Source organism: Mesorhizobium sp. M1399 (assembly GCF_040317735.1).
Classification (GTDB): Bacteria; Pseudomonadota; Alphaproteobacteria; order Rhizobiales; family Rhizobiaceae; genus Mesorhizobium.
Genome location: NZ_JAMYKZ010000024.1, coordinates 1 through 57,671 on the forward strand (window position 1 = coordinate 1; position 57,671 = coordinate 57,671).

General features: G+C 59.8%; 42 protein-coding genes and 12 pseudogenes (1 of these 54 running past the window's edge). 27 read left to right on the forward strand and 27 right to left on the reverse strand.

Annotated features, from left to right (window positions below):
* On the forward strand, positions 1-869 hold an 869-nt coding region (locus NKH05_RS28940), incomplete at its 5' end, for a transketolase family protein (protein WP_353026703.1).
* Between the two features lie 425 nt (positions 870-1,294).
* Positions 1,295-1,441, forward strand: a pseudogene (locus NKH05_RS28945) (IS5/IS1182 family transposase); the annotation flags it as partial.
* Between the two features lie 1,504 nt (positions 1,442-2,945).
* Here NKH05_RS28945 and NKH05_RS28950 read toward each other — a convergent pair.
* Positions 2,946-3,224: a hypothetical protein gene (locus NKH05_RS28950; protein WP_023722441.1), complete on the reverse strand. Its 279-nt coding sequence runs from the start codon at positions 3,222-3,224 to the stop codon at positions 2,946-2,948.
* A 313-nt stretch (positions 3,225-3,537) separates the two neighbouring features.
* Between NKH05_RS28950 and NKH05_RS28955 the strand changes: the two genes are divergently transcribed.
* On the forward strand, positions 3,538-3,819 hold the full coding sequence (locus NKH05_RS28955) for a hypothetical protein (RefSeq protein WP_023722439.1): 282 nt from the start codon (positions 3,538-3,540) through the stop codon (positions 3,817-3,819).
* A 180-nt stretch (positions 3,820-3,999) separates the two neighbouring features.
* Positions 4,000-4,188: a hypothetical protein gene (locus NKH05_RS28960; RefSeq protein ID WP_023722438.1), complete on the forward strand. Its 189-nt coding sequence runs from the start codon at positions 4,000-4,002 to the stop codon at positions 4,186-4,188.
* A gap of 7 nt (positions 4,189-4,195) precedes the next feature.
* On the opposite strand, the gene NKH05_RS28965 is transcribed toward NKH05_RS28960, so the two are convergent.
* Both NKH05_RS28965 and NKH05_RS28970 read right to left on the reverse strand, forming a co-directional pair.
* On the reverse strand, positions 4,196-5,155 hold the full coding sequence (locus NKH05_RS28965; protein ID WP_353016965.1) for an SGNH/GDSL hydrolase family protein: 960 nt from the start codon (positions 5,153-5,155) through the stop codon (positions 4,196-4,198).
* On the reverse strand, positions 5,058-5,867 hold the full coding sequence (locus NKH05_RS28970) for a hypothetical protein (protein ID WP_353016962.1): 810 nt from the start codon (positions 5,865-5,867) through the stop codon (positions 5,058-5,060). Before NKH05_RS28970 ends, NKH05_RS28965 begins: the two co-directional genes overlap by 98 nt.
* A gap of 243 nt (positions 5,868-6,110) precedes the next feature.
* Between NKH05_RS28970 and NKH05_RS28975 the strand changes: the two genes are divergently transcribed.
* The gene (locus NKH05_RS28975) at positions 6,111-6,401 is read left to right on the forward strand and encodes a hypothetical protein (RefSeq protein ID WP_353016959.1); all 291 of its coding nucleotides are present in this window, start codon (positions 6,111-6,113) and stop codon (positions 6,399-6,401) included.
* A gap of 843 nt (positions 6,402-7,244) precedes the next feature.
* On the opposite strand, the gene NKH05_RS28980 is transcribed toward NKH05_RS28975, so the two are convergent.
* From NKH05_RS28980 to NKH05_RS29000, 5 genes and pseudogenes are all read right to left on the reverse strand, one after another.
* Entirely contained in the window at positions 7,245-7,520 is a 276-nt protein-coding gene (locus tag NKH05_RS28980; protein WP_156948355.1) for a hypothetical protein, read from the reverse strand.
* Positions 7,521-8,159: 639 nt separating this feature from the next.
* A complete protein-coding gene (locus tag NKH05_RS28985; RefSeq protein ID WP_352509685.1) occupies positions 8,160-8,396 on the reverse strand; it encodes a DUF2442 domain-containing protein in 237 nt (78 codons plus the stop codon).
* Between the two features lie 401 nt (positions 8,397-8,797).
* The gene (locus NKH05_RS28990; protein ID WP_352509683.1) at positions 8,798-8,902 is read right to left on the reverse strand and encodes a DUF982 domain-containing protein; all 105 of its coding nucleotides are present in this window, start codon (positions 8,900-8,902) and stop codon (positions 8,798-8,800) included.
* Between the two features lie 399 nt (positions 8,903-9,301).
* Positions 9,302-9,604, reverse strand: coding sequence for a DUF982 domain-containing protein (locus NKH05_RS28995; protein WP_352509682.1), 303 nt, complete (start codon positions 9,602-9,604; stop codon positions 9,302-9,304).
* Positions 9,605-10,305: 701 nt separating this feature from the next.
* Positions 10,306-10,458: pseudogene (locus NKH05_RS29000) on the reverse strand (IS110 family transposase); the annotation flags it as partial.
* 914 nt (positions 10,459-11,372) lie between these two features.
* Between NKH05_RS29000 and NKH05_RS29010 the strand changes: the two are divergent.
* From NKH05_RS29010 to NKH05_RS29025, 4 genes are all read left to right on the forward strand, one after another.
* On the forward strand, positions 11,373-12,284 hold the full coding sequence (locus tag NKH05_RS29010; RefSeq protein ID WP_352780869.1) for a DMT family transporter: 912 nt from the start codon (positions 11,373-11,375) through the stop codon (positions 12,282-12,284).
* Positions 12,285-12,287: 3 nt separating this feature from the next.
* Positions 12,288-13,412: an argininosuccinate synthase-related protein gene (locus tag NKH05_RS29015; RefSeq protein ID WP_353016954.1), complete on the forward strand. Its 1,125-nt coding sequence runs from the start codon at positions 12,288-12,290 to the stop codon at positions 13,410-13,412.
* A gap of 112 nt (positions 13,413-13,524) precedes the next feature.
* Entirely contained in the window at positions 13,525-14,268 is a 744-nt protein-coding gene (locus NKH05_RS29020) for a 2OG-Fe dioxygenase family protein (RefSeq protein WP_352780866.1), read from the forward strand.
* Between the two features lie 556 nt (positions 14,269-14,824).
* Positions 14,825-15,112 (forward strand): hypothetical protein, encoded by a 288-nt coding sequence (locus NKH05_RS29025; protein ID WP_352779616.1) that lies wholly within the window; start codon positions 14,825-14,827, stop codon positions 15,110-15,112.
* Between the two features lie 389 nt (positions 15,113-15,501).
* Here the strand turns inward: NKH05_RS29025 and NKH05_RS29030 are convergent.
* The 3 genes and pseudogenes from NKH05_RS29030 to tyrS form a co-directional block, all read right to left on the reverse strand.
* A pseudogene (locus NKH05_RS29030) lies at positions 15,502-15,915 on the reverse strand (hypothetical protein); the annotation flags it as partial.
* Positions 15,916-17,098: 1,183 nt separating this feature from the next.
* Positions 17,099-17,377, reverse strand: coding sequence for a hypothetical protein (locus tag NKH05_RS29035; RefSeq protein WP_352517675.1), 279 nt, complete (start codon positions 17,375-17,377; stop codon positions 17,099-17,101).
* A 321-nt stretch (positions 17,378-17,698) separates the two neighbouring features.
* Positions 17,699-18,958 (reverse strand): tyrosine--tRNA ligase, encoded by a 1,260-nt coding sequence (tyrS, locus tag NKH05_RS29040; protein ID WP_353016952.1) that lies wholly within the window; start codon positions 18,956-18,958, stop codon positions 17,699-17,701.
* Between the two features lie 467 nt (positions 18,959-19,425).
* Here tyrS and NKH05_RS29045 point away from each other — a divergent pair.
* Both NKH05_RS29045 and NKH05_RS29050 read left to right on the forward strand, forming a co-directional pair.
* Positions 19,426-19,551: pseudogene (locus NKH05_RS29045) on the forward strand (IS6 family transposase); the annotation flags it as partial.
* A gap of 130 nt (positions 19,552-19,681) precedes the next feature.
* The gene (locus NKH05_RS29050) at positions 19,682-21,601 is read left to right on the forward strand and encodes a potassium transporter Kup (protein ID WP_353016950.1); all 1,920 of its coding nucleotides are present in this window, start codon (positions 19,682-19,684) and stop codon (positions 21,599-21,601) included.
* A 201-nt stretch (positions 21,602-21,802) separates the two neighbouring features.
* On the opposite strand, the gene NKH05_RS29055 is transcribed toward NKH05_RS29050, so the two are convergent.
* On the reverse strand, positions 21,803-22,180 hold the full coding sequence (locus NKH05_RS29055; protein ID WP_352451800.1) for a flagellar export protein FliJ: 378 nt from the start codon (positions 22,178-22,180) through the stop codon (positions 21,803-21,805).
* A 292-nt stretch (positions 22,181-22,472) separates the two neighbouring features.
* On the opposite strand from NKH05_RS29055, the pseudogene NKH05_RS29060 reads away from it, so the two are divergent.
* The 6 genes and pseudogenes from NKH05_RS29060 to NKH05_RS29090 all read left to right on the forward strand — a co-directional run.
* Positions 22,473-23,014 (forward strand): annotated as a pseudogene (locus tag NKH05_RS29060) (IS6 family transposase); the annotation flags it as partial.
* Between the two features lie 147 nt (positions 23,015-23,161).
* A complete protein-coding gene (locus NKH05_RS29070; RefSeq protein ID WP_353016947.1) occupies positions 23,162-23,599 on the forward strand; it encodes a 2OG-Fe dioxygenase family protein in 438 nt (145 codons plus the stop codon).
* Between the two features lie 79 nt (positions 23,600-23,678).
* Positions 23,679-25,032: pseudogene (locus NKH05_RS29075) on the forward strand (IS701 family transposase).
* 1,793 nt (positions 25,033-26,825) lie between these two features.
* Positions 26,826-29,672, forward strand: a complete 2,847-nt coding sequence (locus NKH05_RS29080) for a hypothetical protein (protein ID WP_353016942.1) — start codon at positions 26,826-26,828, stop codon at positions 29,670-29,672.
* Positions 29,673-29,843: 171 nt separating this feature from the next.
* Positions 29,844-30,458: a hypothetical protein gene (locus tag NKH05_RS29085; RefSeq protein ID WP_353016939.1), complete on the forward strand. Its 615-nt coding sequence runs from the start codon at positions 29,844-29,846 to the stop codon at positions 30,456-30,458.
* A gap of 375 nt (positions 30,459-30,833) precedes the next feature.
* Entirely contained in the window at positions 30,834-31,028 is a 195-nt protein-coding gene (locus NKH05_RS29090) for a hypothetical protein (protein ID WP_353016937.1), read from the forward strand.
* A 28-nt stretch (positions 31,029-31,056) separates the two neighbouring features.
* Here the strand turns inward: NKH05_RS29090 and NKH05_RS29095 are convergent, their stop codons facing one another.
* Complete coding sequence (locus tag NKH05_RS29095; protein WP_353016934.1) at positions 31,057-31,830, reverse strand: GIY-YIG nuclease family protein; 774 nt, start codon at positions 31,828-31,830, stop codon at positions 31,057-31,059.
* On the reverse strand, positions 31,760-32,962 hold the full coding sequence (locus NKH05_RS29100) for a DNA cytosine methyltransferase (protein WP_353016932.1): 1,203 nt from the start codon (positions 32,960-32,962) through the stop codon (positions 31,760-31,762). The genes NKH05_RS29095 and NKH05_RS29100 overlap by 71 nt, the downstream gene beginning before the upstream one ends.
* Positions 32,963-33,058: 96 nt before the next feature.
* On the opposite strand from NKH05_RS29100, the gene NKH05_RS29105 reads away from it, so the two are divergent.
* Positions 33,059-33,475, forward strand: coding sequence for a very short patch repair endonuclease (locus NKH05_RS29105; RefSeq protein ID WP_126038273.1), 417 nt, complete (start codon positions 33,059-33,061; stop codon positions 33,473-33,475).
* Positions 33,476-34,209: 734 nt separating this feature from the next.
* On the opposite strand, the gene NKH05_RS29110 is transcribed toward NKH05_RS29105, so the two are convergent.
* From NKH05_RS29110 to NKH05_RS29125, 4 genes are read right to left on the reverse strand one after another with little or no spacing between them, the layout of a single operon-like run.
* Positions 34,210-35,118, reverse strand: a complete 909-nt coding sequence (locus NKH05_RS29110) for a protein NO VEIN domain-containing protein (RefSeq protein ID WP_353016929.1) — start codon at positions 35,116-35,118, stop codon at positions 34,210-34,212.
* Complete coding sequence (locus tag NKH05_RS29115; protein ID WP_353016927.1) at positions 35,111-37,003, reverse strand: DEAD/DEAH box helicase; 1,893 nt, start codon at positions 37,001-37,003, stop codon at positions 35,111-35,113. The genes NKH05_RS29110 and NKH05_RS29115 overlap by 8 nt, the downstream gene beginning before the upstream one ends.
* On the reverse strand, positions 37,000-38,319 hold the full coding sequence (locus tag NKH05_RS29120; RefSeq protein WP_353016924.1) for a ParB N-terminal domain-containing protein: 1,320 nt from the start codon (positions 38,317-38,319) through the stop codon (positions 37,000-37,002). The genes NKH05_RS29115 and NKH05_RS29120 overlap by 4 nt, the downstream gene beginning before the upstream one ends.
* 2 nt (positions 38,320-38,321) lie before the next feature.
* Complete coding sequence (locus NKH05_RS29125; RefSeq protein ID WP_353016922.1) at positions 38,322-39,161, reverse strand: hypothetical protein; 840 nt, start codon at positions 39,159-39,161, stop codon at positions 38,322-38,324.
* A gap of 414 nt (positions 39,162-39,575) precedes the next feature.
* On the opposite strand from NKH05_RS29125, the pseudogene NKH05_RS29130 reads away from it, so the two are divergent.
* A pseudogene (locus NKH05_RS29130) lies at positions 39,576-39,836 on the forward strand (tyrosine-type recombinase/integrase); the annotation flags it as partial.
* Positions 39,837-40,312: 476 nt separating this feature from the next.
* Here NKH05_RS29130 and NKH05_RS29135 read toward each other — a convergent pair.
* Positions 40,313-40,704, reverse strand: a pseudogene (locus NKH05_RS29135) (transposase); the annotation flags it as partial.
* 3 nt (positions 40,705-40,707) lie between these two features.
* Positions 40,708-41,943 (reverse strand): annotated as a pseudogene (gene ltrA / locus NKH05_RS29140) (group II intron reverse transcriptase/maturase); the annotation flags it as partial.
* Between the two features lie 784 nt (positions 41,944-42,727).
* Here ltrA and NKH05_RS29145 point away from each other — a divergent pair.
* A complete protein-coding gene (locus NKH05_RS29145) occupies positions 42,728-45,427 on the forward strand; it encodes an ATP-binding domain-containing protein (protein ID WP_353016921.1) in 2,700 nt (899 codons plus the stop codon).
* Between the two features lie 266 nt (positions 45,428-45,693).
* Here NKH05_RS29145 and NKH05_RS29150 read toward each other — a convergent pair whose 3' ends face one another.
* From NKH05_RS29150 to NKH05_RS29160, 3 genes are all read right to left on the reverse strand, one after another.
* A complete protein-coding gene (locus tag NKH05_RS29150; RefSeq protein WP_353016919.1) occupies positions 45,694-46,890 on the reverse strand; it encodes a hypothetical protein in 1,197 nt (398 codons plus the stop codon).
* A complete protein-coding gene (locus tag NKH05_RS29155) occupies positions 46,887-48,200 on the reverse strand; it encodes a hypothetical protein (protein WP_353026705.1) in 1,314 nt (437 codons plus the stop codon). Before NKH05_RS29155 ends, NKH05_RS29150 begins: the two co-directional genes overlap by 4 nt.
* A 391-nt stretch (positions 48,201-48,591) precedes the next feature.
* On the reverse strand, positions 48,592-49,311 hold the full coding sequence (locus NKH05_RS29160) for an RHE_PE00001 family protein (protein ID WP_353016914.1): 720 nt from the start codon (positions 49,309-49,311) through the stop codon (positions 48,592-48,594).
* 93 nt (positions 49,312-49,404) lie between these two features.
* Here NKH05_RS29160 and NKH05_RS29165 point away from each other — a divergent pair, with 93 nt between their 5' ends.
* From NKH05_RS29165 to NKH05_RS29185, 5 genes and pseudogenes are all read left to right on the forward strand, one after another.
* Positions 49,405-51,045, forward strand: a complete 1,641-nt coding sequence (locus NKH05_RS29165) for a TnsB C-terminal domain-containing protein (RefSeq protein WP_353026707.1) — start codon at positions 49,405-49,407, stop codon at positions 51,043-51,045.
* A gap of 1 nt (position 51,046) precedes the next feature.
* On the forward strand, positions 51,047-51,925 hold the full coding sequence (locus NKH05_RS29170) for a TniB family NTP-binding protein (protein WP_353016910.1): 879 nt from the start codon (positions 51,047-51,049) through the stop codon (positions 51,923-51,925).
* Positions 51,922-52,152: pseudogene (locus tag NKH05_RS29175) on the forward strand (TniQ family protein); the annotation flags it as partial. The gene NKH05_RS29170 and the pseudogene NKH05_RS29175, both read left to right, overlap by 4 nt.
* 122 nt (positions 52,153-52,274) lie before the next feature.
* Positions 52,275-52,319, forward strand: a pseudogene (locus NKH05_RS29180) (hypothetical protein); the annotation flags it as partial.
* Between the two features lie 93 nt (positions 52,320-52,412).
* Positions 52,413-52,994: a hypothetical protein gene (locus tag NKH05_RS29185; protein ID WP_353016975.1), complete on the forward strand. Its 582-nt coding sequence runs from the start codon at positions 52,413-52,415 to the stop codon at positions 52,992-52,994.
* Here the strand turns inward: NKH05_RS29185 and scpB are convergent.
* Together scpB and NKH05_RS29195 are read right to left on the reverse strand one after the other, a co-directional pair.
* Positions 52,981-53,709 (reverse strand): SMC-Scp complex subunit ScpB, encoded by a 729-nt coding sequence (scpB, locus tag NKH05_RS29190; RefSeq protein ID WP_353016909.1) that lies wholly within the window; start codon positions 53,707-53,709, stop codon positions 52,981-52,983. The genes NKH05_RS29185 and scpB overlap by 14 nt on opposite strands.
* Positions 53,710-53,712: 3 nt before the next feature.
* Positions 53,713-54,702 carry a DUF1403 family protein gene (locus NKH05_RS29195; RefSeq protein WP_353016907.1) on the reverse strand — a complete coding sequence of 330 codons (990 nt, stop codon included), beginning with the start codon at positions 54,700-54,702 and terminating at the stop codon, positions 53,713-53,715.
* Between the two features lie 167 nt (positions 54,703-54,869).
* On the opposite strand from NKH05_RS29195, the gene NKH05_RS29200 reads away from it, so the two are divergent.
* Both NKH05_RS29200 and NKH05_RS29205 read left to right on the forward strand, forming a co-directional pair.
* Complete coding sequence (locus tag NKH05_RS29200) at positions 54,870-56,081, forward strand: site-specific integrase (RefSeq protein ID WP_353016904.1); 1,212 nt, start codon at positions 54,870-54,872, stop codon at positions 56,079-56,081.
* Between the two features lie 100 nt (positions 56,082-56,181).
* Positions 56,182-56,865, forward strand: a pseudogene (locus NKH05_RS29205) (recombinase family protein); the annotation flags it as partial.
* Positions 56,866-56,890: 25 nt separating this feature from the next.
* Here NKH05_RS29205 and NKH05_RS29210 read toward each other — a convergent pair.
* Together NKH05_RS29210 and repC are read right to left on the reverse strand one after the other, a co-directional pair.
* Positions 56,891-57,076, reverse strand: a complete 186-nt coding sequence (locus NKH05_RS29210; RefSeq protein ID WP_353016901.1) for a hypothetical protein — start codon at positions 57,074-57,076, stop codon at positions 56,891-56,893.
* Between the two features lie 87 nt (positions 57,077-57,163).
* Positions 57,164-57,671, reverse strand: the end of a protein-coding gene (gene repC, locus NKH05_RS29215) for a plasmid replication protein RepC (RefSeq protein ID WP_353016899.1). Its footprint extends 836 nt past the window's final position; the window shows 508 of its 1,344 coding nt (coding positions 837-1,344); its start codon lies beyond the right edge, outside the window; the stop codon is at positions 57,164-57,166.

Here is a 57,671-nt window from a genome sequence, read left to right on the forward strand (position 1 = left end):
TAGTTGGCCTGACGGCGGACCTCGCGAAATACACCGATCTCCATGTCTTCGCACAGGAGCATCCGGACCGCTTCTATCAGATGGGCATGGCGGAGCAGGTGCTAATGAGCGCCGCCGCCGGCTTGGCGCGGGAGGGCTTCACGCCTTTCGCCACCACCTACGCCGTCTTCGCATCGCGGCGGGCCTACGATTTCATCTGCATGGCGATCGCCGAGGAGAAACTCAATGTGAAGATCGTCTGCGCCTTACCGGGGCTGACGACCGGCTACGGCCCCAGCCACCAGGCGACGGAGGACATCGCGATCTTCCGCGGGATGCCGAACCTGACGATCATCGATCCTTGCGACGCGCTCGACATCGAACAGGCCACGGAGGCGATCGCGGACTACAACGGGCCGGTCTACATGCGGCTTTTGCGCGGCAAGGTCCCTGTCGTGCTCGACGAGTACGATTACACATTCCAAATCGGCAAGGCACGCCTGTTGCGCGAGGGTGAGGATGTGCTGTTCATTTCAAGCGGCCTGATGACCATGCGCGCGCTGGAGGCGGCGAAGGCGCTTGAAGCCGACAGGATCGGCTGCGCCGTTCTGCACGTTCCGACGATCAAGCCTCTGGACACGGAGACGATACTTGCCGCGGCGCGCCGTCCGGGACGGCTAATGATAGTGACCGAGAACCACACCATCATCGGTGGGCTGGGCGAAGGTGTCGCCGCGCTGCTGATGCGGGAGGGAGTGGCCCCAGTCTTTCGGCAGATCGCCCTGCCGGACGAGTTCCTCGACGCTGGCGCGCTGCCGACGCTTCACGATCGCTACGGGATCTCAACTTCCGAGCTCGTGCGCCGCGTCCGCACTTGGAGCGAGAAGTAAGAGCTCTCCCCATGCAACAGTTGAGCCATCGACTTGAACTGTGAGCTGGCTAACCCCGCCGCGGTTGTCGCGCTCGTCACAGCGTTGTGGACTAAGGACCTGGGCTTCCCTCATGCCTGTCAATCGGGCACATCCTGCGCGGCACTGATTGAGCACCGGCCTCTGTTCAGATGCGGCTGGACGAGCTGTCTTCCAGTGGTAAGGAGAGAACTTCCTAGGATCTTGAACACACATCGAGGGCATTCGAGGACTTGGTGTCAGGCCCCCTGGTGCCGGTCTCCCGCGAGTTCGACGTAAGCAAGTTTCGGGATGTTGGCTCGTCTGTCCTTCGCGGCATATGGACCGGCGCGCGGCTCGCCTGTTCTCGGAACGGGTGTCACGGCACCGGTTTGGTCGAAGGTTGGTGGCGCGAAGCGAAAGAAGCTGGCCGCAACTACCTCGCCCGCCAGCAGGGCGACGCCGTCCTGGCCGCCGCTGGCTACAACTTCTCGCTCCTGCTCCGGTGGCGGAAGGCTCTTTTGGGGCTACTCATCGCCGCCCTCAAAAGTCAGCCGAAGGAGCTCGAAGCCTGACGGCCGATTACGGACATCTGCTGTTCGAGCAGGCAATCCCGAGCGACAACGGTGTCGTTGACGAACTGCGGCCTCATTTCGAGTCCGCCCATCTCGACGCACGGGAAGTGTATCATCGTACATCAGGATCGACTTCCATCCTGCGCCAACGGGCCCAGACTCCGGTACCATGCAGGGGTGGAAAGCTCATCTTCGATCTGGCTCGCGATCCGGCTCGCGTTCGTGAGGTTTCTCTGCGCCACCGGTCGCCGGGCTGAAGCGTCAGGATATCGGCGAAGACGCGGCATCCTTGAGCGTCCAGCTTGGGCGCGAGCCAAAGAGTAAATTCGGATCGCATCAATGTTACGATCGCAAGCGGTGACACTCGGTCCGCAGGCCCAACTTTGATCAATCGCGGCCGGGCGCCAATTCTTTCACCACAGGGTCCGCGCGAGCGCGCGCATGCAGTGCCTCCCAGCATTTGTCGGCCGGCGAGCAACGAATTTGCCCTGCAGTGGATGACATTTAGCTGGCCAATCTGCTTGCGGTGATCGATGCGGGGGCAGCATTGTTGGGGTTTGCACGAAATCCGCGTCGCACTGAGCCGGCATCAGCCGCCCCGATCTCGCCAAGCAACAAGGACAGGCCGCACCTAACCCAAGGCCACCGAAGCGGCACGGACGTTCAGTCGATGTTTACCATTCGCTATTATCTTTCGCGAAGCGGCAAGGTTCTGAGTACCGCGCAAGTCAAAGGGCCTGCTCCAGACAATGGGGCGGGCCTTTTTGCGTCACTTAGGAGAACGGACTCCAACGAATTGCCGGTTACCTGAAAAATAGGCCCCAGGCTGTGAAACGTCGAACGTGGCCGGGTTGTTGGTGCATCCGCAATCGGTTGGAAGGCAGGCCCCATTCTCGCGATACTCTGCCAGCGTCAGGGCTGGGCCAGCGGTAGGTTAGGGCGTCACGACCCGCAACATGGCGGCGTCATAGACGAATGAAACACGATTTCGTCCATGTTGTTTCGCTTCAAAAAGGCACCGTCCGGCAGTGCGAAGGACGTCCTGAGCATCTGCATTGGGAGAAATTTCCGCGCCTCCAATGCTGACAGTCACTTTCACGCCATGAGAGCGCGTTTAATTAAGTTAGGGTCAATTCGTGGCAGCAGGGTTCGTGCTATGAAGAAGGGACCGGTTCCCAACCGCGGCGAGGCACTTGCCTTCATCAGTGCCAGTCTCAAAGAACTGGAGGCACTGCGCGGCGGGGTCTCGTGTATTGTCGCGTCGACTGACCAGTGCGCTTGATGCGCATGGTGGATGCGGTGGCTTCACCTGGGTGACCGCGAGCCCCATCGATGTTTCCTGGCCCAGGGAACCAAAACCTTTAACCGGTGCGAAGAAAAGGCATGACGTCGGCGCGAAAAAACAGCCGGACGGTTACTCCCTCCGCCAGATGCCGTTGATTTCATTAAACCTTTTGTCGGTATCTTCTTGCGGCCCCAATTTCGGCCCTAACGGACAGACTCGTCAGTGAGTCGTGGGGCTCGGGAACAGGAACTTGTACCCTTCCTTGAGAATCCACCGGGCGCGGGCGAGATGAGTTTCCCAGGCTCGGTGCGCCCGCTTCGGTTCCTTCTCGGGATCGATATGCAGCACAGTCCTGGCAACCACGCGCCAATCCTCGTCGTCATAGGCGGCGTCCAGCAGCCACATATACATGGCGACGCGTTTATTGTCGTATGGGGTGAGGTAGGGCTCGCTTGGCGCTTCGTCCGCGACCTCGGGATCCGGAAGCGGGCTGACCACTACGCCGCCTTCTTCGGGTCGCCGATGACGCGCGCCGGCAGATACGCTGGAGCCGGGGGCGGCAGCAAAAAATTGTTGTCAGCTGCAGTGCTCATGGGCGCAATATACATTGCGAATAGTGCCCATTCAACGCTGCGATCAAGATGGACGCGGCACGAGTCTTGCACGGCGCTCAACACGGCGAAGACCAAAGAAAACCGCGTGCGCTCCCTCGGCCATATCAATCGATTTTATCCGACGTGTCACATCCGCGTGATCTAGCGACACCTAATGAAAGCGGCTAAGGGGGACCGTGGTTTGGGGAAAAATTCTTATGAACAGCCAAAAAGACGCAGAGCGTATCCGTGCCGAAATGTCGATCGCACAGGCGATTTACGACGCCATTTGCGAGATGAACGGATCTTCGTACAGGCAAGACAAAGTACCTTTGCGGTGGGATACTTCGTCAGGCACACCGTTGAGCCTGATGAGTATTGACGGCTTTTTCGAATTGCGGGAACTGGCCCGGCGGATAGCGTCGAAGATCGACACGCCTGCGCTCATCAGTCTCAAAAGCCACACCGCGCAGCCGTCGAAAAAGATTGACTTCCACTAGGGTAGATTTGCCATCGCCGTGAAAAGGTTGCTCGAGATCACGTCGAGGATGGCATCCACCTGGCCCGTGGCGCGGTTGTCGCGCTGGTCGACGCCATCCGCGCCTGCGAGGTCGGTGACCCTTGCGCCGACCCAAGCACGCGCGCATTCTGCCCCGAACCAAAAAAGTGGGGAGGGCCGAATGTTCGAAATCGGAAGAGATTACCGCATCACCATGATTGTAGCGGTTCCGGGCGACTGGAGCGACGAAACTGGCGTCTGGACGGTCGCGGAAGTTGATGGGACGCTAGTGAAACTCACCAATCCCTACACCCCGGACACGATCATTAACACGGCGTCATGGCATTTCGTCCGCGCCGAGATTGTCTAGGCGCAACTTAGAAGTTGTCGAACAGCCCCGCCGCCATCATGCCGCCGATCAGGTCCTGTCCAAGATTGTTGGGGTGAGTTCCGTCTCCAGGACCCATCCAATGAACGTAGTTGAACTGGTTGATGATGAAGCGGCGGTACAGATCGACCACTGGCACCCTGTTTAGGGCGAAGACCTCAAGCATGGCGTTGGCGTAGTCGATCAGCTGGCTTCCGGCTCCTCCCGCAGTGCCGTCCAGCGTCCGCCATATCGGCGTCGTGAAGATGAGCTTCAGGTTCGGCCGGGCGGTCATGATCGTCTGGATGCCGTAGTTGATGGCTCCCTTGAAGGTCGCCCCGGTTATGTCCGCATTGGTGCCGATGGGGCACGTCGGGCCGGCGCCGGTGAAGTCGTTGGTGCCGAACGAGGGGATCAGGTAATCCAGCAGGCTGAAATCCACCGATGCCATGCGCGCTGCAATCGCTGGAAAGGTGCCTCCGATGACCGTTGCTGCGGCTATCTGTTGGGAAAAATCACCGGAGGCAATGGCATCGGCCAGCCGGTAAAACGAGAACTTGTCATAGTTCGCAGCATGGTTGGCCATGCGGGTACCGCCGCCGCCGCAGTTGGTGATCGTCATGCCGGTGCGCTGGGCAATCTTGGCGGTCGGCGTGATGCCCGGCCAGATGACACTTTCGATGATGCTATCGCCGAAGTGCGCACCGATCTTGCCGGCGAACTGCGAGGCCGGCACGGAGGCAACGTCCTTGGCCAGTTTGTCAAACCGGCCATGGTTATCGATCAGCCGGCCCGGTGCCTTCTGGATGGCCCAGCCGGGAAGGTAGGCATCCGCGGCCAAGGCCCCTGTCGGAAGGATGCGGAGCTGGTGATTAAGGCCGTAGGTAACGTCGTTCTGGGTGACCACGATGGGCAGCGAAATATACGTCAGGCCATTGACCGTTTTGGTTATCTGAGCGGTCTGGGTCACCCCGGACGACACCGGAATGTAGTGGATGAACTGGATGGACTGGGCACTCCCCGCCATGAAGGCGAAGATACACCAGACAGTTTCTCCCACCGTCAACCCTGCTTCGGCTACGGGCGTCTTGATGTCGTGCAGCGTGGCCGGCCGGCAGCTTGATGGCCTTGGTGCCGAAGGGCGAGCCTGCCGGCGCGTTGACCAGAACAGGAGGAAACCCGCCAGCCGATGCTCCGATCAGGGGGTTGCCAGCATAGTCGTTGGTGACGCCGCTGGCCGCAATGCGGAAGAACGGGTCGATGTTAAGCTTCGGGTGCGCATCCTCCGCCACCATGGCCGCAGATTGGAGAGCCCCGCCGATGTAGGTCAGGCGTGACTTGGCCTTCTGGACAGCCCAGCCGAGCACGAACAGGCCATTCGCACCGACGCCGGCAGCGATGTTGAGCCGAACCAGCAGGCTCGTGCCAAACGTGACATCGTTCTGGGTCGGCGTGACGGTCAGCCCAACGCTCATGTAGCCCAGCCCGCCCGCCACTGCCGGATTGACCGTGTTGCTCTCGTTGTGCGCCACCCCGGATGACACCGCGATGCTGCCGATGATCTGAAGGCTTTGTGCGGCGATCAGATCAACGATGATTTCAACGGGTTCACCAACCCGCGGGCCGAGGTCGGCAGCGGACACTTTGAGGTCCAAAAGCGTCGCCCCGACCGACAGAGACAAGGCGCCACGCCTGTCGTTCAATTTTGGCGAGGTGATATTCGGAAACGGCTTCGTGTCGGCGAGGGTGCGGCATCCCGCAGAATAGGAATATATTCCGCATGCCGTCAAGGCACTAGACTTCGTCCTGCCCTCAACGAATGCTCGCCGCGGGCATTTTGGGGGGAGGCATGAATCAAGTTATGTGCGTTTGTAGCCATCAGCGTTTTGCCGGGCTGCGCTACTCGCCCAGCCGACGTCAAGCCCATGCTGGTTTCGTCCAGCGTATACGCGGGCAAGTCCTGCAGCCAGTTGGAAGCCGAACTTTACCGAACGAATTCCGACCTGGCGCCGATAATGGCCGTACAAGACAGCACCGCCCGCCGTGACGTGGACGGCGTGTTTTGGCTTGGGTTGCCGGTTGGCAGCATGATGCGACAACGCGACATCAAGGCACGTGAAGCCAAGACCGGCGAGCTGAAGGGCAACATGAACGCGATCAACGCAGCCCGACGAAAGGGCGGCTGTGTTGCAGTCTGTAAGCCGTTCCAACGTTAAAAATTGTAGGGTTGCTCGCCGCCCTCGCGACTGCGGAGTGGTCGTTTCATCGATTGACTCGCGTAATGCACCGGCAGTTAATCTCCCCGCCAGGGCAAAAGAGGGGCTATGAAACTGGGAGCAAACGATGACTGTCCAAAGAGAAGACTATCGAACCAACAGAGCCGACTACGCCATAGCTGCCATGCATAGCCGAGCGACCGCTGAGGGCGATCGTGACGATTTGTTGACGAGGAAAAAGTCCCTGTGGGTAACAGATCGGCGATCTGCAAAATTGGCTTCAAACCCGTCCGAAAGCTCGCCAGAACCCAAGGCAAAAGCGCCGCTAAGTGAATCGGACGCCAGCCACTTTCTTACCGGCGCGTACTTCGTTCGCATGGTTCGATTATATTAGATTTATCTAAAATACCAACCAGCCAGTCGAGCATTCCCGAACGCTCGCTGGTCAGGCCCAGCGGCCGCCCCCTAACCCAAGCTGCTGGGCCGCCCGCTAAGGAAGTGCGTTGTATCACTGATACGGTCGTCGGTGACCCCCCTCCGTACCGCGGCCGTGATCGCAACCACGTCACCGATGCCAACGCCCCGCATCGTACCACTCAAACGAATGGCCTGGATGCGTTAGTATCCATTCTCGGGAGACCCACGCATGGGTGTCGCTTGGGAGACAAGTGACTCCCCTTTAAAGGCGTCGAGATGCTACGAGCGCCGAAAAGTCAGTTCCTTAGACCTAAAGATCGGGCGATTTGCCAGCGGGTTGTCGACCAGATAACCGCCGACGCTAAATGGTACAGCACTTCGATAGACGGTCAGATTCTGGCCTCGACCACGCTGAATCTCTTTCAATCAGGGGTCGTAAACGAAACGAATTTGCTGGCACATGTTCGCGCGCGGCGCCACGACTTCACTAAACTGACAGGCTAGCTCCACCCGGGCGGAAACAGCGCGTTTCAGCAAATCGTGAATTGACCTGCATCCATGGAAGCCGGTTGGCGGCACGGCAGTTGGCTGAAGATCAAGAGCTACATGGTGGAAGAATATGACTTGCTCGGCGGGTGGACCGGCCGCTGCGATATTTGCTGTCGCGGCGGCCAACACACCCAAGTGGCCGGCTGCTGTCATGCGACCACAGAGCCGCCACGTCAGCCAGCCCAAGATGGCCAATAGGACGAACGACCTTGTAATATCGCTTCATTCGTCCTCCCGAGCGCCGCGCTTCTTTTCCACAAGCGTTTCGGCTCGTGGAGCAATGACTTGTCGAAAGATCCGCGCGCAAACTGTTCATACCGGCTCTTGCCGGTGCTGCCGGAGGTACCGAGCAGCACCGCGAGATCGGGATGCAGGACTTCCCGGCTTCCGCGCGGCAGCGCCAGCGGGCGTCTACGCGTCTGCAGATGATTTCGGGCGAATAGTCGGCGACGAAGTCGTCCAGAGCCGATGCGTTGCAGGGCGGGATCAATGCGACGGCGTGCCTGCCGTGCATGGCTGCCAGATAGGAGATGACCGCGTGTTCCGTCGGCTCGGCTGCTACCGCGACCAACTTTTTCTCCGGTCCGAACTCGGCTGCCACCGCTGTGACACGTAGCGCAAGATCGCGGTAGGTGATCGGCGTGCGGCCGGGAAAGATCAGCGCCGGACGATCGCCGTGTTCGTCCAAGCGTCGGGTTAACCCCATTCCCCTGATCTCCGTCAATCTGAAAGGCTTATTGCACCCATCAGTGCAGGCGGGGACGCCGCTATCACGTTTGTTGACTGATTGCATCAACTTTCACGGATGTGTTCGCGCGCGAGCGGAGGCATTGGTTGCGACCATGCCCATGTCATCGAGCAACTTTGGCACGAGGCCGGCCAACAGCGGGAGCCCGCGATTCTCTTGGCACGTTGGCAACGCTTGGAGCCGAACACACCTTGCAGCAGCGCCGGCACATCCACATCGGCATCGAGCTGCGGCCAGTGCAGGCCAAGGCCGGTCGGGCTAATCCCGCTCTCGGTGGACAAGGCTCAGAAGAGCCGACATGGGATGAATCGGTTTGTCGAGGGCGAGGATCGCCGGCAAGCGACACTCTTTCCCGAGTGCCTAGACGTTTACGTGATGCAGGACAATCCGGTCCGACTCATCGAAGTCTTCATCGAGAACTCGACCTCGGCGCCGTCGGCTTTGCCGGGTCGTGCTGGAAGCGACCAGCGGCCTGCCTATCATCCGAGGCCGATCCTGCGAAGCCAGTTGCTGCGCCGTCTGTGTGGAGACCCGCTCCGGGGCACAAGCCGCGCGAACTCCCTTCTCCTTTCCGTCAATATATCGCAGTGCCCCTCTTCGCGGCGAACGGCTGCTCGACGCTGAAGCCGAACGGCGTGCTCGAACCTGGGCATAGCCAACCGATATCGCGCGGCTTCATTTTTTAGTCACTGCGCAGGATTTTTGCTTCGAGCGCGGCTGCGACGAAAGCTCTTCGTGCAGCTGGTGGATGAGCCTCGCCACGCAATACTTGCCGACAGGCGTCCATCGGTATCTTCCGTTTCTCGGTCGACGACTAAGATCACGGAGCAAGATAGCGGCCGCGTCATTGACGTCGAACACGATACGCTCCGATCTGTGACGGCTAACCTTAGCAACCATTGGCCGCTCAAATCTGCTCAAGCCGATCATCTCTCCGCCTCCTCTACGGCAACAGGCCTCGGTCGCACTTCTTTGCCAGCCGAATGGTTCCGCTGCATCTTCGTCGCTGGACTTGGCACTAGCCTAGCGACCGAGTGCAGTGGGTCTGGTTATGATGGGGGTTGCGCGAGATCTGCCGTTTTGCTGTTGATTTTGAGAAGCTTTTGCTTTCGGCGAACTGTGAAATCTCGACACAGTGCCCTCCTTGGCGTGCTACCCGCGCCAGCCTCGCACATTTCGCGTATGCCTACACTTTCACTTTTCCACTGCCCGACTTGCAGGCAGCGAGCCACTGCATCGCGGAGGTTGCATCTTCCAATATAGCGGCCCGTTTCGCAAAGCCGAAAAAGGCATTGCGCGCTGCGCTTACAGGTATTCGCTCGTCGTATGCATCATAGCACGCCTTGAGGGCGGCTTCGTGGATCAAGTCTCTGCGGTTTCCTGGCCACTCGTTGAGGAAATCGATGGCGTCGGCCAGGCTGGCAATCTCTTGCACGATGTACGTTGCACGCTTAACGAAAACTGGGCTGCGGAAAGCATCAGGGTTCATTCGTTCCTCCCGACCTGCTGAATACCTACTTTGCGTGATGAGCCGCCTCATCGACATCCGCCGAGCATTGCAGAATGTGTTGTCAGAGCGATGACGGTTTAAGAGGAAGGCAGCGGGTCGTAGTCCTCTGGTGCAGTCTTCGGAGGGGAGCTTGAGAGTCACGGTTTGGCAGCCCATCACCTCGGGCCATTGGGCAAAGATCTGCACGCTGACTCGAGCGTGGCTTGGCAGTCTATTTGGGCGCTCACATGCCAATGCGGCTTCGCACCCGCGATCGGTCAAAGTTCTCCTGTTGGTCGCTATTCGCTGAAGGAAGCCTCGACATTACCGACACGAGCGCGGGCGGTCGGCAGACCGCCGGTCGGTGGTACTCCGCATGCAGCGCCGTCGCCTTCTCCGAGAAACGTCCTCTGTGGATGGCTCCCGCGATGCAAGAGGTAATTGGACGTTACGGCGCGTTGGGCGGGTGCAGTCTTCTGTCCGGCCTGTTGATGCAGCCATCCGAGACTGCTGGCCCTGATGGGACCGGCGAACTGGATCTCAATCTGCCTATCAGGCTATGGTGCTCGGACATTCGACGGGTTGTCCCTGTTCCCGGCCTGACCAGTCTCGCCATCACATCGCGTCGCTCTCACAACCTACTGGTAGCCGATCGATCGGCCCGCCTGTTCTCTGTCCTAAAATTTATCTTCTTCGCAACCTTACACCGCAAGGTTCGCGGCATGACGAGCTTGAGGTCTCGCGCGTACCATGATCGCCCAGACCACACGGGCCATCTTGTTCGCCATGGCCACACTCGCCAAGCGCACGGGTTTCCTGGCGAGCAACGCGACAAGCCGAGGATCCGCTGCCGCCCCTCGAGTTTTGCGAAGGTGTCGGCCCGAGCCAGGCGGGGAACTCCCGACCCGTGCGGGTGCGACGGCAGTCGGCCACGAAGCGACGGGCAATATCCTCGTTCGACACTGCCAAGTCGGCTTCCCGAAACAGCCATTCCTTCAGTTCGCGCGCACCGCCCGGAGAAAGTACGAAGCTGTACAGCGTCCGCAACTACGGCAAGGTGCTCGTGCCGCGTTTCCTTGCGCGCGTAGTCAACGAGATCGTCGGTATGTAGGCCAAGCTGCATCGGGGCGAGGCTTAGAGACCGCGCCGAGGTCGTTCGGGCCGCTCTGCGAGCCGGAAGCCGCCTCGCCCTTCGACTTTTCATTTGCGACAGGCCCTGATGAATTGCCAAGCCGGGCTGCAGCGGGAAACCTGTCAGGATAACAGGATCACAGCGTTCGGTTGCATGCCCGGCAGTCGGACTCATTGTCGGCCTTCTGACAATGTTGGGTATGAAACACTGCACGATCAAAGCGATCGTGTTGTCTAAAAATGGTTTTCTGGATTGGCACGGCATTTGCTTTGCTGAATCACAAATACCTACGGCACGAACCTGCAGGAGTTCCTCCATGAACAGCCTCAGGCAGTCGCTACAGCAAGATCTGTGCATGCGAATCCGCCCTCCGGTTGCAATCGGAATGGGCCGAGCTTGTAACCAAACACTCCCCCTACTGCATGTGGGGACGCCAAAATCTCGCGACGCGGGCCACGACTGGACAAAAAGCCGCTCGATCGTCCCGCCGCTTAATGAAGTCCAGTGGTGGGACATCGATGAGCGCCTCGCGGAAGGCCGGACAGTTCCGCGATACCAACGTTATAGGGACGGCCTAATCTGTTTTGACTCGTTCTGCACAGTAGGATGGGTGGCTAGCACAAAGGATACTTGAACGTGGACGTTTTCGAACGTGCTTCAATACCTGCGAGGAGGTCACTGACCTCATCCTTCTCGGCCGACCTGGCCGTACTGGGTGCCGCATTCGTTTGGGGCGCGAGCTATCCGGTCGCGAAAAGCGCACTATTCTATGCGCCGGTTTTGATCCTCATTCTTTATCGTTTCCTGATTACCACGATCTTTATGGCAGTGGTGGCAAGACATGAGATCGCGTCGATCTCTTGGGGCGATTGCATCCGTGGCCTCGTATTGGGGACAATACTTTTTTCAATTTTTATTGCTGAAACTTACGGTGTTGCATCAACAAGCGCAATGAATACGGCCTTGATCATTTCGCTTTGTGTAATTTTCACGCCGATCATTGACTATGGGCTATCGGGGCGACTTCCACCTCCGGGCATATTGGCAAGTGCCGCCATATCCTGCATCGGTGTCGGCCTTCTCACTGGCGGGATCGGCAAGTTCAGTCCGGGTGACGCGCTTGTGCTGGGGGCTGCGATTCTGCGAGCAATTATGGTCGTTTCCACCAAACGCCTTCTGGCCGGCCGGCAGATTTCGTCTGCGGCACTGACGGCCATCCAGGGATCGGCGGTGGCAACACTCACTTTCGTTTTAGCCGTGGGTCAATTCGGAATCTACGGCCTTATTGTGAAGGCCCCCCTTCAGTTTTGGGGCGCCGTCGCGTTCCTTTCACTCTTCTGCACGATCGCTGCATTCTACATTCAAAACGCCGCGGTCAGAAAATCCACGCCGACACGGGTTGGCTTGCTGATGGGAACAGAACCCTTTTTTGGTTTCGTCCTCGCGCACCTTCTCCTGACAGAATCTTTGACCGCAACGGGCTTGATAGGTGCCGGCCTCATCCTCGCCGGAACCTTTTCCGGCATCCTTTTTGAGAGCAGGACCTGACAAATGAACCCCGTCTCAACTTCGATCAAACCATCTACCGGCGGCATCTTGAGTTTCGAAGATCTGGAGGCTTTTCCGGACCGAAACGCACCAGTTGCAACCATGTTCAGCGGCGGTCTCGACAGCACCTACCTTCTCTACAAGCTGCAAAGCCTTGGCTTTTCGAATATTGAAGCTGTCGCGGTGGATGTCGGAACTTCCGTCGATAAGCCTTTGCTGGAACAGACGGCAGCCAGGTTCGGCGCGCGCTTTGTCTGTCTCGAAGGGCGGGAAGCTTTTGTCGAACAAGGCGTGAAACCCGCCATTCGGGCCCACGCCAAGTACCTTGGTAACTATCCGTTAAGCAGTTCCTTGAGCCGTCCCGTAATCGCCTCGTTGATTGTTGATCATGCAACATCAATCGGCTCACGGCTGCTTCTTCATACAGCAAGTCTTTCGCAGAATAGTCTTCCGCGCCTTAACAATAGCATCAAGCGCTCGGGATTTTCCGGCAACTTCGGCAGTCCGTATGAATGCTCGGTGATTTCCCGGCAGCAGAAGGCCGCCGCCCTCTCTAAGTTCGGACTGACTTTTGTGACGGACCGCACCTGGAGCGGAGACGAAAACCTCTGGTGCCGGGAATTCGAGTCTGGACCTTTGGATGATCCCGAGAACTTTTCTATCCCGGAAGAGGCATTTGATTGGACGCGCAACACTGCCGCAGAGCAGCCGGTAGAGATCAAACTCGGGTTTATCGACGGAAATCTCGTGTCAATTGATGACCGTGATGTTGCACTGATCGACACAATCCCGCTCCTGAATAAAACAGTTGGCAAATTCGGACACGGCCGCTTTGTCGGGCTCGAACACATCTCAACCGGTGAAAAGGTTCTCGAAGTCCGCGAGGCCCCCGCAGCGGCCATCATCATGGACGCGCTGCGGCACCTCGAAACCGCTTCCCTTGGCGTCGGATCAATCGTGTTGAAGGAAGGGCTTGAGCAAGCCTGGTCCCAGGAGGCGGTTTCAGGTGAATGGGGCAGTACTATTCACAAGATGTGCGAACGGGCCATAGCGTCCGCGCTCGAGGGCGTCAGCGGGAGCGTCAGCTACATAGTCCTAATACGCGCTTTTTACCTCGGTCCATCATAGCCAGCACGCCGAAATACATTACGGACCGCCACCTTTGGGAACACCAAGCCGCGAGCCACCAAGCGTCCTTTAAAACTTCCCCCTCGCCAAATTACCAAGACGGGAGACACCCATGAAAAAGGTCGCACCCCAGGCGCTATGCAGCCTCAGTCAAGAATGCACTGATCATCTGGTCACGAATGGATGGTGGTTTTCCAGAGGTAAGCGCACCGAAGCCGGCTTCGGCATCGAAATTGATGCTGGCTGGAAGAACTTTGCTGACCACTGGAATCGATTGCTTCTCGATGAATACATGCGTGACGGCGGGACCTATCGCTACCGGCGCTATGGTGCGTTTGAATATGACGCAGTTGACGGAATTTTTCGGCTCCTGCCCCATGCCCCTTACGAGCAATCGAAAGCCATCAACCACTTGAATGGCGGCTTCAAGCGCTACTTCGAGCCCTTTGAACAATCGTTTATAGATCATCCTGTCTTAAACAAGATTCTGACAGGTTTCTGCAGAATTCTATGTCAAACCGCTGGACATGATCGTTGGAATATTAAGCTTCATCCCTACCGGATTGTTGCACGCGACGGTGTAAACGGCAAACCAGCACCCGAGGGACTCCATCAGGACGGGGTGGATTTCATCGTTTCTCACATGATCGGGCGGGTTAACGTCACCGGCGGTATGAGCACGATTACAGATGCCTCAAAGCGGTTCCTCGGCGATGTCGAAATGAACCTTCCAAATGATTTTGTGATCTGCAACGACCGCAAGACGTTTCATGATGTATCATCGATCGTGACCGAAAATCCGAAAATGCCGTTCGCATATCGTGACGTCCTTGTCATCGCCTTCGAGAAACTATGAATCGAGTCTTGAACCTAAGCACGTTGCGACAAATAGCGAGATCGCTGTCCATACCTGTGGGAATGCTTGAGGCAGAGTCGGACATATCGGACGCCGCCTGATCAGTCGGATAATCTGCAAATGGGTGGAAGATCGCTCTTGTGATGTGTAGTTTGGGACTGATAGTCGAGGCTTGATTCCGTTGGACGCGAATGCCTTCTGGCGCATCACCGCCATGAGAATTCTCGTCCACTGTCCGAGTCAGGAACTGGACACGGGCTCGCCGAACAGGAAGTTGGAACGCTTCGTCATGCTGTCTTAGGCGATATAGCCGCCCGGAGTGCTGCGACACGTGCACGATAGCATTGGCTCGCGAGGATGGATTGCTAACGGCGAACCCATGCTGGTCGGCAAGGCGATACTGGCTGGAGCATCAACTCGGCCGACGAGAGTGGCCCCCCATCCTAGGCAGGATCGGCCGACATGGCCGGCATCGCGAGCCGCTCTGAAAGAGCACAGCGGGCATCCAGACGCTGCCGGGTAAGTCGTTGCTGCCTTCTGGGAGTACGTTCTTTGGTTGGAAATTGCTTACAAGCTTCTGGAGAAAGACGAGACCCGCGTTTTGCGCGACACTCGTTTGCTAGAGAACTACAAGAAACTTAAGTTGCTGTTCGAAGCGAGGGTCGATGACGGGCTGGTCGCCTTCAACACCGCCCCTGGCCTGATGAGCCTCGATCTCCAGCACAGGCTCTTTCATCTCGCCCTTTCGGAGCTCGGTGGCGAGGAGGCATGGAACGAAGTGCTGGAGATTACGGTGGATGTCGCGCGTACCATCACCATCGAACGGTTCAACCGCGCCGATTGACGGACCCTCCGCGTTCGTTTCCTTCATCGGGCTGGAAGAAGCCGCCGCTCGCACAACGAAAAAGCCCGCCGCGGGAGGAGGTGCGGCGGGCTTGATTTGGACGACAGCATTCGGGAGGAATAAATGCCGTCCCTGATCGCCGAGGTCGGGAGGAGGTGACCCGGACGAAACTTGATACCGACAACCTACTCCCTTCCACGCTCCCGAGAAGCATTAATTGTGCATAGCAGCATTGCGATCTGTGCAGCGCACACCTAGACCTGAGAGGTGTGTTTGCCAGACCGGCAGCGCAGGCCGTGTGCTGCGCCGCAGCGATGCACATGTTCGAAACTGGCGGCATCAGCAGCCCGGTGACGTTACCTACTCCCGCCGCGCGCAGCATTGCAGCATCATGCTGCCAGATCGAGAAGCTTCTTGGCCTTGCCCTCCATCTCCAGGCGAACATCCTGATGCGGCTTGTTGCGCGCCACCCGTGTAATGCCCTGCACGAAGTCGAAAATCGAGGCGGGCGGGTGCCCTTCCTCCGAAAGCACGGCATCGATGATCTTCGTCGTCTCCGCCTTGGAGAAGCCGCGCTTGCGCAGGAAGCTTTGGCGATCTTCGTCGTCCCGAGCGACGACACGCTCCCGCGAAGCCTTGATGCCGTTGACGAACGGCATGGGCGAAGACTCCGCGAACTGGATCAGCGCTGGCTCGGCTTTCAGGGCAAAACGCGAGGCGGCATATTAGGAATGCCGGATAATGATTTCCTGGAAATCTTCGACGCCGTCGGCGATGCCGAGGGTGCGGGCTCCGACTTCGGAACTCAGCGGAGACGCATTCCACGCAGCCAATTCCGCCACCAAAAGGGCGGTGTCCCCGTTTACCGACGCGCATCTAAGTTCTCCGTTGTTCCCCAACACGATTATTGCTGTGCCTGTTACCTCAATCGACCGTTCTGCGATCGTGTGGCTGACGCTGCGGAAAAAACCGCAGGGTCGGTTCTGTTCGATGTTCGCGTCGACGGCGATAGCTGCGTTCAGCGGATGGCTGCGATTGGATATGGCGTTTAAATCCTAACGGGATTCAATAATCCCTGTGGGACGGCACGTCCTGTGTCCTGCAGCGCGTTGTTGAGCGCATGGCCCATATAGCGGATTGATGATGGTGAAGGCCTCGGGCTCTCCTCGGCTCCGGCACCGGCACGGAACGTGTCGGCCGGCACCGCAAAGGGCGTTCGGCCGGCCGGAGAGAGGTCGAGGCAGCAAGCATTCCCAGTGGGGAAGTCAGGCTGTTTGGCTGTCGCATCCACGAAAGGTCGCGCCACAGAAACTTGATTGCCAGTCAAATTTTGTTTTCTCGACGCTTCACGAATTAGCATTGGATGCTTCGCTGTTGGGCGTGAAGGAAGATAGGCTGGGGATGGCGCGGCCCGAGCGGACCCACAAAGCCTTCACACGATCCAGATAAGGCACGGGACCTCGTCGAAAGTGTCGACAGGCTGGCTGGCGTTGCTCATGACTGAGCGGAAATAGAGCACGGCAAGACGGTGGAGACCATCGCGCTCGACAACAAGAACAATTCTCCAGAGGCGATCAACATTGTCGATCCGGCGGTCGGGAGGCCTGGTCGGCTTAGCGGGGCTACGACGATGCGACATCCAACAGATATGCGGCATGACTCGGTCAAGGTCGGTGCTGGAATTGCCGCCCGAAAATGGAGTCTTGGCCCAGGAATCGAGCCGCCATCGCGGACGTTGCACCGAAGCAGAGCCGGCACTGTCTCAAGTCCGGATGGCGAAGTGCGCAGCCGATGAAAGCTGCGGCAGTTGGGGACGCGTACAAGCCGTATATGATGACGACATTCGGGGCGCCACGGAGGCGTTCCGCGTTCCTATCGCTCGAACCATGGCCATCGACGAATACGACAGGCCATCAGGTCCGCCGCGCCTTAGCGATAGATGAGTCGCAGCTTCGCCGTGCATAGCGTGATCGCGGAAGTTTGCATTTACGCGCTCCCGTCCGTTTCATTCTCCTCATCGATTTCGCGCACGGGCAGATAGGCGTTCGTTTCCAGCCATTCCCGCAGCACGATCTGAATGAGGTCCGCCCGGCCGATTTTCATTTCGGCAGCAATGGAGTTGAGAGCGTCCTCGGTGGCCGGTTCCAGCGGCACGCCGGCGACGTTTCTGAGCATCAATGCCGCGCGCCGCAAGATGATCTGCAGATCCGCGCGCGAAACGTGTGTCGCTTGGCAGTTAATTAGTAAGCGCGAATTTCCCCGCACCTTTTACTGTTGAGTGCTCTGATGCATGAGGCGTCACCAAAATAGGTGGACACCTTGTGTGCGGTCGCCGTCAATGCCGATCACATCAAAGGAAACGGCCCGCCCATTGCCGCATGGAAGCGTGACAATGCTGCTCGACCTCCTACATGTTAATGCATCACGCATATAGTAGCCAATCACCCACCCGGCCAGTTTGCTGCCTTTGCCCGGCCTTAACTACCCCCTGAGGAATGTCTCTCGACATTTCTCAGGGAACTCGACGCGAATGTCTGCAATATCCGCTAAGCGGGCAGAATTTCTGCGACAGAATGTGCTGAAACCCTACTTTACAACAGTGTGGCGCTTCCGGCCGAGCGAAAGCCGGATCGGGAGGTCTTGGGAAGATATCATTGTATCAACCTCGACAACGTTGCCGTTGATCCGCACACCTCGTCCCGAGATCGCCCTTCGCGCTTCCCCTTTGGAGGAGGTCAATCCGGCGCGTACCAGCAAATCCACAAGGGCTACTCCGGCCAACCCCTCGGCGTCATTTAGATGAAGCGTCGGTAGCCCCTCTGCGGCTTCGCCCTGCCCAAATGCTTGGCTAGCCGTGGCCTCCGCCTGTTTGGCGGCGTTAGTTCCATGTGCCAGGGCCGTAGCTTCGTTGGCGAGACGTTCTTTGACGGCGTTTAGCTCGGTTCCTTCAGCCTGTCCAAATCGCTCGATCTCGTCCATCGGCAGATCGGTGAAAAGCTTCAGGAACCGAACGACATCAGCGTCTTCCGTGTTACGCCAGAATTGCCAGTAATCGTATGGCGAAAGGCGATCTTCGTTGAGCCACACAGCTCCGGCAGCCGTCTTACCCATCTTGACACCTGAAGGAGTCGTCAGAAGCGGCGTAGTCACTCCGAAGACTTCCTTTCCATCCGTCCGCCGTATCAAGTCGATGCCATTGATGATGTTCCCCCACTGGTCGGCTCCACCCATCTGCAAACGGCAACCGGTCCGGCGGGTTAGCTCAAGGAAGTCGAACGCTTGGAGGATCATGTAGTTGAATTCTAAGAAGCTCAGATTCTCCTGCTTTTCCAGCCGCGACTTCACACTGTCGAAAGAGAGCATCCGATTGACGGAGAAATGCCTGCCGACGTCTCTCAGCATGTCGATCCAACGAATGCTGTCCAGCCAGTCGGCATTGTTCACCATCACGGCATCCGTCGGGCCGTCTCCGAAGACAAGGAGACGGTCAAAGACCTTTCTGATCCCTTCAATGTTGGCGGCGATCCGCTCGTCCGTCAGCATCGGCCGCGCCTCCGAACGGAAGCTGGGATCGCCGATGCGGGTGGTCCCACCCCCAATGAGAACGATGGGTTTATGGCCAGTCTGCTGAAGATGACGAAGCGCCATGATCAGAAGAAGATGGCCGACATGAAGACTGTCAGCCGTCGCATCGAAACCAGCGTAAGCGGGTACGATGCCTGCTTCAAAGGCGGCATCGACACCCGGCAGGTCGGTCCCTTGATTTACATAGCCGCGCTCAATGAGCGTCTTCAAAGCCGCCGAACATGGTTCGGAATGACCGGTTGATAAATCGGGAAGTGCCATATAGGGAATCCTCCTGGTATTGCCGCCAGGGGGTCCTCTCATGAACAAAGCCGCCTGACGGCGGCTTGTTTCAAGGCATGATCGAAACGCGCCGCTCCTTATGGAAGCGTCGCATAATAGATTGCAGCGATGAGCGCGGACTTGATCATGTGCCGATGCATAAAGGACTTTATCCGCACCTGCAAGCAATCTGAAATGGCTACTTCGGGGAGCTGCCGAGCCTTTGTCGCGACCCATTTTGCGACTTTTGCACCTCGCAGAACTCAACTTTTGCGACAACATTTCCTGCTTCCCGCTTTCCTTCTGATGTCGAGCCCAGACGCGCTTCACCTGCGCTTCGCTGCAGCAGCCGGTCAGCTTTGCCGTCCTGCTGATACGGTTGCCGCCAGACCGGAAGACAATAATGCGTTCATGTGTCACCAGTCAGCTTGGTCCGGCATATTTCCCGGTTCCGTCGCAAACTCCAGCTGAGGTCGGGCAGGTTGAGCGTCACGCGCCATCGTTTCCTGCCGCAGATCATCGCCCATGCGGTCTGGCTCTCCTTCAGGTTCCCCTTGAGCCTGTGTCTGGTCGAGGAAATGGCGCTGGAGCGGGATCGTGGTTTGGTATGAGACAATCCGCCGGGGCAACAAATGCGGTCCGCATACGGAGCCATTACGTCGCGGCACTTGATATTGCAGTGCAGCAAGCGTAGAGCACCGCCCGCTTACCGGAGTGTCGTCCATGGCCCTTACCAATGCTGGTAACGAGGCAGAACCTGTCGAACAATCCAGCCATTCTGAGGTCGAGCAGCACAGCACCAAGGTGCTGATGCTGGGCGCGCTCGGCGTGGTTTACGGCGATATCGGTACCAGCCCGATCTATGCATTTCGCGAGGCGTTGCACGCATCGGCCGGTGGCAACGTCGCCAACCGTGGCGACATCCTTGGCGTGTTGTCGCTGATCATCTGGTCGCTGACGATCATCGTCACCATCAAATATATCATGTTCGTGCTCAGGGCCGACAATCGCGGCGAGGGCGGTGTGCTGTCGCTGATGGCGCTGGCGCGCAACAGTTTCCCGACCCGCTCGGCGGTGATCCTCGCCATCGGCATCGTCGGTGCCTCGCTTTTTTTTGGTGACGCAGTCATCACGCCGGCGATCTCGGTGCTGTCGGCGGTCGAAGGCATGAACGTCGTCACGCCGACCTTCCAGCCCTATGTGGTGCCGCTGACGCTGGTCATCCTGGCGATTCTGTTTTCGGCACAGCGGTTTGGAACCGGCGGCGTCGCCCTGATCTTCGGCCCGATCACGGCAGTCTGGTTCCTGGCCATCGGCCTTTCCGGTCTCAACCACATCATCGCCGATCCGGAAATCCTGCTGGCAGTCAGCCCGCATTACATCGTCGCGTTCCTGATCAATTCACCAGACGTCGCCTTCGTGACGATCGGCGCCATCTTCCTCGCCGTCACCGGCGCCGAGGCGCTCTATGCCGATCTCGGCCACTTCGGCCGTAAGCCCATCGTGCTCGCCTGGCTGGCCATCGTGTTCCCTTGCCTGCTGCTGAACTATGCCGGGCAGGGCGCATTCGTGCTGGCGAAAAACGGAGTGGTCGGTCATCCCTTCTTCGAGATGAACGAAGGCTGGACGCTTATTCCGATGGTCGTTCTCGCCACCGCTGCGACCGTCATCGCCAGCCAGGCGGTGATCTCCGGCGCTTTCTCGCTGACCAGACAGGCGGTGCAGCTTAATATGCTGCCGCGTTTCGTTATCCAGCATACGTCGGAAAAACAGTCCGGCCAGATCTATCTGCCGCGCATCAACCTGCTGCTGGCGCTGGTGGTGATGCTGCTGGTGGTTGGCTTTGGCGAATCCAGCAAGCTTGCCTCGGCCTACGGCATCTCGGTGACCGGCAACATGCTGGTGACGACGGTGCTGCTTTACGTGATCATGAGCCGCATCTGGAAATGGCAGCTCTGGCTGGCCATCTCCCTGACAGTGGTGTTCGCGTTCATCGACATCGGCTTCTTTGCCTCGAACATCGTCAAAGTGTTCGAAGGTGGCTGGGCTTCGCTGGCGGTGGCCTTCACCATTGTGCTGATCATGTCCACCTGGATACGCGGAACGCGCTATTTGTTCGAAAAGACGCGCAGGAACGAGATCCCGCTGGATTTCCTTGCCGGCAATCTGCTGAAGAAGAAGCCGCATTTGGTGTCGGGCACCGCGGTGTTCCTGACCAGCGATCCGCTGAGCGCGCCGACGGCACTGATGCACAGCCTCAAGCACTACAAGGTGCTGCACGAGCAGAACGTCATCCTGTCGGTGGTGACGGCACCGCAGCCTGTCGTGCCCGACAGCGAGCGCGTCAAGATGGAGACGGTCAACGAGCTGTTCATGCGGGTGACGCTGACCTTCGGCTACATGGAGCAGCCCAACATCCCGCGCGCGCTGGCGATCTGCCGCAAACAGGGCTGGAAGTTCGACATCATGACGACCTCCTTCTTCCTGTCGCGGCGCTCACTCAAGGCCTCGCCCAATTCCGGCATGCCGGTCTGGCAGGACAAGCTGTTCATCGGGCTGGCGCGCTCGGCGGCCGATGCGACGGAATATTTCCAGATCCCGACCGGACGCGTCGTCGAGATCGGGACGCAGGTGACGATTTAGGGCATGCCGCGGTTGAGAAAGAATCGGTGCTGTCACATTGATTGAGCGGTAAAGAAATTGAGGTAGCAGCGCGCCCGGCACTGTAAAGTTTCAGCGGCTTGATGCAGCGATAGCTGGCCGGGACGGCTGTCACGCTGCGGCGACACACGCGCCAACGGCCAGTCGGGTGTCGCGAATTGAGGCGCGCTGAAGCCGTCCGGCTCAGCCGATCATGGCGCTTCGGTTGCCGGGTTCGAGGTCGTGGCCTCTGCCGCTGCGCGATTCTAGCATTTGCGCCTTGGAGAGCTCTGCTTCAGCCTCGGCGAGGCATGGCTCGGCTGTGGTTCTCTGCCGCAGAAGGTCCGATTGCGAATTCTTGAGGTTGTCACGACGTAGGCGGGCGGCCTTGGCGAACGTCGGATAAGCGAAATGATTGATATCGGAGATGCCGGCCTTCGTTTCCTCGGCGTTTATCTGGAAGTCCAGTTCTCGCGCCATGCGTTCGAAATCGGCAATCATCATGTCTAGCTGCTGCAACTGTCGCCGCTTCTCATTCACCTGAAATTGCTTCAGTCGGACCAGATTACCTCGTGGCTTCATGACTCGGTACTCCGGTACACATTTCGTCCAATCAAACCGCTCTCTCCCAGCCCCTTAACGTTAGGCCTACAGCGACTCTCACGGTTTCTGCTGCGAGAGGTATTTTTCCAAATCCTTGGCCGATGGCCATGAGTTCAATGGCATCGACAAGCATGCGAGCGAGGGACTTAAGGAGCGGTAAAAAAGGCGGAATAGGGCGATTTCACATTGTCTGCATATGAACGCGTTGAGACCTGCGGCGGGCTTGTCACACAAACCAATCGTCAAGATTTGCGACATAGACGCCGGGGGCATGAATACGCCCGCCGTCAGCTACACGCCCCCCCGATTCCGCCGCCTATTATCGCCCACGCGGTCTGGCTTTATTTCCGGTTTCCGCTGAGCCTGCGCCTGGTTGAGGAAATGCTGCTGGAACGCGGCATCGTGGTTTCGTATGAGACAATTCGCCGGTGGGGCATCAAGTTCGGGCCGGACTACGCTCGCTGCTTGCGCCGCAAGCCGCCGTGCCGGAATGATGTCTGGTACCTGAACGAAGTGGTCGTCACCATCGCCGGCAAAAAGCTTTGGTTGTGGCGCGCCGTCGACCAGGATGGATATGTGCTGGACGAAATCGTGCAAAACCGCCGCAACACCAAAGCCGCCAAGCGCTTGCTGACGCGGCTGTTTAAGAAGCAGGGGCTCGCGCCGAAGCGCATGATCACCGACAAGCTGCGCTCGTATGGAGCGGCAAAGCGACAGGTGATGCCGGACGTCGAGCACCGGTCGCACAAGGGGTTGAACAACAGAGCGGAGAATTCCCATGTGCCGCCGCGAAAACGGGAGCGGATGATGCAGGGGGTCTTGGAATCGACTGCTTCTCGATTGACGGCGGGACCTATCGCTACCGGCGCTATGGTGCGTTTGAATATGACGCAGTGGAGGGAATTTTTCGGCTCCTGCCGCATGCCCCTTACGAGCAATCGAAAGCCATCAACCACTTGAATGGCGGCTTCAAGCGCTACTTTGAGCCCTTTGAACAATCCTTTATCGATCATCTGTCTTAAACAAGATTCTGACAGGTTTCTGCAGAATTTTTGTGAAACTGCAGGACATGATCGTTGGAATATTAAGCTTCATCCCTACCGGATTGTTGCACGCGACGGTGTAAACGGCAAACCAGCACCCGAGGGACTCCATCAGGACGGGGTGGATTTCATCGTTTCTCACATGATCGGGCGGGTTAACGTCACCGGCGGTATGAGCACGATTACAGATGCCTCAAAGCGGTTCCTCGGCGATGTCGAAATGAACCTTCCAAATGATTTTGTGATCTGCAACGACCGCAAGACGTTTCATGATGTATCATCGATCGTGACCGAAAATCCGAAAATGCCGTTCGCATATCGTGACGTCCTTGTCATCACCTTCGAGAAACTATGAATCGAGTCTTGAACCTAACACTACTTTGGCAGATTTTTAGTTCCGGGAGCGTTTCGAGGATTCCCAAGAGCGGTTTTGCGTGATTCATGAGAGGTCGGCTGTTGGAGGGGCCGGCCATGAACAGGGATTGGCAACTCGATCTGGAGCGGTGGCTTGAGCCGTTCGTCTCGGCGTTGAGGCACAAGACGCGTGCGCGGATGTGTCCGGCCTATATTGCTGGGCTGATTGGCCTTGGGGATCGCAAGAGCGTCCAACCGATGGCTGCGCGCGACGCAGGCGTCAACTATGACCAGCTGCACCACTTCATCGCGAGCGGCGTGTGGGATGCTGCGCCGCTGGAGAAGGTGCTGCTCGCGGAGGCCGACAGACAAGTTGGCGGGAACGATGCGTGGCTGATCGTGGACGACACCGCGCTCCCCAAGAAGGGGCGCCACTCGGTCGGCGTCGCGCCGCAATATGCCTCGGCACTTGGCAAGAACGCCAACTGCCAGACGCTGGTGTCGCTGACGCTGGCCTCTGGCGAAGTGCCGGTCATGGTGGGGCTGCGACTGTTTCTGCCCGAGAGCTGGACTTCCGATCCCGCCCGGCTCGACCGTGCCGGTGTGCCCGAGGACCATCGTGCCTACAGGACCAAGCCCGAAATCGCGCTGGCCGAGATCGACCGGGCTCGCGCAGCCGGCTTACGCTTTGGCTGCGTGCTCGCCGATGCCGGATATGGCTTGAGCGCCCCCTTCCGGCAGGCGCTCACCGAGCGCGGCCTTACCTGGGCCGTCGGTATCCCGTTCAAGCAGAAGGTCTATGCCGCCGACGTGGCGATGATCTTCCCCGTTGCCGGACACGGCCGCCCGCGCCGCCGGCATATCCCCGATGTGAAGTCGATGGCCGCGCAGGCGATGCTGGAAAAAGCCCAATGGCGGACGGTCAGTTGGCGGCGTGGCACCAAAGGCCGCCTCTCGGCCCGCTTCGCCGCTGTCCGTGTCCGGGTTGCAGATGGCCCACCCCAGCGCATCCGCGACATGGGCGCTCAGCATCTGCCTGGCGAGGAGGTCTGGGTGATCGGCGAGCACCGCTCGACCGGCGAGCGCAAATACTACCTCTCCAACTTGCCCGCCGACACCCCGCTCAAGCAGATCGCAGGCGCCATCAAGGCGCGCTGGGTCTGCGAACAGGCGCATCAGCAGCTCAAGGAGGAACTTGGCCTCGACCACTTCGAGGGGCGCTCATGGACGGGCCTGCACCGGCACGCGCTGATGGCGATGATCGCCTACGCCTTCCTGCAATCTCGCCGCCTCAAACAAGCGGGAGGGGGAAAAAAGAATCCTCGGCCCGCCGCCCCAACCGAGCCTACCCGCCGTCACGCAAGCCATCCTCACCGCGCTCGCGCAGCCGCCCCCAATCCGTTGTCCCCACTGCCGCAGAACCATCTCCGCTAAAAATCTGCCAAAGTAGTGCTAAGCTAAGCACGTTGCGACAAATAGCGAGATCGCTGTCCATACCTGTGGGAATGCTTGAGGCAGAGTCGGACATATCGAACGCCGCCTGATCAGTCGGATAATCTGCAAATGGGTGGAAGATCGCTCTTGTGATGTGTAGTTTGGGACTGATAGTCGAGGCTTGATTCCGTTGGACGCGAATGCCTTCTGGCGCATCACCGCCATGAGAATTCTCGTCCACTGTCCGATTCAGGAACTGCACACGGGCTCGCCGAACAAGAACTTGGAACGCTTCTTCATGCTGTCTTAGGTGATATAGCCGCCCGGAGTGCTGCGACACGTGCACGATAGTATCCGCTGGGGACGACGGATTGCTCACGGCAAACTCATGCTGGTCGGCAAGGCGATACTGGCTGGAGCATCAACTCGGCCGACGAGAGTGGCCCACCATCCTAGGCAGGATCGGCCGACATGGCCGGCATCGCGAGCCGCTCTGAAAGAGCACAGCGGGCATCCAGACGCTGCCGGGTTGACTATGGGTGTCCGAACCGCGAAAAGGGGTCGCTCTTCATGAGTGGCGTGCGCCGGCAGTCTAACCCAAGCCCCCCCGCCCAGGCTGCCGGCGCGCTTCTAGGAACATCGAGGTGGGGCACTACACCGCTTCCTTGTCCGACTACGCTTCGATCAGATCCCGCGCGGCCAGCCTCGACCGTCGCTTGCTCCTCTGCCGCTGAGACCTTGTGCTTCCTCAGCGAGTCAAGCTGATCACCATGCGTGTCGCCAGTTCTGTTGCTCACCCACGTGCCATTTGCGATCTCGTGTCAGTGAGAGCACCGCAAGCACCTTCTCTGGTAGTGGGCAAGGCGGCTTGCGTTGCCCGTGTTGTTACTATTCTTCGGCGTGGTCGAGTTTTTCCCTCGGCTTCGGAATCGGGACATTCGACTTTGCAAAAAATAGGCCATCGTGGTCGATCGTCACGCCCCCCAGTTCGGCGGAACGATGGACGCAGCGCAAGCTTTTTGCGCGGGGGGCTCGTCCCATTAAATACTTGATGCAATTTGCGCTTTGCGTACCTCCGTGCATGTTGCTCGATGCCAGGCGGAGGCCTCTGTCTAAACGACCGCATCGATCGCGTTGCCGCGATCGCCGCAGCCGTTTTCGAGCAGGACAATCATGCCAGGCGGTGTCGGCAGCGATGCGCATGCAAAAATTCACAGATGCATTCTAGACTAGCGCATCTTCGCCATCGCGCTTGGCTATGAAGCCGCCTTCTTAGCTACGTCGCAAAGGGTTATCCGGCCAAGGCGGGTTCAATGGAATGAAATGAGGCCCTTTTGGGTCCTGAACTTTCAACTTCCAGACTGCCTTTTTATGCGACTTTCGAAGCACAAATCATGAACATGGGATGACGGGGTATTCGGTTCAAATTCGCCGTTAGCGTCAGCTCCGCGCCCTATCTCGGACGTTGAGGTCAGTTTTGCTCGGCCGGAAAGCAGACATTGTCGGCGCCGACGCGGGCCGCGGTGATAGCCGCGTCGGGACTCGGGATTTCGGCCCGTGTCATGGCCTTCGAACTGAGACGGTGGACGCCATGGATGGGCTGCGTTGATCCTACAGAATGCCAAGTCGCGGGTCTTTCCGCTTGACCTTGTTCAGAGGATCGGCTGCACCTAGTTTGCCGGCGGAGGACGAGGCGATTGATGCGACTGATGACATCGATAGGACCGACGGCGACGGGTTTTTTGGTGATGCGGCGGCGGGCTGCCGGTAGCCTTTTGGGGAGTGACGGATCCGTGAACGAAGTGCCGCCGGAGCTGGCCGACAGTTTTGACACGTTGCGAAAGCTTTGGTTCAGCCAGTTTCCCAAACGGGCCAATGGCGGCTGGTGGGCGCTTAGCGGATTTTCAATTCAGGCAACGGTGGCACTCGAGCGTTTCGTGCGTGCGTTCCTGATCAATGGGGAGGCCCCAGCCATTGAAGTCGAATCGCTCAGCGACTTCCTAATCTCCAGTGACAAGTTAAGCCTGACACAGGTCAAACGCGCCCTGACGGCCAAGTCGCTGGCAGCCGCGTTGCGCGAGGCCTACGACATCGTCTCGCTCTGTTCGCCCTCGATGGTGGACCGAATTGAGTTCCAGATCGTCTGTGAAGGGTGCGAACCCGGGCTGACGGTCGACGGGCTTGGCGCGGATAAGATTTTCGGCGTGGGCGAGCTTTACGACAGGGATCGTCTCGCCCTCACGCGCCGTTTGTTCGTCAAGGGTGAACCGATCCGGATTATGTCGAATCCGGGGCTCTCTCTTCGCCGCGCGCTGCTGATGGGCGGCGTGCTGGACGCCGATCGCGTGGCTCGTGCGGCGCTTGGCGACATTTTCGACGCTTTTAATGGCCGAGACCCCGATCGCGTTCGAACCGCGCTTTACAAAGTCATGTCCGACATCGTAGCGGCTTCCAAATCGGAACATCGCCTGCCGGGTCGGCTGCTGACAGCGCACGAGTTCCTGCCACGTCCCAATGCCATCAACGCCCTCTTCACGCGCCCTCGTCCGCGGCTCGACGATCTGGCGGGGGGACGTTTCCGCGCTCGGCCACGACAGCTCGCCAACATCGTCGGCGCTGCTCAGGCGTGGCTCGGCGCGCTGTCCCAAGCCTATGGCGCGGACGACCACCGGCTCCCGGTTTTCTGGATCGAGGGCCGCTCGGGCGATGGCAAGTCGATACTATTGTTGCAGCTAATCGGGGCGTTGGTGACCTCCGGCCGACTGGCCTCGGTGACGGAACTGCTGCGATTGGCGGAGTTCGAAGCCTGGCTTGCCAGCTGCGTGAAATGGTCCGGCGGGACACAGCAGGCCGAGATTTGTTTCCTCGATGACCTGCCGGCCAAGATCGATCGTGCCGCTCTTGATCGGGTGGTGGACGACGGGTTCTATCGCGGCACACCCTACGCGGGTCTGATCACCTGCGGCACGCACGACCTCTATCAGGTTTTTAGCGCATCCAAACACCTCGCCTTGACCCGGTTTTCGCTGCCAGCGCCGGACGCGGCGGAATACGACGCCTTCCACCAATGGGCCGAGGTTCGGTTAGGGCGGCCGATGGCTGAGCCCTTGGTGAAGCAGCCCAGCTTGGCGGCGTTCATGCTCGCGCTGACAATCGAAGCACAGGCGGAAACGAATAGCCAAATCTCGGTGCGATCCGAGGCGTTTGCAAGAATTCGAAGCGTGGCGGCGGCGAACGCGCTGGGCTTCGCGGCGCCGGCCGAGCTGGTGACGACGGCCGACCTGGCTAAGTTCGCCCAGCACTGGACCGACGTGGAGCTAAGAGCCGAGGAGGGCGAGGACGGTTCGCGGCTGGCCCACGCGGAAGTCATCTGGCCAATTTATCTCCGCGGCATCAACCGAACGGATGTCGGCGGCGAATGGGGACGGGACCTGGCTCGCGTGCTCGCGGCGCAGCTCAAGGGCGCGCGCAAGAACGCCGCCCGTGGCCTGCTCGGCGCCTTGCTGGACAAAAAAATGATCGTGACCATGCTGCGCAAGGCCGGCCAGGCGGACACGACCGCCGACATCTTCAACGCCGCGTACGAGGAAGTGGCGCGGCTTTGCACGCACACACAAGCGGCGCCACTTTTTCGACTTTGGCTGGCCGCGAGCGCTTCGAGGAGACTGACCGTGGTCACCACGGCTGAGTTAAGAGCCCAGGGGCGCGCCCTTCTCTCCGCGCCGGGCGTCACGGCCCAGGATCGCGCGGAAATCGCGGTGTCGCTGCTTGAAGGCAAAACCGCCGACGCCGCGTCACTGACGGCGGCGGCGTTTCTGCGGGAAGCTCAGCCGGAACCGATCATTCTGAGGTTTGTTTCCAAGGAACTGGGTCGCGGCGTTAAGTCCCTGCACGGCGCCCTCGTGCTCGAATGGCTTCGCGGACATCTCAACTCAAGGGCCGCCGTCGGCGAGGTTCTTGCCTCTTCGCTGGCATCGACCGCGACGCCCAAGCTCGTTGAGTACGCTTATAACTTCATCGAACGATTTCTGGCGGATCCTGTCAGTGGGCCAGTGCTGTGGTCACTCAGTCGCGTGCCCAGGGACCGACGATTCTGCCACGTGCAGGACCGTTGGCTGATCACCGCCGCCGATCCTGCTACCGCGGCTCGGATCTACAACGCCGAGCTGGCCAGCGCCGAGCGGCGGCGCTTTGTCGAGCGGGCCAAGGCCTTTATGGTGCAAAATCCGGACATTCGTGGCGGACACGAGGTGTTGGCTCGGCTGCTTCATCTCAAGGGCGATGATCCCGTCGTCGCCGACCTCGCACATCGATTTCTCGACCAGCATGTCGGTTCAAGCTTGGCGAACCCGCTGCTGGTGGAATTGCTGCGATTTGAGCCGCTCGCCGCGACCGATCTCGGCCGCGTCCTACAACATATCGATTTGGAGGTTCCTGGCGCCACGTACCTCTTCGCCATGGTGGCCATCATCGTTCAACGATATGACGCGGCGACGCGGCGGGTCCTGCGGCTCGGGCTCTCATCCGCCGAAGCCATGATATTCGACAAAGCGATACGCTGGAAAATCCCACGGCCCCTCAGCCCACCTTTGGCCGAATTCGCCGCGCGGGCGGATCGCGGACTAGGCGCCTCCACTTGATGAGTGTGTTGTTTGGCGCGATGTTATTCTTCAATCTGACGGTCCTGAAAATAGAATTCAATTGCTCAAAGTCTAATTATTCATAGGTTCCTTGCATGAGGCGAGAAGACGAAATAAATCTAACGGCGACGGATCTGGTTGGCCATTTGAAATGCCGCCATCTGACCGCGCTTGACCTCGGTCGCGCAAGGCACGCTGGCAAAGCCCTCGACCTATGATCCGTTTCTTGACATCCTGAGGGAGCGAGGCGCGCTTCATGAGCAAGCGTATATCGACCATTTGAAAGCCTCGGGCCTCGACGCGGCGCGCATCGACGGTGTTGATATCACGCCCGCGTCGGCCGCGCGGACGCTCGAGGCGATGCGGGCTGGAGCGCCCGCTATCGTCCAGGGCACCCTGGCGAGCGGACGGTGGAGCGGTCGGGTGGATGTGCTTTTGCGCGTCGAAACACCATCCGCGCTCGGCTCCTGGTCTTACGAAGCGGTCGATACCAAGCTGGCGCGCGAGACCAAGGGTGGCACCGTGCTCCAGCTTTGCCTTTATTCGGATCTGCTCGCCGGTACGCAGGGCTTGAGCCCCGAGTTCATTCACGTGGTTCCGCCATGGGCGGATTTCCAACCGGAGCGGTATCGCTTCGCTGACTACGGCGCGTTCTTTCGCCGGGCCAAATCCGGGCGGTCGACGCCACCGGCGTCTCCGATACCTATCCCGACCCAAACAGCCCCTGCGAAGTTTGTCGCTGGAGCAAGCAATGCGACGGGCGGCGCCGAGCCGACGATCACCTAAGCCTCGTCGCCGGCATCTCCAAGGTTCAGATAAACGAGCTGAAAAGCCAAGGCGTCGAGGCAATGCGATCGTTAGCCGGCATGCCGCTGCCCTTGCAATGGAAACCCGAACGTGGCTCGGCCCATTCCTATGAACGCGTCCGCGAACAAGCGCGTTTGCAAATCGCGGCGAGAGACAGCGGCGTTCTCGGCTTCGAACTCTTGCCCGCCGAACCGGGTTTTGGCCTGTCAATCACCACTGAATCGGGACCCTGGTTTTTCGCGCATTCCACGAAAAATCACACGGGGCAAACCGGTCGCCGTCGGGCACGCCCTCGATCGTGGCGTGGTCGCAGCTGCGAGCTAGGAGGCTCGCAAATTCGGCGTTCACCCGGCGATGCCCTCCGTGACTGCGAGGCGCAAATGCCCTGATCTGATTTTTCGTCAAGCCCCGGTTCGACGTCTACAAGACGGTCTCGCAGCAAATCCGGAGATCTTCGCCGAGCACACGCCGCTGATCGAACCCGCTTTCGCTGGACGAGGCCTATCTCGACGTGACCGAAAACATGCAGGGATGGCCACGGTGACTTAGCCTACTTTCGACGCATGCCCTCAGTTCGTCAGTGTGGAATCGCAGTTCCGTCCCCGTCTCCCTTTGTGTCCTCTTCGTCCTCGGCTCCTTCCTCGACTAGGCTCTCGCCGCCGAGTTTCTCGAAGCGCCTTTCCGCCAGCCAGTTCATGCGCCTAGTCTGGGTCACGAGCACACGTCGAAGGCCCATCTTCACCTCGCGTTCGGAGATGACCTGCGACAGCTTGGACACGATGAGCGCCCGACGTGCCAAACGGGTGTCCGGATGGCCGCGCAACTCCTGGATCCGGTCGGAGACAATCGAACCACGCATGGAAGGCGGCTCGGTGATTTCTACAGTCGGCTCCGGCGGGTCCTTCTCATTCAGGATCGCCTTGAACTTGCTCTCGTTGCGTAGCCGAGTGAAGACAAGGTGCTCGAGCGCGTTTAGGTGCGCATTCGCCGTTTTAAAGTCAGGGTGCTTCGACCCCACGGCCTCGAACTGCGGCAGTGGCCAGACCTGTATCTCCGCCACCTCAAAAGGGTCCAACACCGACATCGCCACAGCGTCGGTGCGCTGGTTCGTCAGGTGGCGCCCGACGCGGCCGGAAACCTTCTCCTTGGTCTGGCCGACGTAGATCGGCTCCCCGTCGTAGTCGTAGAACGCGTATACTCCCCAGCGGTAGCTGCCGACGGGACGCTTCTCGCCCGAGGGGCCGTCGTAGAGCGTTTCACGGAAGAACTTCCGAATGGCCTTACGCAGCTCGTCCGTTTCGAGCGGCGGTGTTTTCGTGCTGTCTGTTATGCTGTTCGGGAGTTTCGCCATGTTGTCCCTCGGTCGCTCGGAGGACCGGCTCGAACAGGTGCTGCGCCAGAAAGCGAACGACCGGAACTGCCACCCCGTCCCCTGTAAGGTGGTAGCCCTCATTGTATGCGCGAGGCAACTTGTAGTCGTCCGGAAGTCCCATGAGCCGTGCGGTCTCCCTCGCGCTGATCAAGCGCGACCGGACACGGGCGCCGTCCACGACCATGATCGTCTGCCGGGACGACCCTCCCGTCGGTGTGCGCAGGCAGCCCGCGATCTCGTCGAAGCGCACTTCCGCTCTTACAGCTTTGCCGTTAGGATTCTGCGGTCTCGTCCGCTTGTAGACGGTCCCCACCATGCGGCGCCCGGCCCGCTTCGCGGCCTCAAGCTTCGCGATATTCACCGGAGACATCTGGGCGATCAGCCGCGCGGTCTGTTCCGTGGTGTGCCATTCGACGCTCGAGGGATTTTCTTCGACGAGGTCGGCGAAGCATGTGTTGCGGACAGGCGGAGAAGGAAGATTCCACCACAGCCACCGCTTCCGCGCCTTTGCAGGAATCCTTGCGACCGCGTTTTGAACGCCGCGGGAATGGAAGGGCGCCACCGGCTCCGGCGATAGCATGGCCTCGTCGACCTCGAAATCCCCCCGGACGCCGATGACGAAGAGCCTTGGGCGACTCTGCGGGACAAAAAGTTTTGCGTCGATGACCATAGCGCCATAGCGGTAGCCCGCTTTCGCGAAAGTCTCGGCGATCGCCACGAAGTCAGCGCCTCCGTGGCTGGTCAGAGTCCCGTTAACGTTTTCCAGCGCGATGATCTTCGGACCGCGGCCCTGTGCGATCAGGCCGTTCATAATCGTCCAGAACGGATAGAAGGTTCCCGAACGCTCGCCTTTCAATCCAGCGCCGCCTCCGGCAAGCGACAGATCCTGACAGGGGAATGACCCCCAAGCTAAGTCGGCAGTGCCGGGGAGCTTGTCGAGATTGACTTGCCGAATATCACCGATAGTCAGCTCGCCGCCGGTCCCCCAGTTGACCTGATACGTCAGGCCTTTTTTCACATCGAAATCGTTAGCGAAGGCACACTGCCAGTCTGGACCAAGTCCGGCACGAGCCATCCCTCCGCCGGCGAAAAACTCATAAAATGTCCGCATGATCTCCCCGTGATTCGCGCGTAATGGTAGCATACCCCACGTCGAAAATGGTTTGCGGTTTGTTCTCATCCGTAACATGCTCACCATGAATTTTCCATGACTGCGAACGTTGATCCTGCCAGAAGCCGACAAATGTCCTTGGTCCGGTCAACCGGCACAAAACCGGAGATGGCCGTCCGCCGCCTCGCGCACGCACTCGGCTATCGCTTCAGGCTGCACCGCAAGGACTTGCCCGGGAAGCCCGACTTGGTGTTCTCCCGGCGACAGGCCGTCATCTTCGTACATGGGTGCTTCTGGCACGGACATGGGTGCAAGCGCGGCGCGCGTATGCCGAAAAAGAACCGGGAATACTGGTCGGCGAAGATCGCGAGGAACGTCGAGCGCGATGCCGCGAGCGTCGCAGCGATCGAGGCCGACGGATGGCGGGTCCTAGTGATCTGGGAATGCGAGATGAAAGACGCGGACCGCCTTGCTCGCCGACTCGCCGACTTCCTGGGCAAGCATGCTTCTTAAAAATCCCGGAGTGGCTGACTGCCTTTCTTACCTCTTACTGCGTCATAAATACCGTTCAATTGATGAAAGGCTGCATTTTCTATTGTGGCGTTTTTCGCCCAAACAATTCGACCACAAATCGGGCATGGTGGCGCTTACTTTCCGCAGCGATCACAGCGCGGAATCGGATAATGCATCCGAAAGTTAGCGGAGAGCTCACGGTGACGGATGCCGAAAACTGCCTCATGGCGATATGAATGCGACAGATGCCCCTTTTCCTGACAGTCTTCGGCGAACCTGGCCCAAAGCGAAAAAAGGTCTTCATTCATCTGAGACGGTCTGATCATGGCCCATGCCGTGCCGCCAGCAAGGCAAAGCAAGGATTACTACGTTGCCACGTGACACTCGATCTTTCGCCCACGGAGACCAATGAAATCCGACCTGAATAGCCAAACGACCCCCACGCCCGATATCGCGCCCTCCCGTGATTTCGCGCAGGTTGACAGGGTGAACTCGGGAACGAAATTGGCACCCTGTCGCGTCAGCTTGAGCTCCTTCTGGATCATGGTGGTGGAGACTAGCGGGCCGCGACAACACCAACTCGATCAGCCGCGGCAGTTTGAACTCGATGCGTCGCTCCATCTGCTCCCGGGCTGTCACACTGCTAGGCACCGGGCGTTTTATGAATGTGCCGTCTTCCAGATGGATGGTCTTACAGTTCTCCGGAGGCGCAGCGACAACGAGGCGCGCACATCTTACCTACACTCCAATGAAAAGGTGTTATCCACGCGCAGTGCGCTTGGAATCCACATATCGGGGGTCGGGCGAAATTCAGCGGAATCGGTCCATTGGAACGTCGGCGATGGATCAGGAGCCAACGCTTGGAGCGCGCCGCTGCTAAGTTCACGGACCTCCTCTACATGAGCGGCTACGACGGTTCGTTCCACCATTACACTTGACGAAAATATCACCTGAATGAGCCGCCATTCGGACCCGAACTTTGCTGCTTTGTCGAATTCGTTGCGCGACACGAATACACGGTCTGCGGTGGCTCTTACGCACGCCTTCACCTCCAAGCGCTCGGTAGCAGAGGCCCGACGGTTCTCAATGTCATAGCCGTACCAATCAGAGAGGAGCGCCACATGCACCGGTGAGTATCTGTCATAACGAAGGGCCGACATGATTGCGAGTTCGCCAGCATTGCCGAGCATCTTTCTGCGCTCGTCAAAGGCCGCACGTGTTAGCCGATGATGTATGTCGACGAGCAGCGGTTCCAGGTCCGGCTCCAGCCAGGAAAGGGTTTCTAGGTCACTATCGGGAATGAATTCTGGGGCCAGACGCCCGTCGACAATTGCAGCTCCAATCCACGCCGGAGGGCATCTCTGCAGCAAGAGACGGGCAATGCCCAACAGACTATGTCGATCAGCCTTGCTGTCGAAAGCGGCAAGTACGGGATTGATCGCGACGACGTCGGTTATGCTAGCGAGGTTGATATCTACGAGCAGCCTCGCGGTACCTAGGACGTCAGTTGAGGCGGCCATAATGGTCGACTTCCCGCTCGCGGATATCACCCAAGAGTTGAAGTCACCTGAAGGCCTCAGCCGCGCACTGTAGGCCAGCAGGAAGGCAGCATGACAGCGTCCGCGACTTGGCAACTCATACATCTATGGTTCCGACGTGTCCGGCTACGGCCTGCCAATCATCCTCGAACGCAGGTGCACCGCCGTCGCCCTCATCTGGAGAAGGTAGTGAGATCTGGACTAGGCCGGGATCATCCATCAAACGGGAAAGCGCCCTGACCTTGTCGTGAAGCCTTCCGTCAACCGTATTGTCGATGGTGTTCGAGCTGATGAGTAGCGTGAAGCGCGTTTTTACATCCGCCGACAGCCCAAGCCTGTGAATGCGATCCTGGCTCTGCAGGAAGTGGCCCGCATTGAACGTCCTATCCAGGAACACAGCGTTGTGACACCAGTGATGGAGGCTGATGCCCTCGCCGCAGGCTGCAGGATTTGCCAGGAGCGCAACGCAGTGGGCATCATGTCGGAACCGCCGAAATTCATTCTCGCGCGTTAGGTCGCCAGGGGGAGCACCGTCGTCGGAGGGAACTCCTCCATGCACTATTGCCGGCTGATATTGCGCAAGCATTCGAGCCAACACCTTCAGGTTGCGCACGAAATTGGACCAGATCAGGACCTTCTCGCCGCGTTCGGCTGCTGCCGCTACAATGGAAAGCACTTGTTGGTATTTCCACGGAGTCTCAAAGTTTTTGTAGCTTTGTAGCAGGTTGACGAGCGGCTCGCTGCTCGACAACTCGAGCGGCGGGTGAAGGAATCCTGGATCATCACTCTCATCCGAACCGGCCGTTAACAGCATGGGGTTTGTCGCGGCCTCGAGCAGGTACATTACTATGCGGCCAAGGCGCTGCATCTCGTGCCGACCCCGGTCGGGAAGCGAAAAAGTGGCGCGGTAGCGACCCACGAGCGCATCATAGATCGCGCTTTGAATGGGTCCCATTTGTCTGCGGATAACCTCGAATGTTGTGGGAGGCAGCTCCAGCTCGCTCTTGGGAGTTCGAACGAAGTACCGCGTAATCGCTGCGTGAGTCTCGCCGAGAACATTGGGATCGCGCCCCAGCCTTTCGATGTAAGCAGACCTCGGAAGAATCTGGCGGTCCTGGCCCGGGTATAGGAACTTCACCAGAGCCACGAGATCGTGCGCGCCTTGGGGGGCCGGCGTACCAGTTAGCACGTCTCGGCGATGAGCCGCATAGGCCAAATCCAACACAGCACGACCATGCACCCCCGAAGCGCCGCGCTTCACTCGATGGGCTTCGTCGAGCACAACCTTGGTAGCCCCATTCGCTACGAAGGCTCTGATAATGTCATAATCGGTTGCGACGCGATTATAATTTGAGAGCAGGATCTCCGTGTCTTGCGGGATAATTGTTTCGGGACCCCCAAAGATTACAACGCGCGGTGGCTTTTTGAAGCAAGCGACTGCATCCTCATCCCAGGCTCCGAAGGCGGCGATTGGCGCAACGACCATAAGACGGTCGATACCTCCTCGAGCGCGACCCAAAGCAAATGCCGCCAGCGCCACCGTCGTCTTACCCGCTCCAGGAACCGAAAAGTCCGCAGCATGCGGCAGACGCATGAGGCGGGCGAGATTTCTCAGTTGAAAGGGCTTCAAATTCCTTTTGAACCCGGCGGCCTCAAGCTCGGTCGCGAGGGCCTCAAGCTCGGTTTCGCTTGCCTCACCGGCTTCGATCGCCACGGAACGGGCACGGCGATCATCAGCCATTAATCGCAACTGTGATGTGAGGGTCGGTCCTAACTCAACCCGCTCTGCAAACACTGCCCGAATGTCGCGCAGGACATCGAGTTCCGCCATAAACACATCCGGGTGCACCACTGACTGCCGTGCCGATCCAGTGAGGATGCCGCGTGCAAAGGCTTCCTGCAGCCGGGCCCAGGCACCAGGATTCGTGTCGTCCAAACGATCGACGACGACCGTCGGACGGTCCTGCTGATAGAGCTCGGCACGGATCATCCGCGTGCCTCGAGCTTGCTCACTTCGGCCTTGAGCGCGGCCACCTTGGTTTGGAAGTCGGCTTCATTCCATCCGTCAAAGCTACGCGCCCGTTCAAGCGCAGCAGCTGCGCGGCCAACCTGCTCCTTGGCGGCGGCAAGACGGCTCAATGGAGCCACGAGCGCCTTTGCGTCCTTAGAATCCTCATCGGCTTCCTGTGCCGCGACGGCGACGGCAGCCCCTACGGAAGCAATTAGATCGGATACGACAGCGCTCTTGCCATCTGCGAGAGTCACTATCTCTTCGCTGCGCTTGCGCGCGAAGAAGGCGAGGATATCGGAAAGGTCCTCTTCCTGTGCTGCATCACCGAGGGCGTCATCGAGAACATCGCCGCCATTGTTGGGCACATCATGCCTGATGGCACAAAGCAGCGGTGCGATTGTCGGATCCGATTCCAATTCCTGCCTTACTAGTGCGGCGGCATCCGGCCGCTGAAGGTGGCGAAGATCGCGGTAGTTGACCCCGGTCAGCGTGCCAAGGAAGTAGGCGCCGCGAACGGAATTGGCCTCAGCCTTAGGCTTAGTTCGGATGTGCCTAGTGAGTTCCTCAAAAGCCGACTCGTTCTCATCAAAGTCGGCGTGGTGGCGAGTGCCGTCTGACAGTGCCACCAGCTGATGCAGCTGCTGCAGCTTTTCATACTGCGCCCGAACCTTGGGGACATCCTTGTGCATCCTCGCCGCGACTCGATCCCAGTTCTGGGCTTCGCGGTTGAACAGTTCCTCGATCAAAAGCGCTTCATTGACCCACGAATAGTCTTCGCGGAAGTCACGTGCGATCTGCAGCTCAGTTTCGAGATCGACGAGTTCATCCATGGTCGCATCGGCCGGAAGGACGAGGCAGCGGACATATCGAGAAGGCGCATGCTGATCGTCTAAATAGAGGCTACGAAGCGCAGCGGACCTACGGTTGCCGTTTACAAGAACGCCCTCCGCAGTAGCTACGGCCGGCTCCTGCTGACCACGTTCTCTCAGATCAGCCTTGAGATCATCGAAGCCCGGCTGAGATTTCAGGATACGAAGCTGTGCCGCTTGTGCTTCCGACCCCATCGGGTCCGCCGAAAACAGGTCTGGGCGCCCCTTCGTCTCAATCTCTCGCATCTGCTCAGCCTTAGTCCGGTGGTTCAGAGTGGAGAGCCGCACCCACGTCACCTCCAGGTCCACCAGCGGCAGTTCGCGATCTGGCCGCGACCAGGCGGCCAGCAGCGCGCGTCGTTTCGACGAGCTCTGGCGCGCGACAAGGTGTTGGATTCGTTCCTGGTCTAAAACGGGGTTCATCATTTTTAGCTCCTGAAGGTCGTCAACCGTCCCGGACCAAACCGGGAGGCGACTGTGGTCCTGATGCCGCGGACGCCTTGGTGAAACCCGATGTACCCGGTCAAAACACTTGCATTGCCTGCATCGACATTGAACGCTGAGAGCAGAACTGCCGGGAATCGCCGTTGGCGGCGACCGTCCCAGTTGAAGTCAGGTCCTTGGCCCCGCTCCGGCATGATCCAGATACACGGAGGAGGAATGCGGTTTCCGCCAATCTCCACTGCCCGGCCCATCTTCGGACATGGTCGAAGGTCTGACCCGCAGAGGTCATTGTGGAAGATGATGCCATCAAGCGTATCTGGTGCATCCGAGAAAAAGCGACGGCGGAGTCGGTTGATCCCTTTGAAAACATGTTCTCCGGGTTCCGAGGCCAGACTCGGGCACAACCACCAAAGGTAGGTCTCGACCGCCCATGAGGGAACAGACCATGCAACGCTGCTGTGAGCGCCGTCGGGACACCCCTTCTGGATGATGGCTACGTTACCAATGTCAGGCACGGTCAGTTGGTAAACCGTATCCTTTCCGTAGACTGGGCGAACCACACTGGCTATCGCGCCCACAGCCAACATATGATCGAAGATCATACCCAGAAAGTCACGCCGATCGGCATTGCTGGCGGCCGTGCTGCCGCGAAGCTTCTCGATCGCGGCAGGGAGGGCCAATCTAAACTCGCCCGCCGAGAGTCCTCGCTGATAAAGGTACTGCGGGTCATCGGCGATGCCGCTGACGATTTCGGCAACGCGATTTACCACCTCCTCCGGCGGTGCCCCCCGATGGCGACATGGTGCAGCTTCTTCACCAGCCATTAATACCCCCCCATATCGCCGGTATTTAACGCGCCGGCCGACGCGATGTGTTCAAGCGTTATAATGATGTGAGGGTCGGACTGCAAAGAGTCGGCCTCAACAAAACGATGTTCGCGGCCATTATTTGTCAGGAGTTCTGGCTTTCGCGCCCGCCTCTCTCATTGACAACGGGTACACTCTGAACCGATGCGGGAGAGAGCACTAAGCGCGGGCCGCAGCACTGTCGCTTTGCAGTTAATGATGAGAATGGCTTGCCAACGATTTCAGCATGTTAGCTATACACCCAATTTGAGAATGTGCACTTAATTTGATGCTCGAGCCCGGCCATTGGCATTTAATTTGAGAATCAACGTCAACACCTTATCGGCCTAGTATTTCTCGAAGACGGCTTATGGAATTCAATTGATTCACGGCTGCGTCACCCTCCGCTCGAAGCGGGTGTCGCCCCATGTTTTGAGGCACAGCGCTGCCATGGAGCTGCTGCAGGCGGGCGTCGATTGTTCGGTCATCGCCTTATAGCTGGGCCATGAGGCGATGGAAACGACGCTGACCTATCTTCACGCACATCTTGAGCTGAAGGAATCCGCACTTGCCAAGCTGAAGCCATACGAACGCGCAAAGGCCGAACGATTTTGGCCAAACGACCGGCTTCTTGAGTTCCTGAACGCCCTTTGAGCATGAGAACTATGCCGAGTGTCAACGACGGGTTCTTGGTCGAAATGGCGGGCAAAGCGCATCATACCGCCATGATCGGACGAGGCGCTCGGCATAGTTCGCCGGTCGGCATAATGCAGAGCGTTTTTAGCTTGGCGTCGCGACTGAAAGGCGGGTGGCAGGAGCGCACTGCGGTGGATCGCGACGGTTAGCTAAAAACGTGTTGGACTAAGCCGCCGGCACCGGTGGTCCGCTATGGGCGTTCAATGAAGCGCCACCGATGAAAGGAGACCGTGTGTGCCACGCGGGCGGGCGATTGCAGGTGTCGGATGCGCCGAAAGCGGCACGGATATCGGTTCCGGCATGTGAGATCGGCGCCGCGCCCTGCCTGGGAGAGGTTGCCGGTGATGACGGCGCACACTTTTGCGGGACCGGCTCAGTTTGGCTTCCGAGCGGGCCGGCGCTATGCTGATGACAAGGAAGGCGACGCCCCTGCTTCATGATGTGTCCTGGTATGGCGGGCGTCCGGTGACGCCGTCGAATGTTTCGATGATGATCATCTGCCCGCGATGGCACGCCGGGCATTGCCTGAGGGAATGCCCGGTGAGGGCCTCGTATCGGTCGCGATAATCCTTTGCGGATCGGCTGTCCGACGGCTCGGGAACCGGCATGCCGAGCAGGTCACGACAGCGGGCGAGCTTTTGCGCGCGATAGCGATTGCCGAGGAAGCCGTAGTAGCGGATGCGATGAAAGCCCTCGGGCAGGACGTGTAGCAGGAAGCGGCGAATGAACTCGCGTCAGACGCGACGGTCATGACCTTCTGCCGACTGCCGTGCCGATAGTCCTTCCAGCGGAAGGCGACTTTGCCGTCCTCGATGGCGATGAGGCGGAGTTGCCAGTGCACGAAGAGATCGGTGCGCTGCTTGACGATCCGTTGTAAGAACCGACTTGCCCGAGCCTTACCCCTGCCAAAGCGCTTGAACTTCCGCCTTGCCCACGCAAGCACCGTCTGATTGACGTAGCGAAGTATGGGCTGCAGCCCCGTTGGCGCGTACCGTCCATAATAGCTGATCCACCCCCTGAGGAGCGGATTGATCAGCCGGGCGATGTCGTTCAACGAGAGCTGCGTCTGTCGGCGGATGTGCAAGTCCCTGATCTTTTCCCGCATTGCTTTCAGCGCCGAGGAACTGACCGCTGGTGTGAAGCCGCAAAACAGTCGCCCGCTTTGCGTTCCCCATACCGCGCGCGGTCGGAAACAATATCCGAGGAAGTCGAACGTCACGTTCGGATGTTGCCCTCTGCGTTTGGAGTCTCTGCAGTAGACGATCTTGGTCTTCGTCGGGTGCAGTTCCAGTTGGCATTCCGCCAACCTCGCCTGAAGCGCAGCCTTGACGGCTTCTGCCTCCTGCTCGGTCCGGCAGTGCACCAGCCCATCATCCGCATACCGACACCATGGAAGGTCGATATGTGTCCGTTTCATCCACAAATCAAACGCATAGTGCAGAAAAAGATTTGAAAGAATCGGCGAAACGACGCCCCCTTGCGGAGATCCGCAGTTCCGTTCAATGCTCTGTCCATCCTTTTCCATGGGCGCTGTCAGCCATCTCTCGATGTATAGTAATGCCCATTTGCTCTTTACGTGCCTGCGAACTGCCGTGAGCAAAAGCTCGTGCGAGATGTTGTCAAACAGACCTTTGATGTCAAACTCCAGAACCCAATCATATTTCCAGCACCGCTGACGCGTGATCCCTACGGCATCCAAGGCCGATTTGCCCGGTCTATAGCCATAAGAATCTGACAGGAAGATCTGATCGAGCTCCGGTTCGATGAGCTGCTTGACCACCATCTGCGCGATCCTGTCGCTCACGGTGGGCACACCCAAAATCCGCTGGCCCCCACCACTTCTTTTCGGAATGGGGACGGCACGCACTGGTGGCGGAAAATAGCTTCCCGAACTCATCCTGTTCCAGATCCTGTAGAGATTCTTCCCCAGGTTGGCTTCGAATGCCTCGATCGTCTGCCCGTCCACGCCAGCCGCACCACCATTGGATTTGACCGCTTTGTAGGCTTCGTACACCAGCCGCTTATCGATCATAAACGGCTTGTCTGTCGCATCTGTCGTTGTCATCCTGTTGCCAGTTGCTTCGAAAATACGACCACCTGATCCGACCCCTTCGCTCCAGGCCCATTACAGGACCTTCGTCACTACTACGGGTCGATCCGCCCCAACTTCCTGCATCGGTACTCTCGCCTCACGGTGGTGTGCCGCTTGTGCTTCTCCCTTGGCATCAGAAAGCTGGTTCCTGCAGTTCCGCGCAAAAGCCTGCATCCGGCTCATGCCCCCTATACGCCGTCCACTGTCCGCCCAGTCATCAGGCTCCCGACGGACTTGTCCCGAGAGATCCACACGCCCTCGGTTTTAGTGGGATCAAAGAGTACTAACGACGCGTCATCGAAGGGTTTGCTTGCGCTCATCTTCCGGATGCCTACCTGCCCCGGATCATGTCCGCGGCTTTTGGCCCAACGCTAACCACCATGGCTCTTCTACCACAGCAGCTTGGGCTGGTTTGAGACCCGCTCCTGAAAGCCGAACCCGAGGGGCCTACCCTCATCTCTCAGGCAGCTTTTCAGCATGTTGTCAGTTCACCATCGAACCTCCTTCTGCTTGCTGCAGCACACTGTGGATCATGACCAGCGCGACAGACGACGCGATCAACACCACGCCGGCGGCCCACACCTTCCTTGCCGCTCCGCGATCGCGGAGCGGGTTAGTCCAAAGCCAGCAATGACGCCTGCAAAGGTTAGGCGGAACTGCGCAGCTTTCCATATAATATTTTACGGTCTTCGCTTCCGTATTTGGTTGCACATAGCAGCCCAATCAAAGAATAAGAACAATCGGCAGGGAGATGGGAATGGTCACGAACTACCAGGATCAGATCGAACGGGTTTCGAGCGAAAGCCTCGACGTTTTCGAGAGAATTTCCAAGGACGCACGTTCGGCGCTTGGCGAGCCCTACTCCACCGGCCCGACGGCGCTCGCCAGCGTGAACACCTTTACGTCAGGCGAAGCGGTCAAGGCCCTGGGCAACGTCGACAGCGCAAACCGCCGTGCTCTCGAACTGCTCGCCAAAGAACCGGCCATCGCCAGGGTGGTAGCACGTCAGGACGATGGAAAGATCGTCATCTATTACATCTGCCGTGGAACGGCTTCAGGAAGCCCCGGCGGAGACAAACGCTTCGCTGGACGCAATTCGTTGATGGGCCGGCTGGCGTCCTTGGATGTGGGCGACGATTTCGATATCCGAACCCCTGGTGGCGTTCAGTCTGTCGAGATCATCGAGAAGGCGATCCTTCATCCTCATCAGCGCCAGGGCCAGTGGGACTCGCGTAACTCCATTCTGGAGGGCCAATCCTACGGTCCCATTACCGTCATCTCCATGCTCGATGCACTCGCCGTGCATATTGCCGTCGGGGAAGATAGCTCCATCCTCGACAGTATTTTGGCTATCGATGAGCAAGCAACCAACATCATTGAAGGCATCCGGCGCAGTGTCATCACGAAGATGGGCCTGCGCGACCAGCCGATCCTGGATCGCTATCAGGACGAGATTTTCCGGTTGCCACTCAACCGTCAGTTGCTGATTATAGGACCGCCCGGCACGGGCAAGACCACGACCTTGATCCGGCGTTTGGGACAGAAGGTCGATCGTATCTATCTTGATGACGATGAACGGCGCTTGACCGACAAAAGCAGTGCCGACAATGCCGTGGATCACTCTCACAGTTGGCTGATGTTCACTCCCACGGACCTGCTCAAGCAGTATCTCAAGGAGGCCTTCGCGCGCGAAAACATTGCTGCGCCCGATCAGAAGATCGCGACATGGTCAAGCTTTCGGCAAGGCCTGGCGCGAAACAGGTTTCGCATCCTCAAAGCTTCTGACGGCGGCGGACCTTTCATCATGAAGGAAGGTGAATCCTATGTCCTTCCTGACGTGCTCAACAGGCAAACAGCTTGGTATGAGGATTTTGTAAGCTGGCAGGCCGGCGACTACTGGGAGGATTTAGGCGGTGCAGCCGACCTCCTTGAAAAGAATGGAAACTCGGAAGCCGCGCTCCTCGGGCGGAGGCTTAGAGAGGCCGTCGCGGAAGCGCCTACCATTTCGCTTCCTCGCGCCTTACTGGAACTGGTGAGCGTTTCCTCTGACGTTGAAGGTCTCCTCTCCAGCATGAGGGAAGAAACCGACACCGCGTTGCGGCGGCGCCTCAATACCCAGGTCAATCAGGACCGAAAATTTCTCGAAGGCCTGGCGTCATTTATCGACGGGCTCAATACGCCCGACGACGACAATGACGAGCAAGACGGCGACGAGGACGAAGATGTCCAGACCCAGGCACCTCGTCCGCGCATGGCGGCAACTGCGGCAGCCTATATGCGAAATCTGCGCAGCCAGGCCCGGGCGCGCTTTGGTCGACGTACATTGGGCCGAACCACGCGATCTGGCCGGATTGCGGAATGGATAGGCAACCGCACTTTATCCGAGGACGAGCTCCGTGCGATAGGCGAGAGCCTGCAAATCCAGACGGCGCTCCGAAAGTTCACCAATCCTATCCGGAGATACTTGAACGGCATACCGGCAAGGTATCGTCGGTTCCGGCGTCTGCGCCAGTCGGAAGGTGCCTGGTATGTTGCAACTCCTATTCCCGTGAGTGATGTCGACCCTCAAGAGGTGGATATCCTGTTGTTGTGTACGATGCGTACGGCGTCGAGCCTGGTCCAGGACCGCACAGTTCGACGCAATATCGATCAGCCGGCTTACGGCATTCTAAAGGACTTTCAGAGCGTCGTTCGCAATCAGATCATGGTCGATGAGGCAACAGATTTTTCGCCGATAACGCTTGCCTGTATGGGCGCACTCAGCAATCCGGCTATTCAGTCATTTTTTGCCTGCGGCGATTTCAATCAGAGGATAACAAGTTGGGGAAGCAGGAGTGCCGACGAGATGCGTTGGGCTTTCCCCAAAATCGACCTCAAGCCGATCCAGGTTTCATACCGTCACACGCGGCAGCTCAATCGCTTGGCATCGGAGATTGTCCGTCTGTGTTCCGGCGAAACTGTCGAAGCTGTTCTCCCTAAAAACGTCGAGAACGACGGTTGGGCTCCAGTCCTGGGCGTTGATCTCACTGGGCGTGATGAGACCGTATCGTGGCTTGCCGCTCGCATCATTGAGATCGAGCGGTTGACGAAGCCCCTCCCTTCTGTCGCAATCCTGGTGAATGACGAGGCGGAAGTTGGGCCACTTGCCGATAGATTGAAAACTGCGCTTGCAGATCAGAATCTCAACGTGATCGCGTGCTACAAAGGCCAGTCTGTTGGGCAGGACAGCGACATCAGGATTTTCGATGTTCAGCACATCAAAGGCCTGGAATTTGAAGCCGTGTTCTTTGTTGGCATCGACACCTTGGCGACACTGCGCCCCGAGCTGTTTGACAAATTTCTCTATGTGGGCGCAACCCGTGCCGCGACCTATCTAGGGCTTACATGCGTCGGAAGCGCGTTGCCTAAGAAGATCGGCTCCCTTCAAAGTGACTTTGTTCAAGGCTGGAGCACCTAGCGGTATCTCTATGGCGCATTCAACGCCCAATCGCGGCCAATCCTTCGCAGGTCGTTGCCTGTAAGCCTGCTTCGTCTGGAGCCGTCCGTCGCCTCACAGGAGGCGGGCGACGGCGCTCCAGCGAACACGCTGCCGGTCTGCTGCGGCGCAGATGATCCACGAACCATCCGACATGCGGGCTGACCGACCAGGACGTCGCCCTCGCGACCGTGAGTTCGCGCGGAGGCTGTTCGGACAGCGTGCCGCACGATCGACGAGGCGGGCCGTCACAGCAGACGGCGCTGATTCTTTCCCGGGGCCGGAGGGGTTTTCCTAGAGCCTTCCTCGCTCTTATCCGGTACCTTTCGACCGTCGTTCTTAACTTCCATGAATCTGCCGGAAACGCCAGTGTCAGCCTGCGGATGGCCTGTCCAACCTTCCGCGAATTTCGGTCGGCTGATATCGGCGAAGTCGAGCAACGCACCGAGAAACCCCTTTGTGTCCGCATCGAGGTGATCGAAGGAAACGAGATGTGACGCGTAGGCGACCTTCTCAAGGGACTTGGCGATGCTGAACAGCTTCTCCGAATTGCTCAGCCTGATGACGATTTCCGCCAGTCCTTCGGCAGGAACCGCATTGAGCTCCGCCGTGAATTTCTCCCGGACCACCTGAGCCAGCCCGGCGCCGTTCGGCAAGTATTCCCTGATCGCGGCCTCGGTCCACCGCAGGTTAGCGAGCGCTCCCTCGGTGTTCGCCCCGAAACGGATGGCGTCGGTCATGTGTCGAACGCGTTCGGCAGAGGGTCTGAGGGCGGTGTCCGCAGAAGCGAAATCGAAGGCGGCGGCAGCGATTGCGGCGGCGAGATAGGTGAGGCGTCCGGCTCCCCGAGCGGCGGCGGAAGCAGGATGCGCGTTCACGGCCTCGCGGGCGAACAGCTGAAAGCCTTCAAGCGCGGTATTGGCGCATGATGGCCCGAACCTGTCGGCAACAGCGGATTTCACCTCATCTATCTTGTCCCTTAAGACGCGACCGTTTCTCGCGTTATCGATATCGGCGATCTCGCCGTTGAACTCCTCTTCGGTCATGCGGTTCAGTCCGGAAAGCGCGTCGCTGTCCTTGAGGCGCTGGAGGTCCGCCCCGTCAATCCACAGGACTCCATGCTTCCGCGCCAGCTCCCGGAGCATGGGGCGGTTGTCGGTCGTGGCCACGCCTGCGCCCTCGACGGAGATGACGCTTGCCACTCCCTTGACGAAGAACAGCCGTTCCGCTGCCTGCGGAGTTCTTTTGTCCTTGATGTCGATGATAGTGCGCCGCCGGGCCAGCGTCGCTGAACGCTCGTATACCCACATGTCGATGTCGGTCAGCTCGACGCCATCATGCCGCAGCTTGATTCCGCGCATGACGAAGAACCCGGCACGGAGGAAATAGGCTCTGACCAGCTCTTCGGTCTTCAGACCCTTTGCACCGCTTGCCGCGGCCATCATAGGCTGCCTCCACCGCGTACGGCGCTCAACAGCGTCCGCATCTGCGACTTGCTTTGAGGGCCCTGTTTCTTTGTCCGGAAATCCGTCCGAGCGGCTTCCGGAGGAGTGTACCCGCTCATGCCAGCGCTCGGAAGCACTTCCAGCGCCGCTGCGGCGGCATCGCCACCCTTCAGAACCTGCAAGGCGATTTGACCGACCTCCATCTTCAGGAGGCGCATCGTGAAATAGCCGTTTCCGGTATGCGTTATCTGGACAACGCGCTCGAACTCCAGCGCTCGGTAGTCGCTCCCGATGGCAGGAGCTGGGCCGACCGCCTCGCCTCGGAGCAGCTTGGCAAGGATCAATTCAACTCCCCAAATTCGGCCGCGGACAGGCGTGCTCTGCGACATGCCGTAGCTGAGAGCGGAAACCAGCGCCTTGGCATGATCAAACGCGTCGTCGATCAGCGGACTGGTAAACTTGTGGAACGCGCCTGGCGACGTCATGAACGCGTGTTCGCCGGCCTCGTTGGAAACGACGTTGATGTCGAAGACGGCAGCGGACTGGAGCTTCGAGAGCAGTAGAGCGCCAAGCATCTTCTTGGCGTGGGTGGCTACGACCGCGCCCTTGACCTTGAGCAGCTGCTCGAACTGGTGGAGGCTTGCCTGTTCGGCCGGGGTCAGCGAGTCGAGCACCTTCTTGGTCTTTTGGGCTGTGTTCCGGCGGAACAGGTTGCCGTTGAACAGAAGGCGGTCATCGCCTTCTCCCTCGGCGTCAACGAACCCGATGCCATAAGCCTGGCCGAGGAAATCGGAGGTATCGTTCTTGGTTAGCTTATAGGTGTCACCGATGTACTCGGACGCAGCCTTCACGCCGACGGGCGCGGACGATGCCAGCTCCGCCAGGCCTATAGAGGCCAGCTCGAAGGGCTGAGGCTCGTTCTCGTCGAAAAGGTCCGAGGCGTGACCAAGCGCGGTGCGACCGGTCACGCCAATGACCGAAATCGAACCGTCAGCGGCGACATCGATGACCCGGCGACCCTGAAGCTGGGTGAGGCATGCCTGCAGCTCTGTCTTAGGATTCAGGCCGCCGATCCTTGCAGCGGCTACCACTTGGCTCTTGTTCAGATCCGCTTGCTTGCTCTCCGCAAGCCTGACCAGCAGCGAAGCCGCCTTCGCCGCAAGGTCTATCGCGCTGTATTCCGACGCGCCACGCTGGTCGCCCGAAATCTTCCTGCCGTGATGGATGACCCATGCGCCCTTAGTCTGCTTGTCCATGCGAAGCCCCATGCCGTCCCAAGACTGCACTAGCACGGTGTACGCCACATGCACAGGTGACCTCTTTCCCCCTGACCTGAGAGTATCGCAAGGCGTCGACGAACGCGCTGTATGGCCTGCAAATCGCTCCTTTGTTGACGGATCAGCCGAAAGACCCGAATCCGGCCCCTCAGGCCGGATGCCCATTCAGGCCGGTGGCCCGGGAGTCCTTGGTCAGCCATCCGGACAGGGGTGCGGGCCGTAAGGATTCGATTGCCGGGATGTGGTATGAATCGAGTTGCTAACCGTTTCGAAAAGCGGCTGCATGGCGTCCCGCTGTATTGGTCGGCTGTGGGAGCCGATCTATTCTTTAACTAGGTTTGTTTTTAGTGACGGCATTGCAATCCCCGACCACACTATTGACAAGTCGCCAGCGTCAGCCCGTCTATCGTCCAAAAGCCCATCATCACACGATCCCCCAGGCGCGAAACCTTCCCCTCCCCGTCATCTCGCGCAGGCCGAGCTCGCCGACCAGATTGAGCGCCCCCTGTTTCGTCACTTTTAGCCGCTCCTGGATCATGCCAGCCGAGACCAGTGGCCGCGACATCGCGAGCTCGACCAGGTCGGGCAGTTTCGAGCTGGCGCGCCGTTGTTTGAGCCGACGTTCCATCTGGCTTTTCGCCATCGCCAGCCGGTCGTGCTCCTTCAAGCCGGCCAGCGCTGCGTCGTGAATGGCGTCGACAAAAGCCAACAACCGGTCCGAGCGATTGCGCGCCCGCCGCCGCTCGCGCGGGATGTTTTTGGCGCCGAGATGCAGGCTGGCGAGATGGTTGGCGGCAAGACCCTCCTGACGCAGCAGCGCAGCTACCGGCAGTGGCCCGAGCCAGGCGGCATGCTGCAGCACCTCGATGTCGGTCCAGGCCTCGAGCAGGATCGCGGCGCGCAAGACCACAGGCAGCTCGCGTGTTTGAGCAAGCACGTCCCGCCATTCGGCCAGGCGCGCATTCTCGTCCCAGTCGAGATCGTAGATCAGATCCGGCCGGTCGTCGGAACGCTGTGTCCTCGCTGGCAAATCGGCGCCGCTGAGAATTTTCGATGAGCGTGCCAGGACGGCATCGATCTCGGCAAATTCGTCGGCAAGGCGATCTTCCTCTGTCTCATTGTCGCTTTTACTTTCCGATTTCAAACGCCCGAACGTCATATGCCGGTTAGGTTTGGGCGCTAGGACGGGCTTAGTTTTTCGCTAACGATTTCACTGACGCTCGATTTGCCACGCCCCATGCACAACCGAAAAGCCACTCCTGCCTCATCGCGATCTGATGAAACATGGTTGGCGGCACGTCGTGTCGCGCGCGAGCTCGACAAAATTCTCGACGATCTTGGACCGCGCCGGGCGGCAATCGAGCGAGCCTCGGCTGAGCTGCGTCTCTCCACCCGCCAGATTTACAATCTGCTGGCGCGCTATCGCATCGATCGAACTGTGACGTCGCTGCTGCCTCGGCTGGATGGCAGCCGCAAGAAGCGCCTTGATCAAGGCATCGAGACGATCGTCGCAACAACGTTGCGAGAGCAGTGGCTGGTGCTGGAGGCGCCGCCGCTCGCTCCCGCGGTGGCCGAGATCCGGGCTCGCTGCGAGGAGGCCGGCCTGGCAGCTCCTTCCTATCTTACTGTAGCCCGCCGCATACCCACGCTGTTTAGCCCCGAGGAGATTGCGAAGAAGCGATCTGCAAACCCAAAGCACCTTCAGCGGCTCAAACCGCGACCAGGATACATTCATGCGGCGCGACCACTGGATGTCTGCCAGATCGATCACACGCCGACCGACATCAACTTCGTGGAGGTCGTCGACGGAGGCGGAACGTTCATTGGCCGGGCATATCTCACGATCGTCACCGACGTGGCGACCCGCTGCATTCTCGGCATCTGCCTCACCCTCGAGAAGCCGTCGGGGCTATCGGTCGCGCTCTGCCTGGCGCACGCCATGTGTCCGAGGGAGGCGTGGTTGGCCGCGCGCGGCATCGAGCATGGTTGGCCGATGTTCGGTCGACCACGATTAATCGTCACCGACTCGGCCAAGGAGTTCAAAGGGAACGCCTTCCAACGTGGATGCGAGGACTATGGTATTCGGGTCCGCTACCGGGATCGCGGCCGCGTCCACCAGGGCGGCGTCGTCGAAAGGCTGCTCGGGAAGCTCAACGCCGTGCTTGTGACGCAACCCGGCTCGACGGGACGATCCGTGGCGGACCGTGAGGAATACCCCGCGCAGCGGCGAGCCCGTCTCAGCTTCGCCGATCTCGAGCGGTGCGTCGCGCTCGCCGTGATCGATCATAATCGGCAGGAGAACGCAAAGACTTTGAAGGTACCGGCGACAGAATGGAACCGGCTGGCGCACGATTTGCCCCGCTTCGACGATGATCCCATGCGGGTCCTGCTGGCATTCATGCCTGGGGCGGAGAGGCGCATCTCGCCGCAGGGCGTCAGCATGTTCGCGCTGGACTATTTTTCACCATGGCTAGGCAGTCTCGTCCCGCGGCGGGACCGTCTGGGCCGGCTCGAGATGAGATATGACCCTCGCGACATCAGCCACATTTACATCCGGGATCCCGACACATGCGAGTTCCGGCCGGTGGCGAGAAGAGACGGGCTCACTACACCGATCACACTGTGGGAACATGAAGGTGATCGTGTTTGCCGACGTGCCGCAAACGCTCGGTCGGACGTCGAGAAGGTGACGCTGCGCCGCCGGATTGCGGAAATCGCTGGCAGGCAGAAACTTTCAAAGGCGGACGTGCGCAATGCGGTCCGCCGGGCGCACGCAGCCGAAGCGCCCAAACCCTATGAGGCGATGCGCCCGGCGACGCCGGCACCCGCCGAGCATCCGGTACGCCAGAAGCGCCGTCTGGCGGTCGAGGACTGGTGACGTGGCGGACCATTTGCTCGACCACGTTCGTCCGTATCTCGACCAAAGCATGGAAGAGCGGATCGCCTACATCCTGGCGCCGCGATGGGTCGGGCATCCGGTGGCGCTGCAGGCGCATGAGCGTCTTGCCGAGTTGCTCGCCCGGCCGCCGGCGTTGCGGACGCGAGGGCTGATGTTGGTCGGACCCTATGCCAACGGTAAGACGATGATCGCGGAACGATTTGCCGTGGAACGCATGAGAGCCGCCGAGCGGCAGCGGGTATGGGTGGTTCAGACGCGCGAGGGGGCCGGCCTTGCGCACTTTTATGGAAGCATTCTGCAGGCGCTGCGCGCGCCGGTCGGCAACAATCGGGATATCGGCCGCAAGGCTGAGCAGATCGATCATCTGCTTGGCAGCCTGAAGCCCAGGATCCTCATTTTCGACGAATTCCACAATGCCCTGCGTGGCCGGGCTCGCGACGTCGAGGCGGTTCTTGCCTTCCTCAGGCGGATCGGCCGTCAGTTCGACATCTCCCCGGTCCTGATCGGCGAGGTCGCCGTCTACGATTTCATAAACGAGACCAGCGAGATGGCGAGCAGGTTCGAGCTGCAGGCCGTACCGCGGTGGCAATACGGCGAAGAGTTCCTGACACTCCTCGACAGCCTCGAGGGCGTGTTGCCTCTCGCGCGTGCTTCCGATCTCTCCGATGAACCGTTGGCACGAACGATTTTCCAGCTTTCCGAAGGTTTGATCGGCGAGATCGTGGCGATCGTCACCGCGGCGGCCGTGGCCGCGGCAAGGTTGGGCGCCGAGCGCATCACGAAATCAGGCCTCGAGGCGCTACACTACATTCCCGTCTCGAAGCGCCGCCGGGCGCCGCTGCGCAACGAACTGCTGTGACCGGCGGCGCTTTGGCCATCGAGATCCGCGAGCGTTACAGGGATGTCGTTCGGGATCGGTGGCCTGTTTCCGTTGACCCGCAGCCGGACGAGCTTTTGTCGAGCTGGCTCCACCGCCTTGCCCTCGCGAACGGCATCGCGCCGCGGTCGTTCGCCAGCGCCCTCGGGCTCGGTGAAGGGATGTGGTCGCCCCGTCTCGATCTTCAGCTTCCGCGGGAGGCAGCCGCCCTGCTGGCCGATCGGACGAACGTTCGTCAGGAAACGATATCGGCAATGGCAATGACTGAACCGGCGTTGACGCCACCCTGCTGCCATTGCGCGAGAACGTCCACCGGAAGCGTTCGAGCTGGATGCAGTATTGTCCTCTCTGCCTCGCCAGCGACGAGGCGCCCTATTTCCGGCGGCGGTGGCGCCTGGCGTCGCGAATCTCCTGCTCCGCGCATGGCTGCGGCCTTCGAGATCGATGTCCCGCTTGCCGCACCGCAATTGTGTCGTTCGACCAGGTCGAGCTTGTCCCTCAGCATTTCTGCGCACGGTGCGGCTTCGATCTGCGGGCTGCCCCAAAGGCAGGGGTCAACGCGGCCGCACGTCGGCTGGAACGCGCGATCGCGGATATATGCCGGGTGGAATCGGCAACGGATTCGGCGGCAACCATCGATGTTGTCTCGCGCGTGCTACGCGCACCCGTCGGCGCCGATATCGGCCTGGGGGGAACCCTTACGAATCTCTCGACCGCCGCACGCATTCGCTGCTTCAATCAGCTCGCGGCAAAACGTTTGGACTGGCTTGTGACACACGAGGACGCCGCAGTCGCGCATCGGCGTCGGATAATCTTGGCGGCGGGCGGCCATGACGAATTGATTGCCCGCTTCGCCGACTTCCTGGGCAAGCATCAGACGAGGCCGAGATCCATGTGCCCACCACAGCCCTGTGCTGGTCTTGCCGACGTGCTGACGGCCTATCTGCGCGTGGCCGGTGATCGAACCACGTCAAAGCGTCACCGCAGGCTCCGAGTTCCACAACCCCTGATGATCGGTGGCAGTCCTGGCGCGGGTACTATTCGTCCATGACGGCACCAGGGTCGCCGTCATCGGCGAACCCCGGCATGATGTCGCCCGCCAGCAGCTTTTCCTTCGAGAGCAGGCCAGCGTCCTCGAGCGCCCCGAAGTCGGGAAGATCGCGCAGCGTGTCGAGCCCGAACTCAAGCAGGAACGCCTGGGTGGTGACATAGGTATAGGGGGCGCCCGGCTGCGGCGCGCGCGGGCCAGAGGCGATGAAGCCAAAGCTGCGCAGATTGCCGATCAGGTCGCGGCTGATCTCCTTGCCGAAGAAGGAGGACAGTTCGGCGCGGGTGATCGGCTGGAAGTAGGCGATGCACATCAGCACCAGCACTTCGGTTTGCGTGAGGTCTTTGGCATGCCCGCTCCCGCCGGTGGCCGTGCCAAATGCACTGCGGATGGCGTCGGCATAGGCCGGCCGCGTCAGATGCTTCCAGCCGCCGGCGACGGCAACCAGGTCGTAGGGCCGGCCGCGCAGCTCCTCGCGAATGTCGTCGATCAAAAGGTCGATGCTGCAGCTTTTTCCGACAATGCGGGCCAGCGTTTCGCGGCCGACCGGCTCGCTCGCCGCAAAGATGGTCGCCTCGACGCGATGCATCCATTCGCGCCAGCGCGCCTCCGGCGGCAGCTGATCCAACTCCCGATCAAACAAATGGTCATTTGACCGGCCCTCGCCTGATCGATGGTCATCTGACCGGCCTCGCCTCTTGCGCACCGCTTTAGCCATTTCCTAAAGCCCGTAGGTGCGAGAAGTGGTGCGGCCGGACAGCTCGCGGACGGCGCCGAGCTCGACCAGGCGGTCGAACAGGCGGCGCAGGCCGCGGTCGCTCATGCCAGCGATCTTTTGCGATGCCACGATCGCGTCGTCGGACAAGAGCCTTTCGACGACCAGGTCCGCCGCCTTGGCGCGCAGTTTCGGCGCGACGGCAAGCAGCCGGTCCGCGCGGCGCTCGAGCTCAGCGGAAAGATCAATCGCGCGCAGCGCAGCGCGCGCCTGCGCGGCAAGCAGACATTTCGCCTGCTCAGATCCCACCTCTATCCCGGTTGTCGCAACAGGAGGTGCCGGCCGACGTGAACGACCGGAACCCACCCCCAAGGCTACCTCGGTGCCCAACAACGGCACTGCACGTGACCAGCCCAGCCGCTGCGCCAGCAGCGCGTCGGCAAGCCAGGCTCCAACGGCGCGCCCATAGCCGCGGCGCTCGGCGCTCGCGATGGCGCCGGTCATCATTTCTACCGTCCCCTCGCTGGCGAGCTGCCGGAGATCGTCCACCAGATCGTTGACCGCCTCGTCGTCGTGGGCTCGACCGAATTCCTCCAATACCGCGGCTAGGTTTCTCTTCGTCAGAAGCTCCTCCGCGGGCCGGGCGGCCAGCCGGCGCCAGGCGAGGAGCAAAAGACCGGCGGGCCCGACATTGTCGCCCGGCCGTGTGAGCAGCACGGCATCGCGCAGACCCGCTTCGTCCTCGACACGCCCGGCCTGGCTGGTCGCCACCGCCGCGGCGGCGAGCGCCAGCCGTTGCCGCCATGCGCCGGCCCATCGCTCCTGCCGACGAACCACCGCGTCGAGCGCGCCGATGGCGGCGCCGGCGGTGATCGCGATGTCCTCCAGGGCATTTGGCCCAGGCCCTTGCGCGGCAAGGCTTTGCGCGTCGGGAACGGCGCGGCGCAGCCATCCCGGCAGCGGGACGGGGGGAGCGGCCGCTGCGGCGGCGAGCATCGGACCTTGATGGCGCGGAGAGGATTTCGGGCGCAGAATCATCGTCAGCAGGATGAATCACGGCGGCGGTTTTGGCAACGAAAATGGGTAAAAAACGCCGCGCCTGTCGATTGGATAAAACGAGTGATAAAATTGCATTATCGTTCGTTTTCGTCTTTATATAAGGAATGACCGTTTTCATCGAGCAGAAGCCCAAAAATCACGCCGAGCGACCTTCCGGACCGTCCCACAGTGCAGGGTCGGCGGATCATGTTTCGACTGCGCAGGTGTCGGCCGAGACCGATGGCGACCTGCCGGACATCATCGACGTCGTCATGGAGATGGGCGCAACGCCGGAAGAACCGCCGGCCGAAGCCCCCTCCCCTCTTCCGGCCGTCGCCAATCCTCGCCTGCCGGCGCATCTCGACGCGCTGGCCGATCGCGCCCGCGATTATGTCGAAGCGGCGAGCTCGGCCAATACCCGCCGCGCCTACGCCTCGGACTGGAAGCAGTTTGCGAGCTGGTGCCGGCGCCAAGGCGTCGAGATGTTTCCGCCCGATCCCCAGGTTGTCGGGCTCTACATCACCGCCTGCGCCTCCGGAAAGGCGACCGGCGACAAGAAACCCAATTCCGTCTCGACGATCGAACGCAGGCTCTCCTCGCTGACCTGGAATTTTTCTCAGCGTGGCCAGCCGCTGGACAGAAAAGACCGCCATATCGCCACGGTCATGGCCGGCATCCGCAACAAGCACGCCGCCCCGCCCCGGCAGAAGGAGGCGGTGATGCCCGAGGATCTGATCGCCATGCTGGAAACGCTCGAGCGAGGCACCCTGCGCGGCCTGCGCGACCGGGCCATGCTGCTGCTCGGCTTTGCCGGCGGCCTGCGCCGTTCCGAGGTTGTCGGCCTGGATTGCGGCCGCGACCAGACCGAGGATTCTTCCGGCTGGATCGAAATCCTCGACAAGGGCATGCTGTTGCGCCTGCGCGGCAAGACCGGCTGGCGCGAGGTCGAAATCGGGCGAGGCTCGTCCGACACAACCTGCCCTGTGGTGGCGCTGCAGACCTGGCTCAAGCTGGCGCGCATCGCGCACGGTCCCCTGTTCCGGCGTGTCATCGGCCAGGGCAAGGCCGTCGGCGCCGATCGGCTCAACGACCAAGAGGTCGCCCGCCTCGTCAAGCGGACCGCGCTGGCAGCGGGCGTGCGCGGCGATCTGCCCGAAGGCGAACGCGGAATGATGTTTGCCGGCCATTCGCTGCGCGCCGGCCTGGCGTCCTCTGCCGAGGTCGACGAGCGCTACGTCCAGAAGCAGCTTGGTCACACCAGCGCGGAGATGACCCGCAAGTATCAGCGCCGGCGCGATCGCTTTCGCGTCAATCTCACCAAGGCGTCGGGACTGTAGCAAAGCCCCCTCCCCCCGTTTTCGGCCGTCGAATAGCGGCCCGGCAGGGTGGGATTTTCACCTTAGCGCTTCAATTGAAATCGGGAAGTAAAACCGACACTCGGTCAGCCACCTTCTTCAGGTGATCGAGGTTCTGACTGAGAAGGGCGCGCATTTCCGATCTCTCCGAGATCCAATCGACACGTCGACGCCACAGGGCATGTTTTCGCTACAGGTACTCGGCGCCGTTGCCCAGCTCGAGCGTGCGCTGATTTCGGAGCGGACCAAGGCCGGCATCATCGCTGCACGATCGAAGGGGCGGCTGCCAGGCAATCCTGGTATCCGGGAGCGCAGGCCCGAAGCCCTGGCGAAGATGACAGCAGTGCAAAAGGCAGCCTATGGCCGACGGCTACAATCAACGATGAACCAGTGGCTTCCGACGGTCCGCCGGATGCGACCAGACCACAACTGGGACGATATCGCTCGGGTCCTGAAGCAGCGCGGCCTCGAGTGGACGCCTGAATGACTGCGGCGGGCAGTGAGGTGGCTCGTCACCGAGCACCTGGCCGAATCCACACTGCTAAAGCGGGCGTCTCCTCTGCCTCCCGAAGATCGCCTGATGACTCTTGTGGCAGGGATTTCGCAGTCTAACCCGGACCTGTCGCTCCGCGACATCGCTGGCCAGCTCGAGCGTCTGCATGAGCGAACCCCACGAGGAAGCGCAAAATGGTCTGCCTCCTCAGTCAAGAACCTGCTCGATCGAGCCCGCCGGCTTGGACTCGTCGCCGAACTATCCGCGAGCTGACCGTCATCCCGCTGCAGAACAGTCCTCAGTTTACGGTCCCTGGCTGACGCTCAACTTTCCCGAGCCGCTTGTACACGGCCCAGGCATCAGCTGGAACAGCGCTGCCGGCCCGCGCCAGCCAAGCCGCACGATCGGATTCGGTAAGCGAATTCCACCAGACCATTCCGGCGGTTTCATCGGGCGTCGGTTCCGGGTCCTGTTCGTTTTTCATGCCTTCGATGCTCTCATAAGACGCTCGTCCCGACAAGCGCTGCAGCCACCGTCCATGACCTAGTGCGGATCGAAACCCGCCGGCTGATCATGATCCGCGCCTCGGCTTGTCGAGGCTGCGGCGCAACGCATCGCTGATTTCCAGCCGGGATTCGGTGCGCACAACCTTGCCTGCCGTCTCCAAATCGACGGCAGCAGCTTCAGCTCCGTTTCCGGTAGCTTTCGACGCGTCAAGCTTTGCCCGCAACAAGGCCATCACCATCGGCCAGACCGAGAACTTTCCGACCTTTGCTCTATCTGTCAGGCTGCGCAAATAGCCGCCGGCGCTGTTGATCTGGTCCTGCCGCTGGTAGATCGCGGCAATGGTAATCGCCGCCTGCTGCTCACCCATTGCCGTTCGCGCTTCCTCCCAGGCGCTCGGGCTGACGCCCATGGACGGTCGGGCAACCTCGGCCGCGGCCAGAAATTCACGCCAGTTACGGATTCCGCCGCCGCCCTTCACCAGCCAAAGCATGTTCGGGCAGGCATCCAGCACGATCCCTAGCGGCAGTTCGCGTTTCGGCAGACTCCGTACGTTGTCGGTGTCCGCAACGTTG

Coding starts and splice junctions, on each gene's coding strand:
- scpB (WP_353016909.1), bottom strand. CDS start 53,709: ATGGCTAAAGCGGTGCGCAAGAGGCGAGGCCGGTCAGATGACCATCGA.
- NKH05_RS29070 (WP_353016947.1), top strand. CDS start 23,162: ATGGCGGCTTCAAGCGCTACTTTGAGCCCTTTGAACAATCCTTTATCG.
- NKH05_RS29110 (WP_353016929.1), bottom strand. CDS start 35,118: ATGTATGAGTTGCCAAGTCGCGGACGCTGTCATGCTGCCTTCCTGCTG.
- NKH05_RS29105 (WP_126038273.1), top strand. CDS start 33,059: ATGACTGCGAACGTTGATCCTGCCAGAAGCCGACAAATGTCCTTGGTC.
- NKH05_RS28975 (WP_353016959.1), top strand. CDS start 6,111: ATGCTGGTTTCGTCCAGCGTATACGCGGGCAAGTCCTGCAGCCAGTTG.
- NKH05_RS28995 (WP_352509682.1), bottom strand. CDS start 9,604: ATGAACCCTGATGCTTTCCGCAGCCCAGTTTTCGTTAAGCGTGCAACG.
- NKH05_RS28955 (WP_023722439.1), top strand. CDS start 3,538: ATGAACAGCCAAAAAGACGCAGAGCGTATCCGTGCCGAAATGTCGATC.
- NKH05_RS29120 (WP_353016924.1), bottom strand. CDS start 38,319: ATGATGAACCCCGTTTTAGACCAGGAACGAATCCAACACCTTGTCGCG.
- NKH05_RS28990 (WP_352509683.1), bottom strand. CDS start 8,902: ATGGACGCCTGTCGGCAAGTATTGCGTGGCGAGGCTCATCCACCAGCT.
- NKH05_RS29090 (WP_353016937.1), top strand. CDS start 30,834: ATGCCCTCCGTGACTGCGAGGCGCAAATGCCCTGATCTGATTTTTCGT.
- NKH05_RS28980 (WP_156948355.1), bottom strand. CDS start 7,520: ATGACAGCAGCCGGCCACTTGGGTGTGTTGGCCGCCGCGACAGCAAAT.
- NKH05_RS29015 (WP_353016954.1), top strand. CDS start 12,288: ATGAACCCCGTCTCAACTTCGATCAAACCATCTACCGGCGGCATCTTG.
- NKH05_RS29050 (WP_353016950.1), top strand. CDS start 19,682: ATGGCCCTTACCAATGCTGGTAACGAGGCAGAACCTGTCGAACAATCC.
- NKH05_RS29095 (WP_353016934.1), bottom strand. CDS start 31,830: ATGGCGAAACTCCCGAACAGCATAACAGACAGCACGAAAACACCGCCG.
- NKH05_RS29200 (WP_353016904.1), top strand. CDS start 54,870: ATGACCGTTTTCATCGAGCAGAAGCCCAAAAATCACGCCGAGCGACCT.
- NKH05_RS29125 (WP_353016922.1), bottom strand. CDS start 39,161: ATGGCTGGTGAAGAAGCTGCACCATGTCGCCATCGGGGGGCACCGCCG.
- NKH05_RS29210 (WP_353016901.1), bottom strand. CDS start 57,076: ATGAAAAACGAACAGGACCCGGAACCGACGCCCGATGAAACCGCCGGA.
- NKH05_RS29165 (WP_353026707.1), top strand. CDS start 49,405: ATGCACAACCGAAAAGCCACTCCTGCCTCATCGCGATCTGATGAAACA.
- NKH05_RS29145 (WP_353016921.1), top strand. CDS start 42,728: ATGGTCACGAACTACCAGGATCAGATCGAACGGGTTTCGAGCGAAAGC.
- NKH05_RS29195 (WP_353016907.1), bottom strand. CDS start 54,702: ATGCTCGCCGCCGCAGCGGCCGCTCCCCCCGTCCCGCTGCCGGGATGG.
- NKH05_RS29020 (WP_352780866.1), top strand. CDS start 13,525: ATGAAAAAGGTCGCACCCCAGGCGCTATGCAGCCTCAGTCAAGAATGC.
- NKH05_RS29055 (WP_352451800.1), bottom strand. CDS start 22,180: ATGAAGCCACGAGGTAATCTGGTCCGACTGAAGCAATTTCAGGTGAAT.
- NKH05_RS28960 (WP_023722438.1), top strand. CDS start 4,000: ATGTTCGAAATCGGAAGAGATTACCGCATCACCATGATTGTAGCGGTT.
- NKH05_RS29150 (WP_353016919.1), bottom strand. CDS start 46,890: ATGATGGCCGCGGCAAGCGGTGCAAAGGGTCTGAAGACCGAAGAGCTG.
- NKH05_RS29100 (WP_353016932.1), bottom strand. CDS start 32,962: ATGCGGACATTTTATGAGTTTTTCGCCGGCGGAGGGATGGCTCGTGCC.
- tyrS (WP_353016952.1), bottom strand. CDS start 18,958: ATGGCACTTCCCGATTTATCAACCGGTCATTCCGAACCATGTTCGGCG.
- NKH05_RS29115 (WP_353016927.1), bottom strand. CDS start 37,003: ATGATCCGTGCCGAGCTCTATCAGCAGGACCGTCCGACGGTCGTCGTC.